Source organism: Chloroflexota bacterium (assembly GCA_016219275.1).
Lineage (GTDB): Bacteria > Chloroflexota > Anaerolineae > UBA4142 > UBA4142 > JACRBM01.
In genome coordinates, this window is sequence record JACRBM010000085.1 from 1 (window position 1) to 53,846 (window position 53,846).

Annotated in this window: 49 protein-coding genes and 2 pseudogenes; 20 read left to right on the forward strand and 31 right to left on the reverse strand. The window is 56.7% G+C overall.

The window, feature by feature from the left end; translation table 11 throughout:
• Window positions 1-454: 454 nt before the first annotated feature.
• The 22 genes and pseudogenes from HY868_22545 to lexA form a co-directional block, all read right to left on the reverse strand.
• Complete coding sequence (locus HY868_22545; protein MBI5304930.1) at window positions 455-847, reverse strand: hypothetical protein; 393 nt, start codon at window positions 845-847, stop codon at window positions 455-457.
• Window positions 844-1,935 carry a DNA translocase FtsK gene (locus HY868_22550; GenBank protein ID MBI5304931.1) on the reverse strand — a complete coding sequence of 364 codons (1,092 nt, stop codon included), beginning with the start codon at window positions 1,933-1,935 and terminating at the stop codon, window positions 844-846. Before HY868_22550 ends, HY868_22545 begins: the two co-directional genes overlap by 4 nt.
• A gap of 75 nt (window positions 1,936-2,010) precedes the next feature.
• On the reverse strand, window positions 2,011-2,616 hold the full coding sequence (locus HY868_22555) for a hypothetical protein (GenBank protein ID MBI5304932.1): 606 nt from the start codon (window positions 2,614-2,616) through the stop codon (window positions 2,011-2,013).
• Between the two features lie 309 nt (window positions 2,617-2,925).
• A complete protein-coding gene (locus HY868_22560; protein MBI5304933.1) occupies window positions 2,926-3,414 on the reverse strand; it encodes a VOC family protein in 489 nt (162 codons plus the stop codon).
• A complete protein-coding gene (locus HY868_22565) occupies window positions 3,411-3,989 on the reverse strand; it encodes a DUF4287 domain-containing protein (protein ID MBI5304934.1) in 579 nt (192 codons plus the stop codon). Before HY868_22565 ends, HY868_22560 begins: the two co-directional genes overlap by 4 nt.
• A gap of 50 nt (window positions 3,990-4,039) precedes the next feature.
• Entirely contained in the window at window positions 4,040-4,585 is a 546-nt protein-coding gene (locus HY868_22570) for a dihydrofolate reductase (GenBank protein ID MBI5304935.1), read from the reverse strand.
• Window positions 4,586-4,604: 19 nt separating this feature from the next.
• Window positions 4,605-5,003 carry a DUF1801 domain-containing protein gene (locus tag HY868_22575; GenBank protein MBI5304936.1) on the reverse strand — a complete coding sequence of 133 codons (399 nt, stop codon included), beginning with the start codon at window positions 5,001-5,003 and terminating at the stop codon, window positions 4,605-4,607.
• Complete coding sequence (locus tag HY868_22580; protein MBI5304937.1) at window positions 5,000-6,325, reverse strand: MFS transporter; 1,326 nt, start codon at window positions 6,323-6,325, stop codon at window positions 5,000-5,002. The genes HY868_22575 and HY868_22580 overlap by 4 nt, the downstream gene beginning before the upstream one ends.
• A complete protein-coding gene (locus HY868_22585; GenBank protein MBI5304938.1) occupies window positions 6,322-6,561 on the reverse strand; it encodes a DNA-binding protein in 240 nt (79 codons plus the stop codon). The genes HY868_22580 and HY868_22585 overlap by 4 nt, the downstream gene beginning before the upstream one ends.
• A gap of 21 nt (window positions 6,562-6,582) precedes the next feature.
• Window positions 6,583-7,350, reverse strand: coding sequence for an alpha/beta fold hydrolase (locus tag HY868_22590; protein ID MBI5304939.1), 768 nt, complete (start codon window positions 7,348-7,350; stop codon window positions 6,583-6,585).
• Window positions 7,351-7,403: 53 nt separating this feature from the next.
• Window positions 7,404-7,964: a dihydrofolate reductase gene (locus HY868_22595; GenBank protein ID MBI5304940.1), complete on the reverse strand. Its 561-nt coding sequence runs from the start codon at window positions 7,962-7,964 to the stop codon at window positions 7,404-7,406.
• Window positions 7,957-8,508 (reverse strand): DUF1697 domain-containing protein, encoded by a 552-nt coding sequence (locus HY868_22600; GenBank protein MBI5304941.1) that lies wholly within the window; start codon window positions 8,506-8,508, stop codon window positions 7,957-7,959. The genes HY868_22595 and HY868_22600 overlap by 8 nt, the downstream gene beginning before the upstream one ends.
• A gap of 12 nt (window positions 8,509-8,520) precedes the next feature.
• Window positions 8,521-8,736 carry a VOC family protein gene (locus HY868_22605; protein ID MBI5304942.1) on the reverse strand — a complete coding sequence of 72 codons (216 nt, stop codon included), beginning with the start codon at window positions 8,734-8,736 and terminating at the stop codon, window positions 8,521-8,523.
• Window positions 8,737-8,875: 139 nt separating this feature from the next.
• Complete coding sequence (locus HY868_22610; GenBank protein ID MBI5304943.1) at window positions 8,876-9,235, reverse strand: DUF1801 domain-containing protein; 360 nt, start codon at window positions 9,233-9,235, stop codon at window positions 8,876-8,878.
• Between the two features lie 61 nt (window positions 9,236-9,296).
• Complete coding sequence (locus tag HY868_22615; protein ID MBI5304944.1) at window positions 9,297-9,887, reverse strand: dihydrofolate reductase; 591 nt, start codon at window positions 9,885-9,887, stop codon at window positions 9,297-9,299.
• A gap of 84 nt (window positions 9,888-9,971) precedes the next feature.
• Window positions 9,972-10,433 (reverse strand): hypothetical protein, encoded by a 462-nt coding sequence (locus tag HY868_22620; GenBank protein MBI5304945.1) that lies wholly within the window; start codon window positions 10,431-10,433, stop codon window positions 9,972-9,974.
• 18 nt (window positions 10,434-10,451) lie between these two features.
• Window positions 10,452-11,201: an SDR family oxidoreductase gene (locus HY868_22625; GenBank protein ID MBI5304946.1), complete on the reverse strand. Its 750-nt coding sequence runs from the start codon at window positions 11,199-11,201 to the stop codon at window positions 10,452-10,454.
• A gap of 10 nt (window positions 11,202-11,211) precedes the next feature.
• Window positions 11,212-11,715: pseudogene (locus HY868_22630) on the reverse strand (SRPBCC domain-containing protein).
• 77 nt (window positions 11,716-11,792) lie between these two features.
• Window positions 11,793-13,214, reverse strand: a complete 1,422-nt coding sequence (locus tag HY868_22635) for an FAD-binding oxidoreductase (protein MBI5304947.1) — start codon at window positions 13,212-13,214, stop codon at window positions 11,793-11,795.
• A 148-nt stretch (window positions 13,215-13,362) separates the two neighbouring features.
• Window positions 13,363-13,512, reverse strand: coding sequence for a DUF3224 domain-containing protein (locus tag HY868_22640; protein ID MBI5304948.1), 150 nt, complete (start codon window positions 13,510-13,512; stop codon window positions 13,363-13,365).
• Between the two features lie 75 nt (window positions 13,513-13,587).
• Window positions 13,588-13,980 carry a VOC family protein gene (locus HY868_22645; GenBank protein ID MBI5304949.1) on the reverse strand — a complete coding sequence of 131 codons (393 nt, stop codon included), beginning with the start codon at window positions 13,978-13,980 and terminating at the stop codon, window positions 13,588-13,590.
• A gap of 129 nt (window positions 13,981-14,109) precedes the next feature.
• Window positions 14,110-14,814, reverse strand: coding sequence for a transcriptional repressor LexA (lexA, locus tag HY868_22650; protein MBI5304950.1), 705 nt, complete (start codon window positions 14,812-14,814; stop codon window positions 14,110-14,112).
• 107 nt (window positions 14,815-14,921) lie between these two features.
• Between lexA and HY868_22655 the strand changes: the two genes are divergently transcribed.
• Window positions 14,922-15,548, forward strand: coding sequence for an HAD family phosphatase (locus HY868_22655; GenBank protein MBI5304951.1), 627 nt, complete (start codon window positions 14,922-14,924; stop codon window positions 15,546-15,548).
• 91 nt (window positions 15,549-15,639) lie between these two features.
• On the opposite strand, the gene HY868_22660 is transcribed toward HY868_22655, so the two are convergent.
• From HY868_22660 to HY868_22680, 5 genes are all read right to left on the reverse strand, one after another.
• Entirely contained in the window at window positions 15,640-17,031 is a 1,392-nt protein-coding gene (locus tag HY868_22660; GenBank protein ID MBI5304952.1) for a hypothetical protein, read from the reverse strand.
• Window positions 17,032-17,139: 108 nt separating this feature from the next.
• Complete coding sequence (locus tag HY868_22665) at window positions 17,140-17,832, reverse strand: response regulator transcription factor (GenBank protein ID MBI5304953.1); 693 nt, start codon at window positions 17,830-17,832, stop codon at window positions 17,140-17,142.
• A complete protein-coding gene (locus tag HY868_22670; GenBank protein MBI5304954.1) occupies window positions 17,829-19,370 on the reverse strand; it encodes a PAS domain-containing sensor histidine kinase in 1,542 nt (513 codons plus the stop codon). The genes HY868_22665 and HY868_22670 overlap by 4 nt, the downstream gene beginning before the upstream one ends.
• 314 nt (window positions 19,371-19,684) lie before the next feature.
• Window positions 19,685-21,667, reverse strand: a complete 1,983-nt coding sequence (locus HY868_22675) for a diguanylate cyclase (protein MBI5304955.1) — start codon at window positions 21,665-21,667, stop codon at window positions 19,685-19,687.
• A 26-nt stretch (window positions 21,668-21,693) separates the two neighbouring features.
• Window positions 21,694-26,337: a PAS domain S-box protein gene (locus HY868_22680; GenBank protein ID MBI5304956.1), complete on the reverse strand. Its 4,644-nt coding sequence runs from the start codon at window positions 26,335-26,337 to the stop codon at window positions 21,694-21,696.
• A gap of 274 nt (window positions 26,338-26,611) precedes the next feature.
• On the opposite strand from HY868_22680, the gene ruvB reads away from it, so the two are divergent.
• The 16 genes and pseudogenes from ruvB to HY868_22760 all read left to right on the forward strand — a co-directional run bounded on the left by ruvB (window position 26,612) and on the right by HY868_22760 (window position 48,625).
• On the forward strand, window positions 26,612-27,655 hold the full coding sequence (ruvB, locus tag HY868_22685) for a Holliday junction branch migration DNA helicase RuvB (GenBank protein ID MBI5304957.1): 1,044 nt from the start codon (window positions 26,612-26,614) through the stop codon (window positions 27,653-27,655).
• A 63-nt stretch (window positions 27,656-27,718) separates the two neighbouring features.
• A pseudogene (locus HY868_22690) lies at window positions 27,719-28,009 on the forward strand (hypothetical protein).
• A complete protein-coding gene (locus HY868_22695; protein MBI5304958.1) occupies window positions 28,006-28,356 on the forward strand; it encodes a hypothetical protein in 351 nt (116 codons plus the stop codon). The pseudogene HY868_22690 and the gene HY868_22695 overlap by 4 nt, the downstream one beginning before the upstream one ends.
• An 83-nt stretch (window positions 28,357-28,439) precedes the next feature.
• Window positions 28,440-30,344 (forward strand): glycosyltransferase family 39 protein, encoded by a 1,905-nt coding sequence (locus tag HY868_22700; protein MBI5304959.1) that lies wholly within the window; start codon window positions 28,440-28,442, stop codon window positions 30,342-30,344.
• Entirely contained in the window at window positions 30,341-31,138 is a 798-nt protein-coding gene (locus HY868_22705) for a methyltransferase domain-containing protein (protein ID MBI5304960.1), read from the forward strand. Before HY868_22700 ends, HY868_22705 begins: the two co-directional genes overlap by 4 nt.
• Window positions 31,135-33,096, forward strand: a complete 1,962-nt coding sequence (locus HY868_22710) for a hypothetical protein (protein ID MBI5304961.1) — start codon at window positions 31,135-31,137, stop codon at window positions 33,094-33,096. The genes HY868_22705 and HY868_22710 overlap by 4 nt, the downstream gene beginning before the upstream one ends.
• Window positions 33,093-35,468: a hypothetical protein gene (locus HY868_22715; GenBank protein MBI5304962.1), complete on the forward strand. Its 2,376-nt coding sequence runs from the start codon at window positions 33,093-33,095 to the stop codon at window positions 35,466-35,468. Before HY868_22710 ends, HY868_22715 begins: the two co-directional genes overlap by 4 nt.
• Window positions 35,468-37,687 carry a PD40 domain-containing protein gene (locus HY868_22720; GenBank protein ID MBI5304963.1) on the forward strand — a complete coding sequence of 740 codons (2,220 nt, stop codon included), beginning with the start codon at window positions 35,468-35,470 and terminating at the stop codon, window positions 37,685-37,687. Before HY868_22715 ends, HY868_22720 begins: the two co-directional genes overlap by 1 nt.
• A 43-nt stretch (window positions 37,688-37,730) precedes the next feature.
• Window positions 37,731-38,675, forward strand: a complete 945-nt coding sequence (locus tag HY868_22725) for an ABC transporter ATP-binding protein (GenBank protein ID MBI5304964.1) — start codon at window positions 37,731-37,733, stop codon at window positions 38,673-38,675.
• Window positions 38,665-39,657 (forward strand): ABC transporter ATP-binding protein, encoded by a 993-nt coding sequence (locus HY868_22730; protein ID MBI5304965.1) that lies wholly within the window; start codon window positions 38,665-38,667, stop codon window positions 39,655-39,657. The genes HY868_22725 and HY868_22730 overlap by 11 nt, the downstream gene beginning before the upstream one ends.
• A gap of 7 nt (window positions 39,658-39,664) precedes the next feature.
• Window positions 39,665-42,247, forward strand: coding sequence for an HlyD family efflux transporter periplasmic adaptor subunit (locus HY868_22735; GenBank protein ID MBI5304966.1), 2,583 nt, complete (start codon window positions 39,665-39,667; stop codon window positions 42,245-42,247).
• A gap of 32 nt (window positions 42,248-42,279) precedes the next feature.
• Window positions 42,280-45,159 carry a PAS domain S-box protein gene (locus tag HY868_22740; GenBank protein ID MBI5304967.1) on the forward strand — a complete coding sequence of 960 codons (2,880 nt, stop codon included), beginning with the start codon at window positions 42,280-42,282 and terminating at the stop codon, window positions 45,157-45,159.
• Window positions 45,160-45,199: 40 nt separating this feature from the next.
• Window positions 45,200-45,832: a response regulator transcription factor gene (locus tag HY868_22745; protein ID MBI5304968.1), complete on the forward strand. Its 633-nt coding sequence runs from the start codon at window positions 45,200-45,202 to the stop codon at window positions 45,830-45,832.
• Between the two features lie 793 nt (window positions 45,833-46,625).
• The gene (locus HY868_22750; GenBank protein MBI5304969.1) at window positions 46,626-47,192 is read left to right on the forward strand and encodes a hypothetical protein; all 567 of its coding nucleotides are present in this window, start codon (window positions 46,626-46,628) and stop codon (window positions 47,190-47,192) included.
• Window positions 47,193-47,344: 152 nt separating this feature from the next.
• Complete coding sequence (locus tag HY868_22755; protein ID MBI5304970.1) at window positions 47,345-48,358, forward strand: HEAT repeat domain-containing protein; 1,014 nt, start codon at window positions 47,345-47,347, stop codon at window positions 48,356-48,358.
• A 48-nt stretch (window positions 48,359-48,406) separates the two neighbouring features.
• On the forward strand, window positions 48,407-48,625 hold the full coding sequence (locus HY868_22760) for a hypothetical protein (GenBank protein MBI5304971.1): 219 nt from the start codon (window positions 48,407-48,409) through the stop codon (window positions 48,623-48,625).
• Between the two features lie 62 nt (window positions 48,626-48,687).
• On the opposite strand, the gene HY868_22765 is transcribed toward HY868_22760, so the two are convergent.
• Together HY868_22765 and HY868_22770 are read right to left on the reverse strand one after the other, a co-directional pair.
• The gene (locus tag HY868_22765) at window positions 48,688-49,710 is read right to left on the reverse strand and encodes a hypothetical protein (protein MBI5304972.1); all 1,023 of its coding nucleotides are present in this window, start codon (window positions 49,708-49,710) and stop codon (window positions 48,688-48,690) included.
• Window positions 49,707-50,051, reverse strand: coding sequence for a PadR family transcriptional regulator (locus HY868_22770; GenBank protein ID MBI5304973.1), 345 nt, complete (start codon window positions 50,049-50,051; stop codon window positions 49,707-49,709). Before HY868_22770 ends, HY868_22765 begins: the two co-directional genes overlap by 4 nt.
• A 342-nt stretch (window positions 50,052-50,393) precedes the next feature.
• Between HY868_22770 and HY868_22775 the strand changes: the two genes are divergently transcribed.
• From HY868_22775 to HY868_22785, 3 genes are read left to right on the forward strand one after another with little or no spacing between them, the layout of a single operon-like run.
• Window positions 50,394-51,320 (forward strand): pyridoxal-phosphate dependent enzyme, encoded by a 927-nt coding sequence (locus HY868_22775; protein ID MBI5304974.1) that lies wholly within the window; start codon window positions 50,394-50,396, stop codon window positions 51,318-51,320.
• A 50-nt stretch (window positions 51,321-51,370) separates the two neighbouring features.
• Window positions 51,371-51,730, forward strand: a complete 360-nt coding sequence (locus tag HY868_22780) for an STAS domain-containing protein (protein MBI5304975.1) — start codon at window positions 51,371-51,373, stop codon at window positions 51,728-51,730.
• A gap of 52 nt (window positions 51,731-51,782) precedes the next feature.
• Window positions 51,783-52,421 carry a MarC family protein gene (locus HY868_22785; protein ID MBI5304976.1) on the forward strand — a complete coding sequence of 213 codons (639 nt, stop codon included), beginning with the start codon at window positions 51,783-51,785 and terminating at the stop codon, window positions 52,419-52,421.
• A gap of 249 nt (window positions 52,422-52,670) precedes the next feature.
• Here the strand turns inward: HY868_22785 and HY868_22790 are convergent, their stop codons facing one another.
• Together HY868_22790 and HY868_22795 are read right to left on the reverse strand one after the other, a co-directional pair.
• Window positions 52,671-53,060 (reverse strand): hypothetical protein, encoded by a 390-nt coding sequence (locus HY868_22790; GenBank protein ID MBI5304977.1) that lies wholly within the window; start codon window positions 53,058-53,060, stop codon window positions 52,671-52,673.
• Window positions 53,061-53,353: 293 nt separating this feature from the next.
• Window positions 53,354-53,710 (reverse strand): hypothetical protein, encoded by a 357-nt coding sequence (locus tag HY868_22795; GenBank protein ID MBI5304978.1) that lies wholly within the window; start codon window positions 53,708-53,710, stop codon window positions 53,354-53,356.
• Window positions 53,711-53,846 lie beyond the last annotated feature (136 nt).

Here is a 53,846-nt window from a genome sequence, read left to right on the forward strand (position 1 = left end):
ACGATTCCCCGTGGCGCAAAGTTCCAATTTGCGATTGGCAAGTTGGAAACTTGCCCTACGATTCCCCGTGGCGTAAATTTCCAGTTTGCGATTGGCAAGTTGGAAATTTGCCCTACAATTCCCCGCGGCGCAAAGTTCCAATTTGCGATTGGCAAGTTGGAAACTTGCCCTACGATTCCCCGTGGCGTAAATTTCCAGTTTGCGATTGGCAAGTTGGAAACTTGCCCTACGATTCCCCGCGGCGTAAATTTCCAATTTGCGATTGGCAAGTTGGAAACTTGCCCTACGATTCCGCGTGGCGCAAATTTCTAATTTGCGATTGGCAAGTTGGAAACTTGCCCTAAGATTCCGCGTGGCGCAAAGTTCCAATTTGCGATTGGCAAGTTGGAAACTTGCCCTACGATTCCCCGTGGCGTAAAGTTCCAATTTGCGATTGGCAAGTTGGAAACTTGCCCTACGATTCATCGCCGACAATTTTGAATTCGCGGGGCGCTCCAAGCGTGGGCGCATTCGGCGGGAGAAAAGTTTGATCCATCGGAAAGCCAGATTGCCAAGGCGCGGCTTGCGGTGGCGCGATGATATACACCGGCGGCTGCATCGGACGCGATTCGTACTCCTCGCGGCGCGACTCACCGCGTCCCCAGTTCTTGTTGATCGCGACCATCAACGCGAGACTCACCGGCAACGTTGCGCTGATGCCGCACAGCGCGCCGACGAGCACCGCCATCGCTTCGTTGGACAAACGATTGCCGACGATGATCGCGAGCGTGACGGCAAAGACAAGCGCGACCAACAGCCCCGCATTCCTCAGCCAATCCTTGTTACGCATCGAATCGTTTCCGCTCATTTCACGCGCCGCAATCCACCCAACATGCGACCGAGCATCGGCGCACGGACTGGCTCGGTTACATAGGACATACTTTTGCGCGCGACTTGATCCGCTTTGATTTGCGCGGCTTGAAATCGAATCATTTGCCCGCCCGCGATCAAAATAAAGTCGCCGCGCCCGGCGAGTTTCTCCGCGCCCGTCCCGCCGATACCCGCCGCGACGCGCGCGTCTTCCGATCCCGCGACGCGCCCGACGAGCCGCACCGGAAAATTCGCTTTGATGAGCGTACCCACCGCGCTTGCGGTCGGTTTTTGCGTACACGCGATCACCGACACGCCCGCGCTGCGCCCGCGTTGCACGAGTCGTGTGAGCGCCGCTTCAAGTGGCGCGCCGCCAGTCTGCAACGCGTCCGCGAGTTCGTCCATCACAACGACGATGCGCGGGCGCGTGACGTGGAGCGGGTCGCGTTCGCGCCGTTCCATTTCCGTGACGAGATACCTCAGGCGCGCGAGCGTTTCTTCAACGTCCGCAACGATTGGAAAAAGCAGATGCGGCAATTGCGCGAAGGGCGCGAGACCGTGCCGCTTGGGATCGAACAACGCGAGTTGCAGATCGCGCGGTTTTTGGTGCGCGGTGAGCGACGCGATGATCGTGCGCGCGAGTTCGGTCTTGCCGCTGCCGGTCGTACCGGCGATGAGCACGTGCGCGACATCGGGCGACGACAAGCGCAATAAGAGCGGGACGCCTTCGCTGTCGAGTCCGAGCACCGCGGTGCCCGCGCACGCGAGCGCGCGCCGCGTCGCGTCATCGCGCTGTAACTGCGCTTCCAGTTCCGCCAGCGTCACAAAGCGCGAATCGGTGCGCGGCACTTCGAGCGAGAGCGTTCCGTTCGTGCGCGTGAGCCGCGCATTGGAAACTCCGAGCGCCAAGGCGACCTCCTCCGTGAGCGCTTCGAGCCGCGTCAGTTTCGTCGTGGCAGTCGGCGCAAGATGAAACTGCACCGTACGCGGCGTGAGCCGTCCGCCCCACACGCGCGCCGGCGCTTTGTGCGCGATCAACACTGCCTCGATCTTGTCGGCTTGAAGGTTCAACAAACGTTTGTCCATTGTTAGTTTGATTGTGAGATTGGCTGGATAGTTTTGGATGCAACTCTCAAACTAACAAACTATCCAACTCGCGAACTAGTCCGTCCATCCGGCGCGACGTTCCTCTTTCACACGCGCGCGCGGCGCGGCTAACACGATTGGCGCGACCTGTTTTTCTTCGTCAGGGCGCGGCGGATTTTGTTTTTGATGGGCGAGCCACTCTTGCAACTGGATGATTTTTTGCGCGACGACGTTTTGCCGCGCGATTTCTGTTGGCGCGACCGGCGGTGGTGCTGCCGGCGCGATGGGCGATGGCGCGACCGGGGCAGTCGCGCGCGTGCGGCGTTCGTTCGTTGTGCGCGTTGGCGCGATGACTTCGGGCAGAGGTTGGCGCAGCGCGCAGCCGGCGCAATCGCGCGGCGAATGAATCGGGATCACCTTTGCCGCGCACGCCGCGCGACCGAGCGCGATCGTCGGCGCGGCATCTTCGAGCACGGTGGACTTGCCATTACCCCACCGCACCGTGATCGGCGGACGCGCTTGATGATCCAACGTGCCGCGCAAGTGCGCGCAGTTGATCGCGGCGACCGGACACGCGCGACAAATATTCGGCGTCACTTCACGTTCGCCGGTTTTGATTTTATCGCAAAGGATATGTCCTTCGTCGTCTACCTGACGATACGGACATGGTTTGAGATTCACATCCAACTCCAGGCGCAGAAAAAGAACGTCTGTTCTGATTCCCATTATACCAGAACAGGCGTTCTATGTCAAGGCGCGGCAGATTAAATTTTCGCGCCGATGTTCAATCGCCAGAATCCAGGTTTCTTGAAGAAACCTAGATTCTATCCCCGCTTGCCGATTGCATTCGGCGAAGGTATTCGCGCGCGGGATGATACGCCATTTTCATCACAACTACTTTTCTCATGTCCCGGCTCCTCCTTGAATCAATGCCGAGTCTCGGCGATCTTGTCGAAGGATTCGTTCCAGCTGGACGAAGCGTGTTCTGAATTATTGTTGATCATACGCCTGCTTTAAAGTTTTGATGTCAATCTTCTTCATGTTGAGCATGGCTTCCATGACCCTTTTCGCCTTCTCGGGATCCTGGTCGCCGAGCATCTCGCCAAGGATCGTGGGATTGATCTGCCATGACAAACCATATTTGTCTTTCAGCCAGCCGCACGGTCCTTCTTCTCCGCCTTCAGAAAGCTTTGCCCAAAACTTGTCTACTTCTTCTTGCGTCTTACAGCTCACCGAAAACGATATGGCTTCAGTGAACTTGAATTGGGACCCACCGTTCAAGCCGATGAACCCCTGTCCATCAAGCTCGAATTCGACAGTCATCACCCTGCCTTTCGGTCCTGGTCCCCCTTCTCCATAACGAGTGGTACTCACAATCTTCGAATTGTCGAAAATCGAGACGTAGAAATTCGCCGCCTCCTCGGCTTGGTCATCGAACCACAAGAATGGGGCGATTTTTTTCTGATTATTTTTTGTCATGCTGTTTTCTCCTTTTGATTATCGTACGCCCGTTTCAACCACGTGAGCACTTGAGCGTCAATTTGTTTTGGGTCGCTGATGCGTACGCGATGAGTGACCATGGCGTTCCACGATCCGGCAGCTTCAAGCCGTCCGGCTGGCGCGACGCCTTTGAGTTTGATGCCGATGTCCAAGCGATCGTCTGTTGTTTGCACGATGGCGAATTTCTTGCAGCCGCGGCGCAGATTGATGTACGTCATGTTGGACGCCACCGCGACATCCGCGCCAAACTTGCGAACCCGTTTCTCGAGTGCAGCGTATGCCTTGCGCCACTTGGCTTTTTTGCCTGCGAACAATTTCTCGATCCGGTCTGCTGGGCTGGCTTTGACGTCGTCGGCGTGACCGATCACTTGCCATATCGCTCCGGCGTGACCATAGCCAAGCCCAAAGTCTTGCTTGAGCCAAGCGACGATCGCGCCGGCTTTTGTCAACCCTTTTTCTTTGGCAAGCGCGCGAAAGTCAGCCGGCGTCTTGCCGGTCTTGGCTTGGATGTTGTCGAGGTAGGACTGGAATTTTTTCTTATCGTTGTCAGACACGATTCCGCCTCCCGTTTTTTGTTGTTGCTGTTTCTGGTTCTGGCGTTAGCTTATTTTTTGAGCGGCTCATAGGTGAGGAGCATGACGCCCGTACGGGTTGCCTTTGAATCCACCAGTCTCAATCTCTTCAGAGCGCCCCCGTCCTTGAAGAGACGCTTGCCATTGCCCACGACGACCGGATGGACCATGAGTATAAGCTCATCGAGGAGATCGTTCTGTAGCAAGGATCGAACAAGTGTGGGACTACCGGCGACGCCAATGTTCTTGCCGGGTTGCTGTTTCAACTTGGTGATTTCTTCCGCGAGGTTTCTCTTGATCAGCGTCGAATTCTTCCACTCGACCTTGTTCAAAGTTGTTGAGACAACATACTTGGGCGTGCTGTTAATGTGGCTGGCATACGGCTCGTCGGTTGAAGTCGGCCAATAGGGCGCCCACTCCTCATAGGTCACCCGCCCGAGAAGAATGGTGTCCTCTCCGGCAATGTGTGCGCTCATGCTCGCCATCATGTCTTCGTCAAAGTGATCGAATTGCCATTTATCGGGCGATTCCGTGACGCCGTCCAGGGATATGAACAGTCCTGCAACTACTTTTCTCATTTGAATTCTCCTGTGTCGGTTATTTCTTTTTGTTGCCGGTTGTATTGAACGCGACCGCGGCACGAATGAGTTCCTTCAAGGCGGACTCATCAATGTCGTCGCCTTCGCCGAAATCAATGGCGCGCGTGGCTTTTGCATCCAGCCCAGCATTGAAGAGACGCTTCGGGTCCTTCAAGGAAGCGCCTTTGAAAAAGTTGAGCTTGACGTGATCCTTGAAAGCGCCGGCGGCAACAACGTTTCCTTTATGCGACCACACTGCCGTGCCCCACTTCCATTCCTCGGCAAGGTCAGGCGCGGCTTCCAGGATCAGTTTGCGTAATCGCGCAAGCATTTTGCCGCGCCAGTCGGCAAGTTCTTTGATCTGCATGTCTATGTGTTGAGACGGAGTCAAATCATTTTTCGAATCTGTTTTCTTCATGTTGTCTCTCCCTCGAACACAACCTGGTTTTCATCAGCCATGTAGTGGTTCGAAAGCAACCGATAGCTCTTTGTATTCATCGCGATCAGCGTCACCCCAAGCCCGATGATGCCGGTCAGTGTGAAGACAAGCGCGATGCCGCGATCCGCGCCGATACCAAACCAACTGCCGATGAGCGCAACGCCGGCTCCGGTGGTCATGAACGGGATGAAGACAAGCTCCGCGAGCGGACCGATGAGAAACGTGGTCAGGGGTGATGCCGCCATCTCAACGCTCTGCGCGAATCCGAACACCCTCCCCTGGCGTTCCGGCGGAACGACCTTCTGAATGATCGTATGTTCCGCCGCTTCGATGAAAGGCGCTACGGACAGGTAAATGAACATACCCGCCGTCAGAAGTACGATGGAGGGCTGGATGGTAAAGACACTGCTGATCGTCCAGATACAGATATTGGCGGCGAATAATGCCCACAGCGGATTTTTGCCAAGCCCCCATTTGGCGATGAAGAGTCCGCCCACGATAAACCCGCAACTGAGAAACGCCCACAGTACTCCCCACACCTGGACCGAAACGAGAGAGAGTCCGTACGCGTCCATGAGACCCATGAACACGCCGCCCAGGAAATTATTAAAGGTCGTGAAAAAGATCAACGCGAACAAGCCGGGAATCGCCGAGATGATCATCAGCGTCCCGCGAATATCCAGCTTCGCCGGCTTCCCATCGAGGTGCGCAATTTCTTTTTCCGGAATGGTCAGCGTGTAAAGATGTACGATCGAAGCAATCATCATCGCCATCGCGAGGATGAGCACCAGATACATGCCTGAATGTCCCACCAGGAATCCACTGATGGCTGAAACGATGAGAAATCCGATCCCGGTGGCTGTCCCAGCAAGTCCGTTCGCCTTGTCCCGCCCATCCTCGGGGATGAGAATCGTGATGAGGGTTGGCAGCGCGATGGCGCGGATGTTTCCCGCGATCACGCCCAGAAGAAGTAAGGGTACAAAGATCCACAGCGTGACGCTAGCAGGATTCTTGAAAGTCTCGGACGGCGCCGCGAGATACATGGCAAATCCGATAGCGTAGATGAACAGTGACACAAAGCCGGAGAGGAGCATCACGTGCTTTTTCTTATAGTGGTCAACCAGACTGCCGAACCAGAATCCGGAAAGCGCAACCGCGACTAGATAGATGCCGGAGACGAAGGCGGTTGCAATGACCGAGCGCGTTTCCAGGTAGACGAAAAACACCAGCGCGAACCAGACTGTCATATTCGTGACGTTGGCAATGAGCGTATTCGCGAGAAGATGATAGAACGTCTTCATACAAGTATCCTTCTAGATTTCCTATCGGCGAACGAGAGTCCTTTGGCGCGCAACGCGCGATGGAGTTGAGCGAGCGCATTGGGTCCGATGCCATGTAATTGCTTGACCTCGTCCTCGCTGAACTTGGTCAACTGCTCGAGTCGCGCGATGCCAGCCCCAGCGAGCGCCCGTCGCGCCGGACTAGCCAGTCCCAGCGGAAGGTCGCTTGCCGGACGATCGTTCTGTTTACTATTCATGGATGTTCCTCTCAAATTAATTTACTCTGCTTTTGGCAGCGGCGCATCAAGGAAAGACGTGACGGTGGGCGCGAGCATCGGGGAAAAGACGATGCTGTAATGCGTCGTGCCAGGCAGGATCGCGAGGCGCGCGTTCGACATTCCCGATCCGTCCCAGCCCGCATCCTTCTTGCCACCGCCGAGCAGTTCGAAAAATTCTATCGTGTGCGCGGGGCGAATCGCGTCGGCATCGCCGACCACGATCAGCGTGGGCGTTTTGAGCGCCGCGACTGCCTTCGACCAATCATAGTTCTGTCGAATCAACTCGCCCCTCTTGACCACCAACGTCTGCCAATCGTCGCGGTTGGGCGCGGTGTTGATATATGCCTGGTGCATCGGGGAGCCGATCATGGCTTTGGCGGCTTGTTCATTCATTGATTTCATACTCGCGCGTACCTCGGGGTACCATCCCTCGTTCCTAAAAGGGACAGAGACGAGCGCCAACTTGCGTACCAACTCTGGGTGTCGAATCGTCGTTTGCAGAGCGACACCGCCACCCAGAGAATAGCCGAGGATGTCTGTCTGTTCCAGTCCGAGGTGTTGGATCAGTCCGGCAATATCGTCCGCCATTTGCTCGAAGGACAACGGACGATTGATGTCAGCCGTATGCTGATGTCCTTGCAGTTCGACGCCGACGACCTGCCGGTTCTCGGCAAGGGCTGCCAGAATGGGAGCGAACATACCGATTCCGCCCAAACCGCCGTGAAGCAAAATCAACGGCTGCCCTTTGCCATAAATTTCGTAATACATCCTAAGACCGTTTACGTTCGCGTATTTGCCCTGAGTCATCTCGATCCTCCGCGTTATTTTCTGTCTGGCTGGTAACAGAGTAAAACGTTTCCATTACCGAACGTCCTGGTTTTTACCAGTTTCAGATTTTGTTTGTCCTTTGACTTTTCGAATAATGGTGTGCCGTTGCCCAGGATCACCGGGTTCACCATGATGCGATGTTCGTCAATCAAATCCAACTGCATCAGCGTTGACATCAAGTTGGCGCTGCCGAACAGAGCGAGGTCTTTGCCGGGCTGTTGTTTTAGTTTCGAAATTTCTTCGGCGATATGATCTTTGATCAACCTGGTATTATTCCATTCGGCTTTGTCGAGCGTCCGCGAGAATACAAGCTTGGGCAAACGATTCATCAGGTCGGCAACGATGGGATCGTTTTTGATCGCGTCCGAGGTGGACCAATAACTTGCCATGAGTTGATACGTCACGCGCCCGAATAAGAGCGTGTCCATTGCGCTTGTCTGTTCGATGGCAAATTCGTTGAATTCCGCGTCTACGTTATGCCAGTCAATTTCCTGATTGGGTCCCTCAAAGAAACCATCGAGGGCAACCATGTTGAATGAAAATAGTTTACGCATCATCCGCTACCGCCGTCGCGATTGACATGACCTCACTAACCGTCCGCCAGTTTCGAGCTGTTACCGCTACGCCCAACGCCTTTTCAACTTTCGCGGCGAGTTTAGAACGTCCGATCCCATCAGGGGCGTAGAGATAGAACACTTGATTGATGAGCTTGAACTGCTCACTCTTTGTTTTGATCGTTTCAAGAGTTTCCAAATCCGGCTTGCGCGGAATGGAATCCAAGAAAAAGAGATGCAACGATTTTGGTTCGTGCACGCCTTGGGGAAATGGGTTCCTTGCAATCGCCGCTTGCAGTTCTTTGATGCCAAGCAAGAGCACCTGGGGCGACAAGCCGCGCGCTTTTTCTATCGCGGCGCTGATTTTCCGCGACAGATCAGTGGCATTCGCCGGCGCGCTTTGAAAAACCACGTTGCCGCTTTGAATATAGGTCTTGACCTTTTTCAAACCCAGACCTTCAAGCACATCTACCAGGTCGCGCATCGGCAGGATGGTGTTGCCGCCAACGTTGACGCCTCTCAGCAACGCGATGAATGTGTTCATTTTTTCCTTGCCTTACGCGCCGGCGAGCATCAACTGCCAGGACACGCCGAATTTGTCGTTGATCCACGCGTATTTTTTGCTGAATGGGTACGCGCCGAGCGGCATAAGGACCTGTCCATCCTGAGACAAAATGCTCTTGATCGCCGAATCCGCGAACAAAGAGACGTAAAAATTCATGGCTTGTTCGGCTTTGCCATCGAACATCAGAAAAGTTGTAATCTGTTTCATTTGATCGCTCTTTTTCAATACCTTCGCCAATTTATTCCTTCATCCGCGAATCTTCGCTAATTTTGTTTTTTATTCGCGTGATTCGCGTGATTCGCGTGATTCGCGGATCAATTTATGCTTTTGGCGAAGATGTTGCTTTTTATTTTAGGTTTTCAGCAACTCTAAATTTAACGGTTTTGCTTATCAATTTCAGCGGCAATGGTTTGTCTATTGGAAAATTTAGTGAACTCTTTGCGCCTTCATATTGCGATATTTCTTTTTTGAATGCTTTATTGCCGGCGGGTATCGGATACATTCCGATATGATTTTTCCAGGCGGAGAAATGTACCAAATGCCTGCCGTTCAGATCGAATGTGGGCATTTGATAGGCAATTTTTTCTTCTGCGTCAGGAGCAGCGGCTTTTATGGTCGCCCGCAATTCTTCCAATATTTTTTGTATTTCTTCAGGAAAGGTTGCAATGTATTCACCAATTGAATTAAAACCGACTTTGCTTTTCATTGGTACTCCTTTTTTCTGTTGCTTTTTCAGCGCCTGATTGAACCCACTTGCATCTTTCCGTCTATTTCAGAACACGGAATCTGAGATGTGTCACGCCTGTGCCTTCGACAACGCCGGTGTATTCCAGTTCGATTCGCTTGCTATCCAAGTTGTCGAACAGTCGAATACCAGAGCCAAGCAGAACTGGCGCGAGATCAATCGCGATCTCATCAACAAGTCCCGCAAGCAAACACTGTTGCACGACTTTCGAGCCACCGATACTAACGTTTTTGCCGTTGGCAACTTGCTTTGCCTGAGCCACGGCGCTTTCGACACCATCTGTAACAAACGTAAATGGTGATCCTTTTTTGCTCCATTTACTTGGCGGATTGTGGGTAACGATAAATATTGGCACACCTAAGGGTGGAATACCGCCCCACGCATCTGAGACATCAAAGTCCCGTCGTCCTGTAACGATCGCGCCGATTGAGTCCCATTCTTTGCGGATCAGCGCCGCACTTGCCTTGGACACTTGAAACACCCTGGGCACACCCACGATAGGAAGATCAGTATCGCCAGCCATATACCAGCCAAAAATTGGCGAAACATCATCGTCCGGAGCGGCAATAAAGCCATCCAAAGACATCGTTTGGGCAACAATAGTTTTAGCCATACTCATACTCATACCGATCTCCTTCCTGTATTTTGCCCCTGGGTTTCGATTCTGTCGGTTTATCGTGTCACAGGAAACAGCCAACTACTTTTTAACCCTGGTCATAGTTGACTTATATCCGCCACCACCCGGATAATGCCAGGCGCCGGTGTTAGTGTTGCCGTCGTCGCTAAACGTACCCTTGAAATATGCCGGGGAACCCCTCTCGCCACCCCAAATCGTAAGGGCGTCGCCTTCTATTTCATACACGTAGTCGAAGGTGTTCCCCATGTTGTCATAGATGCGCGTTTTGATGTCCTCGCTTGGTTGCCCGTCAAATGGCTTTAGATGTCCAATGATCTCAATGCCCTTGACCTTGTGTCCCTCCAACTCAAGGTCAAAATGTTGTATCAGGAAAAAGCCGCCTTCCATCCACTCATAGGTGACCGTTCCTTGTGCTCCGCCGGATATTTTCCACGTGCCGACTAATCTATCCAGACTTTTGAGATCGGGATTGGGTTTGGGTGGTTGTTGTTGAGATTGAGCGTTGATAGTGTTATCTGCCATAGTCATTTCTCCTGACAACTAATCCATCAGCGCGCCGCAGGAGATGTTCACTTCTGTGGCGGTCATGGTGCGAGCGTGATCTGAGGCGACGAAGGTCGCCACGTTGCCCACATCATCCAGGGTTGCTGCTCGGTTCAGCAAGGTGGCTTTCTGAATCGCAGTGGTGATCTCGTTCTTTCCGGCGAAGGTATCAGGGATGGACTCGGGCACGCCTCCCGTTTTCAGCGTGACGACGCGGATGCCGTGCCGTCCCAGTTCGCATGCCCATTGCCGGCGCAGACCCTCGATGGCGTCGAGAGCGACTTTGAAACCACCCAGCCCAGGGAGAGTTTGCGCGCCGTTTCCGCCGAACGCCAGGATCACTCCCGACCCGCGCTTGACCATGTGTCGGGCGGCTGCCCTGGTAGTCAGGAAATGCGTCCGCATTGCGTTCGTGATCGGTTGCAAGAAATCCTCAACCGCTATCTCGGTCAGCAGCTCCTGGATGTCTCCGTACGAGATGAGGTTGAATGAGATATCAATGCGCCCGGCTTGCTCGACCAGCGCATCAACATACTCGTCAACTGTCCGCTCGTCGAGGGCATCAACGACAGCGGTATCCGCTACTCCGCCAATCGAGCGGATCTCGTCGGCAACCTTGTCGAGCTTTGCCTTGGTGCGACCGGCGAGGAAGACCCTGGCACCCTCGCGGGCAAAGGCGCGTGCCACTGCACCGCCAATCGGACCACCCGCGCCGTAGATCAAGGCAACCTTGTTCTCGAGCAACATGTTCGTTTTCCTATGTCCTGGCAAAGATTGCCGCCATCTTGTCGAGGCACTGCTCCATACCCATTTTGGACAGTTCCATCATTTGCCCCACCGTCCAGTCATATTCCGTAACAGTCAATTCCGTCTTGCCGTTACCCAGGTCTTTGAAGGTTGCCAGGTTACGCAAATCCTGTGGAAAGTCCGGCGGCATGCCTGTCGAGACAGGATCAATCTTGTTGCCGTCTTTATCAGCCAAGTTGTGGATGTACTCGATCCGCCGCATCGGCACAATTTTCCGCTATTGCCAAGTGCTGTATTGATCGCCGAATTGTGGCGAACTCATGCAGACAAGCGATGTTCCGCCTTCGCGAAAATCAATCTTGGCTATCGGGCAAGTAAAGATGTCTGGTCCCCACCACTGCATCACGTACTCCGGGTCGGTCCATGCTTTCCAAACCAGTTCGACTGGCGCGTCGAAGACGCGGGTAATGATGAGATCCTTTTTCTTTACGCTTTGGGTTGACTGGGCTGACATTTATTTTTCCTTTCTTGTAACAAGCGTGGTGTAGGAGCGAGACATTTTCCGCGCAAGCATGCGAAAAATGTCTCGCCCTACTTGATCGCCGGCGGAATGTTCTGGTTGAGCCGGAAAAAGTTGGTCGGGTCGTAGCGACGCTTGATCGCCGCCAGCCGATCCCAGGTTGTCCCCGGGTATGCCACGCGGATACGCGCCTCGCCCTCGTCGCCAAGAAAGTTGACGTATGCGCCGCCTTCATCCTGTCGCAGTGTCGTCGCAAACTCGCTGACCCAGGATTCATGCGTGGCTTGGTCGTCGGATCGTTCGTAAAGCGCGGCGACATTCACCAAGATTCTTGACTTGCGGTGAGCGAACGCAGTAGCATCATTAGGCACGCGCGCCATCGCTCCACCGAGTACGCGAATCTGCGCCACGCGCATCGACGCGGTCGAACTCTGGAGGTGATCGAGGATCGTCTCAGCCACAGAACGATTGACGGTGTTGACGAACATCGTGCGATTCGCCGCGACGGGGTGATAGTTCGGGTCGTCCGGCGGATAAATCTCCGGGTAGCGCATCTGCCGCACCATGTCAACGATCGGTGTAGCGAGCGCCTTGAAAGGTGCGATGGCGCGCTCGCCGGCTTGTCCGCCGCCAGCGTGGACCATGAGCGCCATGATGACAAGTTTTCCGTGGTGCTCGGTCGGCACGAACGGCATCGGTGGCGCGGGCATAATATTCGCGATGGTTGAAAGCTCATCCGGCGCGGCTTCCGCCTCGGCGATGAACGAGGCGATGACGTCGGGCGTCGCGGGCAGGAGCAGCATCCCGCCCACGATTGTATCGAGTTCGTGCAACCGAAACTGGAAACGTGTCGCGACGCCAAAGTTGCCGCCGCCGCCGCGAATCGCCCAAAAGAGGTCTGGATGCGTTTCGGCGTCTACACAGAGGAGCTGACCATCCGCGGTCACAAGCTCGGCAGCCAGCAGGTCGTCAATCGTGAGTCCATATTTGCGGACGAGGTAGCCAATACCGCCCCCAAGCGTAAGCCCTCCGATACCGACCGAGCCAGTGTCGCCGAACCCGGTCGCCAAACCATAGGCATTCGCTTTGGTCGTGTATTCGCCGGCAGTCAATCCCGTCTCAGCCCACGCGGTGCATTGTTCGCGATTGATGTCCAGCGCCCGCATGTCCGAGAGATCGAGCACGATCCCGCCATCTGTGGTGCCATGCCCAGCGCCGCTGTGACCGCCGCTGCGAACCGCCAGTTCGAGTCCGCTCTCACGCGCGAATGAAATGACGCGTGAAACATCCGTCGCGTTCGCGACCCGGACAATGACCGCGGGTCGGCGGTCTATCCCGCCCATGAATACAGCGCGCGCCTGGTCGTAATTCGTGTCGTCCGGCGCGATCACTCGACTCGTGAGGACGGCGCGTAGTTGTGGGATCGAGATGGTGGGATTGGTCTCTGCCGATATTGAACGATTCTTTTTCGTCAAGCTATTTCTCCCTTTCATAGGTACCGATCGTGTTTCTCAGTTTTCAACGACGTTGACAGATTGGATGTAACCCTTCCCATCAGGGTCTCCAGCTTATTTTTCGGCTGGCTGATAGGTAAGGATGACAACAACTATTTTTTTCATTTTGTTCTCCTCGCGCAAATGATCACTTGAACGCGTACTCGAAACTGATGGGGAATGGTCCCTGCCCGGAGATTTCAAATTCTCCGCGGCTACGCAACCCTTGCAGATCACCCGTCCCGGAACCTGGCACGACGAACCAACGATCCTTTACAACAAAGTCACGAAGGAACACAAAGAAAACCCTGGGCGGTTCTCTGTGTCCTTCGTGGACATTCTCATTCGACCACTAGCACATTAACGGCGAGCGTTAGGCAGCCGGTGGTCCAGACAGAATCAAATGATTGCCTTCCGAATCCGCGATGATCGCATAGGTGCCCCAGGGTTGCTGGTCGGGTTCCTGGACGAACGAAACACCTTTGGCTTTCAACTCGGCATGGAGTTTTTTCATGTTGGTAACACCGAAGGTGAGCGCCTGGGATTTGCCGACGACCTGTTTGTAGTGTTCCCAGTTTTGATCGGGCAGATAAAGGATGACCTCGGTTGCCGCGCCCTTGGGCGCAACCGCGACCCAACGCGCAGTCGCGCCGGGATAAAGCGGGGCGTCTTTGCGTAGTTCAAATCCGAGCACCTTGGTGTAAAACTCTTTTGCGCGATCCTGGTCGTTCACGAAAACAGAGACGGTGCTAACTCGGTCAATCATGTTATTTTTTCCTTCCGCGGATTGGCGTTTGTCGAACAAATAGAACGCCTGTTCGGATTTGAATTATAAATCCAAACAGGCGTTCCTGTCAATAGAAATTGAATTAAAGTTTTTCGCGCGCGGTTTTGGCTACGCGGGCACGCGTTGCAACTGCCGCACGACGAGCACGACCTTGCCTTGTACCTGCACGTTATCCGCGCGCGCGTAAAATGCTTTCATCGTCGGGTTCATTGGTTGCAAGCGAATGCGCGCTTTTTCGCGATAGATACGTTTCAGCGTCGTCTCTTTTTCTTCTTTGAGCCACACCGCGCACATATCGCCGTTCTGCGCCGTCTCGACTTTTTTCATCACGACAATATCGCCGTCGTTGATGAGCGCGTCAATCATCGAGGTGCCTTTGACCTGCAACGCGAACAGTCCCTCCTGATCTTGAATCAGATCACGCGTGAGCGTGATGACTTCGCCCTCATAAGGCGAAAAGGCAGTCTCGGGCACCGGCATCGGATGACCGGCGGCGATCTTGCCGAGCAGCGGAATCTGCACAAAGTTCGCCGCATCGGCGATGGTTTTCGCGCCGGGGATGACGACGCGCAAACCACGCGAGACTTCTTTCTCGCGCTGAATAAAACCCTCGCGTTGAAGGATGTTGAGATTATAGTTCACGACCGAGGTGGACGAGATGCCAACCTGCGTGCCGATTTCGCGGATCGTCGGCGGGCGTCCTTTTTCGCGCGAGAATTTCGTGATGAACTCGAACATACGTTGTTGTCGTTCCGAGAGAGCCATGGTTACCTCCTGCTGGCGCACGGAGCGCGGTGGAACATTTGTCCGCATTATACCACGAACGCTTGTTCTGTGTCAAGCACAAGTTTGAAAATCGAAATTCGCTTTCGTGGTAAAATAGCCGCATCAAATTGAAGAAAGGTTCTGACAGCACAGCTATGCTAAACCCAAACCATCATCCCCATAACATCGTGTTCGATTTTGGCGGGGTTCTCGTGGATTGGAACCCGCGCCACCTCTATCGCAAATTGTTCAACGGGGACGAGCAAGCCGTCGAAAGATTTCTCGATGAAATCGGGTTCGTACCCTGGAATTTAGAAATGGATCGCGGGCGCTCCTTTGCCGAGAGTGTCGCCGACTTGAGCCGGCAGTTTCCACAGTACGCCGACCTCATTCGCGCGTACGACCTACGCTGGGAAGAATCCGTCCCCGGACCGATCCAGCCGACCGTGAACATTCTCCACACGCTCAAACACGCCGGGTACCGATTGTACGGTTTGAGCAACTGGTCGCACGAAAAATTCCAGCTCGTGCGTCCGCGTTACGCGTTCTTCGATTGGTTTGACGCCATCGTCATTTCAGGCGATGTGAAAATGACCAAGCCCGACCCGCGCATCTATCACACGCTCTTGGCACGCATCGGGCAACCCGCCGACGCGTGCGTGTTCATTGACGATTCGGAAACGAATATCGCGATGGCGCGCCAACTCGGCTTTGCGACGATCCATTATCAATCGCCCGAGCAATTACAGCGCGCGTTGAATCAACTCGGCGTCGCGTGTTAGTCCGCTCCTAAAAACAAGACCTTCCAGGCGCTTGCGCAAAACCTGGAAGGTCTTTGAATACGGCAAGTTGGAAACTTGCTCTACGAAAACACTACGGTTGGTAGATGTGGTCCGGCGTGTACTGAATCGCGCCGACCTTAGTAGGATCGTACATATCGAGCAAACCCTGGAGCGGCATGCCGTTCGTCGTCGGCTTCCACAACTCGACGACGGTGTCGCCGTGATAGAGCATTTGCCAACGCGCGTAGCGACGCGGGTCGTCCGCATCCGTGATCGCGCGCGAGCGGCGCGCCGAATCCTGGGCAAGTTCCTTCATCAAATCGGTACCGCATCCAAAGCCGTACGGAAAATCGCGGCGATTCGTCGGAATGTCTTCGACGAATTGTTCGTCCACGCGCTCGGTGCCAATATGAACGTGGACACCACCGCGAATAATTGGCACGCTAACCGAACCATTCGGGTCGAGTCGCCAATCGCCGCGTGCGTTCTGGCTCACGCGCACTTTCGGCACGCTGTGCACGAGCGTGTACATTTCGAGCGCCTCGACGGAGGGACCTTTCGGCTTGATGCCTTCGGGCGCCCATACCTCGACCTTGCCGTCTTTCATCCCGCCGATCACGACGACTTCTTCGCGCTTGAGCGCGCGCTTGTCCACGTCCCAACTGCCGGACGCGGTGACCATTAGCGCGCCGGTTTCCGGATCGAACGCGAACAACATGCCTTCGCTAAAACCTTTCATCCCCAGGTACCGATTATAAATGCGCGCGGTTTCGGGCGTCACGTAATCGCTCACCATCTTGGGCGCGGGCAACAAACGCAACGCCGCCATGCGATGCCCGGCTTCGATCAACGCTTCGGGTGTGCGCGTCTTTTCCCAGGTCGCGCGCGGAATCGCGTTTTCGATGATGCGATACTCGCCGCCGACATCGTGCGCGCACGCCGCGCTCACCAAGCGGTCGCGCAATTTGTTCACGATATCGCGCGTGTCGGTCGGGTGTCCGCCTTCGAGCGTGCAGTACGTCGCTTCGTACAATTCGCCGGTCGCGCGATTGCCGCTGAGAAAAACCATTTTGGGCGAGCCGATGCGCGCCGCCGCAGTGCGCGCGATATCAATCGCCTCGGCGTGCGAAAACTGGGTCATCCGTTCGCGAATCGTCACGAGCGTGACCAGGTTGTCGGGACGCTTGGGCAAACCGTATTCGCGCATCAACGTGAGCGAGAGCGGCAGCGGGCGTTCGGGAATCCGCTCGACGAGCGGGCGCGCGTCGTCGGGCACATCGAAGAACGCGAGCATCAGGTTCACTTTGCCGGACGATTGCTCGACAACTTGGTGTTGTTGTTCGCGAAACGCCGCGAGTAGTTTGGGCAACAATTCACTTTGCACGCGGTCGCCGGGTGTGGGTTCGTTCAACACCGCGACGGTGCGCGGCTCGAACCACTTGCACTCGATCAGACTCGCGGGCAGATCAAGAACTTGAGACATACTTACCTCATTGACAAATTAGAAATTGGAGGTTGGAAATTGGAAGTTGGAAATTGGAACGTGTGTGGGGTGTCCAACTTCTAATCTCCAATTTCTAATTTCCAACCCTTAATCTCCCTGAAACAGATAACCGAACCCGCGTTCAGTCAGAATATGTTCCGGTTTGCGCGGGTCGTCCTCGACTTTGCGGCGCAGATACCAGATGTACCGTTTGACGTAACCGGTATCCTCCCCGTATTCATAACCCCACACCTTGTTCAAAAGTTGCTCGTGCGACAAAACTCGTCCGGCATTTTCGGCAAGCGTGACGAGCAGGCGATACTCGGTGGGCGTCAGCTCGATGACCGAGCCATCTTTGACCACGCGGCGCGCGTCGGTGTCAATCACGAGATTGCCGCTCGAATAGCGTTTCGCTTTATGTTCGGTCGGCGTCATCCGCGCGCGATTCAACACGGCTTGCACGCGCGCGACCATCTCGGCGAAACTGAACGGCTTGGTGACGTAATCGTCCACGCCGACGGAAAACCCTTTGAGTTTGTCGCTCTCTTCATCCTTCGCGGTGAGCATAATGACCGGCACTTTGCTGACTTGGCGAATGCGTGTCGCGGTTTCCCACCCATCCATCCGCGGCATCATCACGTCGAGCAAAATCAGATCGGGTTGTTTGGCGTACAATTCTTGCAACGCGTCAATGCCGTTGAATGCGGTGATGATTTCAAAGTCCGCTTTCGACAACGCTTCGCGCATCAAGCGCACAAGCGTCCGGTCGTCATCCACAATTAACACGCGTCCTTTACTCATTTCCGTCCTCCGGTGGTTTGTCTACTCGTGGCATCCACATCCACGCGCCCAGCCAGCGGAAGTGAAAACCGAAAATTCGATCCCTCACCGAGTGTACTCTCGACCCAGATTTCTCCGCCTTGCGCTTCGACCAGACTGCGACAGATAAATAAACCCAAACCGTGCCCGTATTTTTCCATCGAGTCGCGTCGGTCGACGCGATGAAATTTTTCAAAAATTTTACCGACCTGATCTTCGGGTATACCGATGCCGCGATCCGCGACGGAAACCACGATCAATTCACCGTTCGATTCCGCGCCCAGTTCGACGGGCATTCCTTCCGAGGAGTACTTGATCGCGTTATCAATCAAATTGTGCAAGACTTCTTCGGTGCGGTCGCGGTCCGCCCAAACGGAGGGCAGGTTGCGCGCGCGCGGGCGCACGAGTGGGTTCGACGCGCCGCGCGTTTCCCACGCGTTGCACACGCGCTCGATGAGCGCGAGGATGTCGAATGCTTGCGGCTGGAGCACCAGCTGACCGGCTTCGATGCGACTCACATTGAGAATGCCTTGCACGAGCCGCGTCAGTCGCATACTTTGCTCGCGGACGATCTGCAACATCTCGCGATGCCCGCGGTCGTAGCACGGCAGGTCGCCTTCGAGCAATAGTTCGAGCGAGCCGTTGATGTTCGTCAGCGGCGCGCGCAATTCGTGCGATACCATCGAAACGAAATCGGACTTGAGCTGATCGAGTTCCTTGAGTTTTTCGTTCGCCTCTTCGAGTTCACTATTACGCCGACGCAATTCGTCGGTCGCTTTAGCAAGTTGCGACGTGCGTTCCGCCACTTTGGTTTCGAGTTCGAGGTTGAGCTGTTGAATCGCCTGTTCGGACTGGACGCGCGCGGTAATATCGCGCATGATCGCGGAATAGCCGGCAATGTCGCCGCGTTCGTCGTAGAGCGCGGTGCGCGTCAGCTCGACCATGACGCGATGTCCGTCTTTGGTAACGCGTTCGGTTTGGTAATTCCGCACAAAACCGTTTGCCTGGATTTGTTGATGGAGCCAGGCGATCTCGCCACGCGCGGCGACATCTTTCGGCAATAGGATCGCAAAATGTTTGCCCGTGGCTTCTTCGGACGTGTAGCCGAACATCATCTCCGCGCCGCGATTCCAGGTTTTGATGATGCCGTCGTTGTCGAGCGTGATGATCGCGTCGGCGGAATTGGAACAGACTGCCGCGAGCAAGCGTTCTTGTTCGCGCGCGGCTTGCATGGCGCGCTGGCGTTCTTCTTCCACGGATTCTTTCTCGACCAGAACGCGTTCGCGTTCATCCACCTGATCCGAAATCCAGCGTAGCGTGAACCAGATGACGACCGGTCCCAAAACGCCAAATGCGATAATGTCCATGAAGAGGTCGAGCGCGGCGGAGACATTGCGAATGAGGGAAAAATTAACTAGTTGGTAGGCGACAACGGCGGCAAACGTGGCGAGCGGCAACCAACGACGCAGCTGCGCTAAGAGGGTGCGCAAATCGCGCGAGGCAAATCGTGCCCACGTCATCGTGAATATCCCCGTTGCCGGGACGAGGCGCTCAACTCATAGAGCGCAGAATGTCCAGCCCAGTACGCGTTCATCATAGCAAGGTGGGCAAAGTATAGCACAGTTTGAGTGTACCGCCAAGTAGAATACATCGGGCGCGTGACGCGTCCATCCTCACCGACTCGCTTCCCCAAATCTCATCCTCCCATTGGGGAGACGTTGCAAATCTTTGGCGACGAGGTTCTCATCTTCAACTACCAAGATTCTAGTATCCAACCCATTCTACTCCTGCCCGATAAAACCCAGGCGCGAATCCTACCCAAAAACAAATCGCATCAATCTTTAGTCGGCGTGGAATTTTCGTCCACGACTGAACTGGGTGGTCGCGCAACGACCACGCGATCGCGTCCTTCGTGTTTGGCGCGATACAACGCCGCGTCGGCAGATTGAATGATCTCCGCGGCGGTTGCGCCATGTTCCGGAAAGATTGCGACCCCCAGCGAGACCGTTACCCCCGACAGAACCTCGCCCAAATGTTGGACGCTCAATTCGCGGATGCCGGCGCGAAGCTCCTCTGCCCGACGAACAGTCACCGCCAGGTTGGTTTCCGGCATAATCACCACAAATTCTTCGCCGCCATAGCGACAGGCGATATCTTCGACACGCGCGTGTTGGCGCAGAAACACGCCGACTTGATGCAGGATGCGGTCCCCCATCGCATGTCCATGCGCGTCATTGAAATTTTTGAAATGATCCAGATCGAGCATGATCGTGCCCACTCCCGCGTTGCGTCGCGCCGCGCGGCGCAATTCACGTTCGAGCGTTTCTTCCATGTAACGCCGATTGAACAACCCGGTCAGAAGATCGTGAATCGCCTGGTTCCGCAAACTTTCGCGTAGATTGAGATTCGCCAACGCCAAGCCGATGTGTTCGCCCATCGCGATGGCAAGACTTTTGCGCTCTGCTAGGGCAAGGGCGGAGTCGGTTTCAGTTTGATGATGTGTATGGGATTCAAAACTTAGATGTAACACGCCGATCGCTTCGCCTTGCGCCGCCATCGGCACGCACATATAGTTGACTGGCGTAGTCGTTTTGAGATGATGGCACAACGGGCACAGCGGGTCAATGCTCAAATCATTCACGACATGCGCCTGCCCGCGACGCAACGCCCAACAATCGCTTGGCGAGAACACTTGCGGCGACGATACGCCCCACACCGCGACCGATTCGACATAGTTGCGCGACGCGCTGATGATGTTGATCGCGCCCGAGACCTGGGGAAACAATTTTTGCGCAAAGCGGGCGATGACCTCGTATGCTTCCGGCTCGGCGCGACAACTTTGGAGCAAGTCACCCAATTCATTGAGGAGCGTGATTTCATGATTGCGTTGTTCCAACTTGGCGACCCACACTTTGAGTCTGTCCGATGCCTGCTCCAACTCTTTTTCCATCAGTTTGCGCTCGACCACGACGGCTTGCAGCGCTTCGTTCGCTTTGGCGAGCGCGGCGGTGCGTTCTTGGACGCGCAGTTCCAACGCGTCGCGCGCGTGACGCAGTTGCTCATCCGCGGCTTTGCGGTCGGTGATATCCATCACCATCGCCAGCGTGCCGGTGTGATTGCCGCCGCCGTCCGTGATGGGACTCGCCGCGACGAGCGCCCACAAATAGTTCACACCGTCTTTGCGGCGAAGCTTGACCTCGCGCTGTTCGGCTCCGTCCGCCTCGTTCGGCGCTGCCGGCGCGATGAGACCGGCGTGACCGTCTGCGTCCGTCAAGTCGCGCGATGGCGCGCCCAGCATCTCCTCAACCGAATAGCCCAGCATCTCCGCCATTTTACGGTTGACAAAAGACGTATTGCCGGCGGCATCCACGATCCAAATTCCCTCCTGCGCGGTCTCGACAATGCGGCGATACTTTTCTTCGCTCTCTTTCAGTTGCAATTCGATGTGCCGGCGATACAACCCGGCTTGGATCACCGCGTGCAGTTCGCGTTCCTTGAATGGCTTGAGGATATAGCCGAGCGGCTGGAGATCGCGCGCGCGTTGCACGTAATCTTCATCGCCATACGCGGTGAGAAAAATCACCGGCGTGCCAAAGCGCGCAAAGATTTCAGCGGCGGCTTGAATGCCATCCATCTCCCCTTTCAACACAATGTCCATCAAGATCAAGTCGGGATGCAACTCGGCGGCGCGTTGGATGGCGTCTTCACCGGTGGCGACGATGGCGGGGACCGCATAGCCCAAACGTTGCAAACGTGTTTGCAGATCCTTGGCGACGATGTTTTCGTCTTCGACGACGAGAATTCGTATCGGTTGCATATTCACCTTCGATTAGAAAAAAACAACTACCTGGGTTTGTATTTGACCTCGCGGAACGTGATCTGATATTCCGTTCCGCCTTCGCCGCGCAGTTCGATGACGCCGCCCAATTGCTCGACCAACGTCAGCACCAGTTGCAATCCCAGCGAGGGCGATTGCCGATAATCCAAGCCGGCGGGCAAGCCCACTCCGTTATCGCCGATGACGAGCGTATACGCGCCGTCCGGTTTGACTTGCAGCGACAAATAGATTCGCCGATCCAATTGATCGGAATTCCGAAACGCGTACTTGAGCGAATTGGACATGATCTCGTTGACGATCAAACCCAATGGGATGGCGGTATCAATCCCAAAATAAATTTCGGGCAGGTCTTTCTCCAACCGCACGCCGGCGGCGGGATAGTACATGCTGTAGAGACTGGTGCTGAGATCGTCCAGGTAATCCCGAAAATCAATCCGCGAGAGATCGAAAGAGCGGTACAGTTTTTCGTGAATGAGCGCGATCGAATCAATGCGGCTTTGGCTGTTTTGCACGATATTCACAAACTCCGGATTGGACACACTCCCCGCTTGCAAGTTGAGCATACTGGAAATCACCTGCAAGTTGTTCTTGACGCGGTGATGCACTTCTTTGAGCAACGCTTCTTTTTCGCGGAGCGATTGTTCGACGGTGGCTTCGGCGAGTTTACGCGCGGTAATGTCTTGCGCGACGCCGACGTAAAGCAACTCGTGGTTTGATTGAGGGCGCGCTGGAAAGCCGCGTTCCCAAATCCACCGGAGCGTCCCGTCGGGTCGCACGATGCGATACTCGTGGTCGAAGGGCTGGCTGGTTAGTCGAACAGTCAAATTCGCCGTCACGCGCTCGCGGTCCTCTGGATAAATCGCTTCGATGAACGAACCGGGATTCTCGTACAGACTTGCCAGGGTGCGCCCCCACACGTGTTTGTACGCCGGGCTGACGTAAAAGATCTGTTTACCTTGAAGGTCGGACATCCAAAACACTTCGTCAATCGTTTCCGCGATCAACCCGAACTTTTCCTCGCTCTCGCGCAACGTGCGATTCGCGGCTTGCAGTTCGGCGGTGCGCTCGGCGACGCGCAGTTCCAATATGCGGTTGATCTCTTCAAGCGTTTTCTGTGCCTCTCTAATTTTAGAAATGTCCATCGTATTCACGAGCGCTTGCAACGGTCTGCCGCGCTCATCGTGAATGGGTTGAATACTGGTGCGGTGCCAATGTTCCTCGCCTTGCACAATCGTCGGCGACTCGATGACGATGCCCTTGTCGCTCGCGAGCACTCCTTGAACCGCTTGCACTTGGAGCGCCGCGACCGACTCTGGAAACAAATCGAACATATTTTTGCCGACGATGCTGGGCGGATCGAATCCCAATTGCCGCGCGCCCAGTTCGTTCACGTACAAAAATTGCCCTTGCATATCTACAACGGCAACTACGCTGTCCATACTTTCCACTAGACTGCGATATTTTTCGTTGGATTCTCGCAACGCCAGTTCCGCGCGTTTGCGCTCGGTAATGTCGCGCGCTAAACTTCCCAGCCAATAACCTTGGTGAGTCTCAATGGGAAAGTAGACCGATTCGACAGTGCGCTGTTCCCCCGTAATGCTCTGGACTTGGATTTCGAACGTTTGATGGAACCATGGCGCTTGACCCGCGACCAGAATGCGTTCGATCATTTCCTTAAACCGGCGATACGCGTCATCTGTTCTCCGTTCCGGCAACATGACCTGATGTTGAATATCCCAGATCGGCTTGCCCACGACTTGTTCGCGTTCCAGCCCATAGATGCGTTCTTGACTTTGGTTCCATTCGACCACGATGCCGTGATCATCCACGAGAACAACGCCATCCGACGATTGTTCGACCAGACTGTGAAACTTGCGTTCGGCGGCGAGCCGCGCTTCGTCCGCCAATTTGCGTTCGGTGATGTCACGCCCGACCGACTGATATTCCACGACGTTGCCATGTTGATCGGCGATCAAGTGATTGGTCCACTGTTGCCAGCGGATTTCGCCGCTCGGAAAAATCACCCGATGTTCAATCGTGATAACCGGGTGAGTGACGCTGAGGAGCGAAAACTGTTGCTGAACATTGTCGCGGTCTTCTTCCGGAATCAGCGGCATAAAACTGTGTCCGACAAGTTCCGCGCGCGTTTTGCCAAAGTAGCGGCAATACGCGCCGTTCACAAAGGTCAGCGTGCCGTTGGGTAACCACCGGCACAGTAACTCGGTCTGGTCTTCGACGATCGCGCGATATTTTTCCTCGCTCATCCGCAGGGCTTGTTCCGCGTATTGGCGCTCGGTTAGATCGGTGATGACGGCGATTGCGCCGCTCACATTGCCGGCTTGCCAGCGCGGCGCGCCGGTAATCAGGACCGGCACCAGAGTGCCATTCGCGTGCTTGAGCCAAGTTTCGTAACTTGACGTCTTGCCTTGCTGCCGGTACGCGCGCTGCTGCGCGAGAATGGCTTGATCGGGCGGCTCTGCCAAATCCATCGGCTGCTTTCCGATCAAGTCTTGCGGTTCACGCCCCACCATGTGGGCGTACGCCGCGTTGATGTACTCGAACCGACCATCCGCGCCGGTGACCGTTAAACCTTGCCCCATCGTATTCATCACCTGCAAGGCAAAGTCGCGTTGCGTTTGGATTTCCTGTTCCATCTGTTTGCGCTCGGTGATGTCGCGGATGATCCCGATGAGCATGTTCGGTTTACCCTCCGCCTCTTTGAGCGCGACGATGGACACTCCGCCAATTCCCGACGTTCCATCGGCGCGCGCGAAGGCGACTTCGCCAGACCATCTGCCGAAATTTTTCAACGCATCGCCGACCACCGCCGCGAACGGCGCATCGGCGATCTGCGCACTGGTCAGTCTGGTCGCCGACCGACCCAGGACGTCGGTTTTTGAAAAACCAAAGATGTGCTCGGCGCTGGGATTCAAATCCAAAATGCGCCCTTGCGCGTCCATCATCAAGACGCCATCGTGCATGTTTTCAAAAACGAGCGCGTGCCGCCGCAAGGTTTCTTCGATGCGTTTGCGTTCGGTGATATCGCGCATGATCACCTGGGTGGCGGGCTTGCCGGCGTGTTTGATGGGAATGCCGGTCGTTTCGACATAGATGAATTCGCCGTCGAGTCGTCGCAAGGGCATCTCTATCAAGGGCGATTGTTGACCCTGCTCTTGAATCAACCGCACCCGCTCGCGCACGATGGGCTGAAACGGTTCCGGCACAACATCCATGATCGGCATCCCCACGATCTGGCGCTCGCTCGTCGCGCCGAAAAGTTGCGCGCCTGCCGGGTTGATGTAGACGAATTTGCCTTCGCAGTGAACTGCGATGAGATCGGGTGCGCGCTCGACCAATTGGCGATACCGTTGTTCACTCTCCTCAAACGCGACGGCGGTTTGCTGATGCGCCGCCAACTCGCGTTGCAACCGCTCGCCGGTCCGCACTAGTTCGGCAACCTGCGCCTGTTCCGCCACGATCAAACGCGCTTTTTCCAAAGCGATCGCAACCTGGTTTGCCAACGTCCACAGCGCGGGAACATCCTCTTCGCGTAAACTGCGGCTCCACACCATCATCGTTCCGATCACTCGCTCGTCGCTGACCAGTGGGAGATAAACCAGCAAAGTATTTTTGCTCGCGCCAAACAATTGATCTAGTTTTTCCATCGCCCATGGCGGAATTTCACCGCCCAGCAAAGAACTCGCCACTCGCGCTGTGTCATACGTGATAAAGGGGCGCTGGGTCCTGAGGATTTCAGTATTGGGCCAGCAATCCAGCGGCACGCGCAAACCACGTAATTTTTGCCCCAGGACTTGTTCTGCCTGATCAATCAAAGCGGGATCGAGCGAGAGATAGTGTTCGACAAAAACGCCGGCTGCCTGATCCAGTCGGTTGATGCTGAACCGCAGGTCCAACTGAGCGAGCTCGCGTCCGACCATTTCCAGCATTTGCGCGGGATCGTGTGGCGCGGCAATGCGCGCGGCGACCTGGCTCAACGCGGTGATGAACGCGTTGGAACGTGCGACCGCCTGCGCCTGCCGATCAATCTCTTTCAAGCGGCGGTCGCGCGTCCACGCAGTAATTAGGATCACCAGCCCTGCCGCCGTCGTCTCATACAATTCCTCGAACACGGCGTACCATGACCAGGATGGGGAAACGATGGGTAACGCCAGTGCGCCGGCAAGTGAGATAAAAAACACGGCGCCGATTCCGCGCCATGAGAACAAGAGACTAGAGACCAGGACATTCACGAACAACGTCGCAAAAGCGAGCGCATGCTGGGGAAAGACTAGCGCAGAGATAAAAGACCACGTAAAGCCAGTTCCGACCGCGAGCATCGGAGCAAGTCTATAGTAGCGCGTGCGATTCAAGATATACGCCATCACGAGCGCGATCAGAACGATTCCATCAATCAGGGGAGTCTCGGTCCCGACAAGCGCCTGGGGGGAAAATAATCCGAATCGAGAAAAGTCGCCAACGATAAGCAGGAACGCCAAGGTCGCGCTCAACAACAGCACGATGGAAAGCAAGCGCATCCGCCAGCGTTGCTCTAGGTCACGGATAACCGGCGCGGGTTCGATCAGCCAGCGCCCCGCGCGCGCGACGAAACGGAAACGCGTGGACAGACGATCAAGCGAAAACTTGGACATCGCGACCTCTCCCCTAACAACAAGCGCCTATGACCAACCGTGTGTACGATTAGTGACAGGCGCTTTGTCAAGCCCGACGATGTGATTCTGCGAATGGATGTCCTAATCTGTGAACACAGTTCGCACTTGCAGTAAAAACGAAACACCATCAACCTGGGTCTAGGAGCAGACGCTCCTAGTGTAACACGTTCCGCTAAAAAAAACAAAGTGCCTGGATCAATTCGCTCGCTTCACGCATTCCCCAATCTTTGGTATAATGCGAACAGAGGTTTCAATGACAGATCGCGTTGTTTCTCCCAAACCAACCGAAGATGACGGCAAGTTCGAACTGTCGCTCCGCCCCAAACGCATTGACGAGTACATCGGGCAGGACAAGGTCAAGCAGAATCTAAAAATCCTGGTCGCGGCAGCCAAGGCGCGCGAGGAAGCGATTGATCACGTTTTGCTGTACGGTCCGCCCGGGCTTGGCAAAACCACGCTTGCCAACATCATCGCGAACGAGATGCAAGTTTCGATCAAGACCACCTCGGGTCCCGCGATCGAGCGTCCCGGCGATCTCGCCGCGATTCTAACGAACTTGCGCGCGGGCGATGTGTTGTTTATTGACGAAGTACATCGCCTCGGTCGCCCGGTCGAAGAAGTGCTGTACTCGGCGATGGAAGATTTTTCGCTCGACATCATCATCGGCAAAGGACCGAGCGCGCGCAGCATTCGATTGAAGATGCCGCGCTTTACGCTCATCGGTGCGACGACGCGCTATGCGATGATGTCCGCGCCGCTGCGCGACCGGTTCGGCGCGGTGTATCGCCTCGATTTCTACGACCTGAACGCGATGGAAACGATTGTGCATCGTTCCGCCGGCATTCTCGGCGTCGCGATTGACACGGGCGGCGTCACCGAAATCGCGCGGCGCGCGCGCGGCACGCCCCGCGTTGCGAATCGTCTGCTCAAGCGCGTGCGCGATTTCGCCCAGGTGCGCGCGGACGGCAACATCACCCAGTCCGTTGCGAACGACGCGTTGAAAATGCTCGAAGTGGATGAAAAAGGGCTTGATGACATTGACCGCAAGGTGTTGTTAGCTATCATTGAGAAATTCAAGGGTGGACCGGTTGGGTTGGAGACTATTGCAGCAGCCATCAGCGAAGATGCTGATACGATCATGGATGTGTACGAACCGTACTTGATTCAACTCGGCTTTATTGATCGCACCACGCGAGGTCGCGTCGCAATGGAAGCGGCGTATGAACATTTGGGAAAACAAAATGAGTATCCCAAGACACAACAATTGCGCATGAACATTGACCATGAACGGAGTTAATAGGAGGACTGTGTGGCTATTCTCTACCTTCAGGACAAAGCTACACCCGAACAAGTAGCAGAAATGCTTACAACCCTGAAAACCTAAATCAAATTGGAGGTGGATATCGAACATCATGTTGTTGCTGGCGGTGGTGTACTCCATGCCGACGCAGAGAAGATCCTACTTGAAGATGGCAGTCGCCAGGAAAACATCTGGGGAGCTGATTGGGATCCGTTCGCCCAAGAAGTTAGATTGGAGGCAATGATCAACATTCGCCCGCGTCAAAATAATCGCAAGATGATGATTCAAGATCCGGAAATTCGGCAACCGGTTGAAGCCATTGTCCGTTGGGTATTTGAGGGAGCAAGATGATCGGTTCACACATCCATGAACGTTACATGCAAGACGAGTTGCCGACCCGTCTTGGCGGATTAGCCGCGGATTTGGCTAGAATCGTTTCGTTTTCGAGAAATCCCAAATCTGCTCCAGTAGTTTCAAGTCTATTTGAAGAAAGTCGCTTCTTCGTTGAATGGAGTGTGCCGGATTTGATTGCAAACGACGCACGCGTTGAAGATGCTGAAAAATTGGTGAACATCCAGCGTGGACTTACTGGTTCTGGATTTGGCACGACGCACAGAACGACCCTGTCTCGCGCGCACAACTCGCCGAGCAAGCCCAGCAATGGTCGGATGAGGTACTCGAAATGTCCGGCTTGCTAAACACTGAATCCTAAACCTTTCCCCACTGTTCACTGCCTACTGACTTTTGCCTTCATCCCCACTCGCGGTATAATGCCCGCGCAATGAAAGATCGCCTTCCCATTTTGCTCATCACCCTGCTCGCGTTCGCGCTCCGCGCGTATCGCCTCGACACGCAGGCGCTGTGGTGGGACGAATCGCTCACTGTGTACCGCGCCACGCGCGACCTCGCGACGATTCTCGCGAACACCATCGTCATCCAGTCTGTCGTCACGACCGACCTGATGCCGCCGCTGTACTTTGTGATTCAACATTTCCTTGTCCGCGCGTTCGGCATCAGCGAATTTGCGCTCCGTTTTCTTTCGCTCGCCGCGAACGTTGCGACTGTGCCGCTGATTTACGCGCTTGGTAAACGATGGTTCGATTTGCGCGTCGCACGCATCGCCGCGTTCCTTGCCGCGCTGTCGCCGTTCTACGTGTGGTACGCGCAGGAAGCGCGCCCGTACGCACTCGTGCTCTTCTTCAGTACGCTCGCCATTTACGCGCTCGCTCGCGCGCTTGAATTACGAATGACGAATTACGAATTACGATTAACGCACCCCGCATCACCCTGGCTCATTCTTTACATCCTCGCCACCATCGCATCGCTCTACACGCATTACTATGCCGGGTTTCTTTTGCCGTTTCATGTCGCGCTCATCACGCTCACCATTTGGCGCGATGAAAAACGCCGCGCGTGGATTTTGCTCCCGGCGATTCCCAGCACCTCGATCATTTTTCTTTTGCCGATCGTTCTGCGCGGCGCGGCAAACAACGTAAACAGCGGACCGACGATTGTCGCGCTCGACATCATCCTGCGCGATTTGCTCAACTCGTTCAGCGTCGGCATCACGATGGACGCGGCGCAAGCGGCGTGGATTGACGGGGCGATACTGGCATTGCTTGTAATCGGAATCGTGTTTGCAAATTCAAAATTACGAATTGCGAATTGCGAATTGCGAATTTCGCTTCTGGCGTATCTCGCGCTCCCCATCCTCACGCTTCTCATCGCGCAACTCGCGCGCCCGCTGTACCAAAACTCGCGCTATTTCATCGCGATCAGCCCGGCGTTTTACCTCGGCGTCGCGGCAGGTATCGCGGCGATTTCATCGCGCTGGAAAATTCTTGCCATACCCGCATTCGCAATTTTTTTGCTCGGCGCGATTCCGTCGCTCAACAATCTCTATTTCGATCCGCGCTGGGGCAAGGACGATCATCGCGCGTGGGCGCAAGATTTGCGCGAGCGCGTCTACAGCGACGATGTGCTCATTCTCAACTCGCCGCACACCGAAGAATTGTTTCATTACTATGCGGATGATATTGTCCCGATCATCACGTTACCGATTCTGCGCGCGGACAACGTACCTTCGCCCGCTGCCGACCGCGCGGCAGTGCGCGATGCGTTGACGCAACACGCGCGCGTGTGGTATCTTGAGATGCACGCGCCCTTCGACGATCCGGACAGTCGCATCGAAAAATTGTTGCAACAGGAGGGCGTCTTGCTCGACCAAGCGCACGCGCGCGGCACGAGCACGAAAATCACGCTCGCGCTTTACACGCGCGAGTTTCCCACCGCGAATTCGCGCGACATCCCGCACGCGCTCGATCTCGCGTTCGATGGGCATTTGCGCTTGCGCGGATTCGATGCACCCAGCGCGATCAAACCTGGGTCGCGCATCGCGGTAAAACTGTTCTGGCAGATTGATGAACCGGTCGGGGAAGATTACGCGATTTCGTTGCGTCTCGCCGATGCCAGCGGCGCGCTGGTCGCGCAGTGGGACGCGATCCCGCTTGGCAATCGCGCCGGCAGTTCGACGTGGCAAACCAAACAGATCGTCGTTGACGCGCGCGAAATCGCGATGACGACGCAACCTGGGATTTATCGCTGGCAGGTCGTGCCGTACCACGCCGCGACCGGCAACCCACTCGGCGATGTGGTCGCGCTCGGCGAAACACAGATTACACCATGAATCATACGGACATGTTGATGCGCCCGGAGGAATACCGGGTGATGTTTGAAATCGAAGACGGGTACTGGTGGTATCGCGGTCTGCGCGCGCTCTTGCGCGATTTGCTCGCGCGGTACGCGCCGCCGCGCGACGCGCGCATCCTCGACGCGGGCTGCGGCACCGGCGCGAATTTGCAAATGCTCCAGGAGTACGGATGCGCGATCGGGATTGACATTTCGGAACAGGCGCTCCAGTTTTGTCACGCCCGCGGCATTCCACGCGACCGCGCGTTCATCGCGTCCGTCACCGATTTGCCGTTTCCCGCGCAGTTCTTCGATCTCGCCGTCTCCTTCGACGTAATTTGCAACATCATGGACGACGTGGGCACATTCACCGAGATCGGGCGCGTGCTCAAGCCGGGCGCGCGCTTGATCGTCCAACTGCCGGCGTATCAATGGCTGTGGAGCGCGCACGATGTCGCGGTGGGACATCAACGGCGTTATACCGCGCGGATGACGCGCGCAAAATTGGAGCGCGCCGGTTTCCGCGTCGAACGCGTCTTGCACGTCAACACGTTGCTCTTGCCCGTGGTGATGATCGAACGCTTGATTCGTCGGCGTGCGCTGACCAATGGCAACGCGGTGCAATCGGATTTGCAGATGAATTTGCCGGGCGTCGTCAACGCGTCGCTCGCCGCGTTGTATCGCGCCGAAGCGCGCCTCGCCGCGCGCGTGGATTTGCCGTTCGGATTATCTATCATCGCGATTGCGCGCAGAGCAACCGACGACGGCAGACGACCGACTATCCTTGCATGAAAAAAACACTCTGGCTTGTCATTCTCATCACCCTGGTTGCGTTCATCCTCCGCGTGTATCGCCTCGATTTTGTTTCGCTCCGCGGCGATGAATCGTTCACGGTCATTTTCGTTCAGCGCACCTGGGAAGGTTTGTGGCGCGGCATTCGTTTCATCGAACCGAATCCGCCGCTGTACTATTTGCTGTTGCGCGCCTGGGTCGCGGTGGCTGGCGCAAGCGAATTCGCGACGCGTTATTTTTCCGTGTTCTTTGGCGTGCTGTGCGTGCCGTTGTTGTACCGGCTGGTGTGTGAGATGTTTACTTTATTTCCCTCGCGTCTGCTTTCAACGCAAAACGGAAATAATGGAAATTGGAGATCGGTTGCTCTATTTGCCGCTATGCTCATCGCGATTAATCCGTACCAAATTTGGCATTCCCAGGATGTTCGCAATTACACGCTGTGGCCCTCGCTGAGTCTCGCCGCGCTGATTTTTTTCTGGCGTTGGTGGAGATTGGAAATTGGAAGTTGGAAATTGGAGGTTGGAAATCGAACTTCACAAGCCAGATCACCTTATTTCTCAATTGTCATTTTGAATTTGTTATTTTATTTCTTGTTCACCGCCGCGAGTCTCTACACGCACTATTACGACACGTTCATCCTCATCGCCGAAAACGCGTTCGTGTTTCTGTTCGCGGTGCTCGCTCGACGATGGAAGACGGTTGCGCGCTGGGCAATCGCGCAGGTCGCACTGGTGCTCGTGTACGCGCCCTGGGTCTTGTTCGGCACGAATCGCGTCGCGACGTACGGCGAAGGCAGCGCGTACGGCGGCGTGCCGCTCTGGGAACAGTTCAGTCGCACGATTGCGACATTTGTCGTGAGCGACACGGTTCCCGACGCGCTCAAAACGATTGTGTGGTTGCCGCTCGCGCTCGCGCTCGTTGCGATTTTGATTTCCGTCGCGCGGCATGATCGCGCCCGCGCCGCGTTTCTATTCCTTTGGATCGCGATTCCCACGCTCGCGCTCTTTGCGATTTCCATCGGACGCCCGCTTTTTCTCGAACGTTACCTCAACGCGATTGCGCCGGCGTACTATCTCGTCTTTGCCATCGGACTCGCGCAAATCATCAAGTACCGATTACCAATTACCAAATTAGTTTACGCGGCAGGTGTTATCTTTTTCCTCGCCACCTCCGCCTTCGCGCTCGCCAACTATTACTGTGATCCCGCGTATGCCAAAGCGCCGGACTGGCGCGCGCTCGCGCAATTCATCGCGGCGCGCCAACAACCCGGCGATATCGTCATTCAGAATTTCACCGAAATGTCTGCGATTTATTATCAGCGCGGCAGTGCGCCGGTGATGACGCTCCCCAAGGATTTTCAGCCGACGCCCGACGACGCGAAAACCTTGCGGCGCGTGATGACCGAGTATCGGCGCATCTGGTTCATCCCCGCGCAGCCGGACTGGTGGGATCCGGATCACGTCATCGAGAACTTGATATCGCGCTATGCCGACCGCGAACTCGAAACGCGCATCTCGGTTTTTCGTCCGCAGTTATATTTGACACTGCGCGAGTTTGAGCCGAAAATCATCCCGATCAACGCGCGCCTCGGCAACGCGACGCTCGTCGGTTATCGCATCGAGGGTGCACGCAATTTGCATGTCGTACTGTATTGGCGCGTCGCGCAAAAAATCGCGACCGATCTCACCGTCTTTGCGCATCTCGCCGATGCGAACGAACGCGTCGTCGCGCAACAGGACAGCGCGCCGGTGCGCGGCACGTATCCGACAAGCGCGTGGCAACCCGGCGAGTTGATCGTGGACGCGTACGATCTGCAAGTGGACGCGATGGGAACATTCACGATCCTCGTCGGCATGTACGATTCCGCGACGCTCGCGCGCGTGCCCGTCTTCGATGCAAACAATGTTCGCCAACCGAATGATCGTGTCACGCTAACGCAAATCACGATTTCGCAATGAAACAATTCGCCATTCGCCATTCGCCATTCGCCAATCTCCTCGCGCTCGCGTTCCTCGCCGCGCTGGTCCTGCTTTTCTTTTGGCGCATCATCACGCCGCGCCTGGAAGACCGCGCCGCGTTTCCGCCCGGCGATTTCACCGATCAGTTCTGGATGTTTCGCGTGTACGCGGCGCGCGCGTTCGCGCAAGGACGCTTGCCGCTCTGGTCGGAGAATTTCAACAGCGGGCATCCCTTTCTCGCGGACGTGCAGAGCGCAGTGTTTTATCCGGTGAGTCTGGTCTGGACGCTGATCGTCGTCGCACTGCGCGGCGAACATTTCACGCTCCTCGATTTGGAACTGGAAGCGATTCTGCATTTCATTCTCGCCGGCGCGTTCACGTTTTTGTTCGCGCAACGACTGTTGAGCCATCGCATCGCCGCGCTCGTCAGCGCGCTCACGTTCATGTTCAGCGGCTATCTCACGTCATATCCGCCGCAACAACTCGCCATCCTCGAAACCGCGACCTGGCTACCGTTGACGCTTTATTTCTTAGAAACCGGTTTTAGCCACAGACTAACACAGATGCACACAGATAAAATAGAAAATCCGCGTTCATCCGCGCTCGTCCGCGTCCCATTCGATTTCATCGCCGCCGGCGTCACGCTCGGCATCGCCGCGCTCGCCGGTCATCCGCAAACATTTCTGTTCGTCGCGTACGCGTGTGTCATCTATTTTGTGTGGCGCGTCGTAATTCAGAATTCAAATTTCAAAATTCAAAATTCGGACTCGACAAACCTAATAACGAATTACCAATTACCAATTACGCATCATGTATTACACTTCGCGCTCACCCTCCTCATCGCCGCCGGCATCTCCGCCGCGCAATGGGTTCCGACGCTCGAGTACCAAATGATTTCGACGCGCGCGGCAATCGGCTGGGCGGAAGCATCGCGCGGTTTTCCGACGCTCGATCCCATCCAAATGATTTTGCCGGGATTCATCAGTGCATTTCAGTCGCCGCTTTACGTCGGTGTTCTACCCTTGTGGCTCGCGTTGTTCGCGCTCTTCGCGCGCGAGCGCGGCGAGCGCGCGAAAAACTATTGGGCATGGCTCGCGGTCGGTTCGCTCATCGTCGCGTTTGGATTTTACGCGTTCGGCTACGCGCTGTTCTATTTATTCGCGCCGGGATTCGCGCTCTTTCGCGGACAAGAACGCCTCGCGCTCGTCGTGAGTTTCGCGCTGGCGATGCTCGCGGGGTACGGAATGCGCGACCTAATGCAGGCGTCGCCCGATGTGAAACGCGCGCGCCGCGCGTGGGCACTCTTGCCCGCCGGCATCACGATCAGTCTGATGTTCGTGTTCACGCTCTACCTTTCCGGCACCGTGCGGCAATCCGGTCGCGTCGCGTTTCTCGGCGACCGCGCGGCGTTGATGGCGTTGCTGTTCACACTCGCGACCGCATTGATCGCGTGGCGCATTCGGTCAAGCGATAAATCGCACGCCTCAACCAGTTCAAGCCCGCTAAAGCAAGCTGGTCTGTTTGCCGCGCTCACGTTGGTTTTGCTTGTGTTTGATCTGTTCAGCATCAACAACACCGCGTACAACGCGAGCACCGCACCGCGCTTTCCGGTCACATCGCTAATCGAAACGATTCGCAACACGCCCGGCATCTTTCGCGTTGTGGACGAAGCGACGCAACCGGGTCACTTTGGCATCGCGCATCGCTTGGACGAAATCGGCGGCATCAGTCCGCTTCGCATCGCGGCGTACGATGTTCTGCGCGATAATTTGCCGGAAGAAAAAATCTATCCACTGCTCAATGTGCGTTTCCTGCTCACCGAACGACCTGGGTTTGCGAACACGCGAGCGATCGCGCTGGATGGAAAAACACATTTGCTCGAACTGGACAACGCGATGCCGCGCGCCTGGTTCGCGCCGTTCGCGATTCAAAACTCGAATGACGATCAAGTACTTGCCGCGATGTCGAGCGACGCGTTCGATCCGTGGTACGTGGCGTACATCGCCGATGCGTCGCCATTCCCACTCCCCTCTCCTGATAGGAGAGGGGCAGGGGGTGAGGTCGCGCACGCGGCGGATTTTCAGCGTATCACGCCGGAGCGCGTGCGCGTGATCGTGAACGCGCCGGCGGATGGCGTGCTCGTGTTGAGCGAAAACTATTACTATCCCGGCTGGCGCGCGTTCGTGGACGGCATCGAAATGAAAATCTTGCGCGCGAACATCGCGCTCAGCGCGGTGCCCGTGCGCGCCGGCGCGCAGCAAGTCGAGTTTGTGTTCGAGCCGTGGTCGGTGAGAATCGGTATCATTCTCACTGGCATCACGGTGTTTATCGTCGTGTTGAGTACGCTCAACGCGATGGTCAAACGTAAATAATGGCACGTCAACTCTTTTTTCCGTTCGTTCTTTTCCTCGCCCTCGTCGCGTGCGCGCGTCCTCTACCCACGCTCGTTCCCCAATTGGTTTCCAGTTCGTCGCTCGCCATCCTCGACACCGACGCGCAAGACGTGGCGTGGTCGCGCGACGGCAAAATACTCGCGTACGCGAAACGCGCGTCCGATGGGTACCTCGATATTTGGACGAGCCAGCCGGACGGACGCGACAAACGGTGCTTGACCTGCAATCGAAATTTTTCGCGACGAAATCGCGTCGGCATCGCGCCGCGCCCCCAGAATGATTTTATCGCGTTCGTCGCCGCGAACGACGACGTGCGCGACGCCGTGATCCCAGATCTGGCGCATCCCAGCACCGCGCTGAACTCGAATCTCTGGGCGATGCAAGCGGACGGCAGCCAGGTATGGAAGTTGACCGATTTGCCGACCGATTCACGCGCGCCACGCGCGATGGGTCATCCGCGATTCTCGCGCGACGGCAAGCAGCTCGCGTGGACCGAATCGCTGGGCAAAACCGATTCCTCGCGCCAACTGGCGTGGGGCGAGTGGACAATCACGATCGCGGATTTCGTCGTCGAGAACAACGCGCCGAAAATAAAAAACATTGTCCGCGCGCAACTGGGCGAGCAACACGCGTTTATCGCCGTGAACGATTGGTCGCGCGACGGACGCGCGATTTTATTGTCCGGCAATTTATCGCACGGTCAGTCGGTCAACGGACTCGATATTTTCGAGTACACGATTGCGACCGGCGAACTCGAACAGTTGACGGATTCGCGCGACGACTGGGATGCGGACGCGCATTACACACCCGACGAAAAAATGATTGCATGGATATCGAGCGCCGACTTGCGCGTCGCGATCTCCGATGTGCGCGCGTGGCAGAACGATCTGCGGACCGAACTCTGGACAATGGAACGCGATGGCTCGAACCAGCAACGCGTAACATTTTTCAATCAACCCGGCACGGCGGATTACGATTGGTTTCAGAACAATGTCGCCAAGGCAACACGCGTCACCGTCGCGAATAGCGCGTCCAGTCCTGATGGTAAAAAAATTGTGTTGACGCTCGCGTACCCAGACTCGTCACAAAAAATCCACACACTCCTCGTCGCGCTCGATTTGACTCAGCGCGAACAAAATCCGGCCGGCGCATCCGCGACGACAGTCCCGCGCGAGTATCAATCACTCGCCGCCGAACTGAACGCGCGGCTCGACGAATTCGCGGCGCGGCTCGACGCGCAACCCAGGATCGCCGCGACGCCGCTCGTCCTGGCAGCGGAACTGCTCCCGGCGCACTCGAGTCGCGGCGACGATTTATTGACCAACCGCACGTACCAGAATGCGCTTGCGTACCTGGACGCGTTGCAGACGCTCGGCGCGCGCGGCGTGCAAATTACGATTGGCTATCCGGTCCTCTCGGTCGAATTTGCGCGCACGCGCGAGTATGCCGCGTTCTACAAACGCCTCGCCCAGGAAATTCGGCGGCGCAAAATGACTCTGCTCGTCAACGCGAGTCTGCCGCGCGCGGATTATCGCCCGCCCTCGCTCGAAAAATACAAGCAAGTCAAACGCGAGCACATCGCGGCGATTGTGCGCGAGATTCAGCCCGATTATCTCACGCTCGCCAACGAACCGGCGACCGAAGCAAAAATCACCGGCTTGTCCATCCCATTGACGAGTTTTATCGAGCACATCAATTTTATTCTGGGCATCGTGGATCATCGCAACGTTTGGATCGGCGCAGGGACGGGCAACGGCGATGATCCGGCGTACATTCAGGCGCTTGCCAAAATTCCCAGCGTGGACTATATTGACATCCACATCAACGCGGCGAATCGCGATGGACTGACGCGTTTGCTCGAGTTCGCGGAGACGGCGCGCGCGAATAATAAACATATCGTCATCGGCGAGGCGTGGCTTGCCAAAACCGGCGCGCCTGACGCGTTCGCGTTCTGGCAAACGCTCGACGCGAAATTTATCAACGTGAGCGCACAATTCGCGCGGCAGAATCGCATCGAGTTTCTCGCGTTCGCACAGCCCAACTATTTTTTCGCGTATCTCGATTACGACACGACGCGTCCGAATCTCGCGCAACCAGACCTCGCGCAACTCACCGACCTCGCGGCAAGCCAACAAATGCGCGCGGGCAAAATTACCGCGACCGGACTCGCCTTTCAAAAACTCGCGACCAGTAAATAATTCGTAATTGGTAATTCGTAATTCGCCATTCGCCATTCGCAACATGCTGGGTCAAATTCAAGCCGAACAATTATCGAAACGCTTTCACAAAAACGACGCGGTGCGCGGCGTGAATCTCGACATCGCGCCCGGCGAAATCTACGGACTGATTGGTCCCGACGGCGCGGGCAAGACGACGACGATTCGGATGCTCGCCGGCGTGATGAAGCCGAGCGCGGGCGTGGCGCGCGTGAGCGGCTTGGACACGGCGCGTCAAGCCGAACGGTTGCGCGCACAAGTCGGCTACATGTCGCAACGCTTTTCGCTGTACGGCGATCTGTCGGTGCGCGAGAATATCGAATTCTACGCGGACATTTTCGGCGTGCGCGGTCCAGAACGCGCTGAGCGCATCGCGCGGCTCTTGCGTTTCGCGCGGCTCGAACAATTCCAGGAGCGCGACGCGGGCGTGCTCTCCGGCGGCATGAAGAAAAAACTGGGTCTCGCGTGCGCGCTGATTCATCGTCCCAGGGTCTTGTTCCTCGACGAGCCGACGAACGGCGTAGACCCGATCTCGCGCCGCGAGTTCTGGGACATTCTCAGCGACTTGCACATCGAAGGCGTCACGATTTTTATTAGCACCGCGTATCTTGACGAAGCCGAGCGTTGCGCGCGCGTCGGCTTGATGTACCGCGGCGAGATTATTCGCGAGGGTACGCCCGCGGCGTTGCGCCAACTCGTCCAGGGCGATTTGCTCGCAGTCGTGACGAGCGATCTGCAAATCGCGGAACCGCTCGCGCAAAAACTCGAAGGCGTGTTCGAAGTCCAGGTCTACGGCGACCGCTTGCATGTGTTCGTGGACGATGCGTCACGCCGCGCGCGCGAAATCGAAAACGCGTTGAACGCCGCCGGCGCGCACGTAACCCAGGTTCGTCCCACCGCGCCGCATTTGCAGGAAGCGTTTATTTCGCTGATCGCTCAGGAAGGCGGGAGGATGAGGGATGAAGGATGAAATTTCATTCTTCATCCCTCATCCCTCATCCTTTGGCGGATTGGATTTCGCGTTGTCAATTCAAAACGATGCTATCGTCGTAAACAACCTTACGCGCAAGTTCGGCAAATTCACCGCGGTGAACCAGATTTCGTTCACGGTCGCGCGCGGCGAGATTTTTGGTTTTCTCGGTCCGAACGGATCGGGCAAGACGACGACGATCAAAATGTTGCTGGGTCTCTTGCATCCGACGAGCGGTACCGCGTCCGTCCTGGGGTACGATATCGCGCGACACGCCGAAGCGATTCGCAGTCGTGTCGGGTACGTGTCGCAGAAATTTAGTTTGTACACCGATCTGAACGTGATCGAGAATCTGAATTTCTACGGACGCGCGTATCGCGTATGGGGCAAGGAATTGGAGGCGCGTCGTCAAAGCGCACTCGAGTTGTCCGGGCTGGCGGGCTGTGAACACAAAGTGACCGCGCACCTCGCCGGTGGTTTCAAGCAACGGCTCGCGCTCGCCGTCGCCATTTTGCACGAACCGCAACTCTTGTTTCTCGACGAACCGACCGCGGGCGTAGACCCGGTGAGTCGCCGCGATTTTTGGCGACTGCTCTATCGCCTCGCCGCGCAAGGCACGACGATTTTCGTGACGACACATTACATGGACGAAGCGGAACAATGCCATCGCCTTGCATTTATTCATGAAGGACGCCTCGTTGCGACCGGCACGCCGAGCGACATCAAAGCGAAACAGATGCGCGGGCACGTCATCGAAATTGATTGCGAACCATCGGGGCAGGCGCTCAACGTGCTACGCAAAATCGAAAACCTGGATGAGGTCGCGCTGTACGGCAGTCTCGTTCACATCGTCGCACACGATGTCGCGACGCAACAGCCGATCATCGAAAACGCGTTGCGCGACGCGCAGGTGACCATCAACAGTATCGGCGTGATTCCACCGTCGCTCGAAGATGTGTTTATTGCCAGAGCCAAGGGTTAGATTGGAAATGAAATTTGTGAATTTGATCTGGGCGACCGCCGACCGCCGACCGCTGACCGCAATTCAATCGGCGGTCTGCCGTCTGCCGTCTGCGGTCATGCTCTCGTTTTTGCTAATTGTGTTTACGGCTTGCCAAGCCGCACCCAGTATCGCGACCAATGGTACGGAAACTTTTACCGGTTTTTTGATTGGCGAAACAGTTGAAATTTCGTCTGAAGTTGGCGGGCGCATCGCGAATGTCGCGGCGAAAGAAGGCGAGATCGTCCAAGCCGGGCAAACGCTGTTGACGCTCGACGATGAAATCATCAAATTGCGAATCGAGATGGCGGATGCAAACGTCGCCGCCGCGCAAGCCCAGGTCGCGCTCCTCGAAGCCGGCACGCGCAACGAAGAGATTCGTCGCGCCGAGGCGCGCATCGCCCAAGCGCGCGCCGCGCTCGTCACCGCGACCCAGGCGCTCACCGACACCGAAGCGATTCGCGCGAATCCACAGGTGTTATTGATCGCGCGAGCGCAAGCCGAGCAACGCGCGCAAGCCGCGCAAGAACAACTCATCGCCGCGGCGCAGCAAGCGCAAGCCGCGGACTTGGAGCACGCGTTCTGGGAAGAGACGGTGCGCGGAATGTGGGCGGGCACGGACATGCGTTTGCCGAACGGCGCGGTATTGCATTTTGACACGCCGACGCAGAAACTCGATTTCGCGCAGCGCGAGTGGACGCGCGCCGGCAACGACGCGTGGCAAGCGTGGGGCGCGGTGACGCAAGCGCAAGCGAATCTCGACGGCGCGAACGCCGCACTCAAAGACGTGTCCGAGCAAATCACCAACTCGGTCGCACTCGATACGCGCGTGAACCAGGCGCGCGCCACACGTGATCGCGCGAACGCGGCGTTGCAAGCCGCGCAAGCGGCGCTTGATGTTTTGCGCGAGGGCGCGAGTCCGGCGCAAGTGCAAGTTGCGCGCGCTGCGCTCGACCAAGCGCGCGCCGCGCGGAGCGCGCTCGATCAAGACCTGGCGCGGCACACGATTGCCGCGCCGAAAGCCGGCACGGTGACGCGCGTGTTGTATCGCGCGGGTGAAGTTATCGCGGCGACCACGCCGGTTGCGCGGCTCACCGTCGCGGGCGATTTGAAATTGCGCGTGTTCGTGCCCATGTCCACACTCGCGCAAATCAAACTGAATCAAACAGCGAATATTGTCATGCCCGAAGCGAAAAATCAAACGACGACCGGCGCGGTGACGTTCATCGCCGACCGCGCGGAATTTTCCGGGCGACAATCGCAAACCGATAGCGAACGCAACGCGCAACTCGTCACCGTCGAGATGACCGTCAAGGATGCGAGCGGACAATTGAAAGCGGGGATGCCAGCGACGGTCGCGTTCAACGGCACACCCTCGAACGGGATTGCACTGCCATCGCTCATCGCGCGCGATGCGCCGCTCACCTTTTCCGGCACGCTCGAAAACAAACAGACGCGCATCGCGCCGGAGATCGTCGGCAAAGTGATGCGAGTGCGCGTACAGCGCGCCGACACGGCGAACGCCGGCGATACACTCGTCGAATTGGACAACACAACCGCGCGTGCGAGCGTCACCGAAGCCGAAGCGGTCGTGCGGACCGCGCAAGCGAATCTCGATCAGGTAAACGAAAAAGCGCGCCCCGGTGCGCTCGCGCTCGCCGATGCGGCGGTCGCACAAGCGCAAGCCGAACTCGCGTCCGCGCAAGCCGCGTCGGCGGACGCGGAGCGCGCGCTCAAGAACCCGCAAGAACTTTTGACGCAACTGCACACCGCCGAGAGTCGAGCAAGCGCGTCCCAGGGCGACATCACGCGCGCCGAAGCGACGCTCGCGTCGGTCAAAAGCCAGGTCGAAGTGATTCAACGCGATCAATCGTTCAGTGGCAAGACGCGCACCGCGATGGCGCTCAAGCAACAACTCGCCGCCGAAGCAAATTTACGCGCGGCGAAAATCAACGCGCAGGGCAACGCGCGCGTCGTCGAATTGTATCGCAGCGTGATCGCGAATCCGCTCGAACTGCGCGCGGCGCACAACGCGGCGCTCAATCAGGTCAAGCAAGCGCAAGCCGGTCTGGACACCGCGCAAGCCGAACGCGCGATCACGCAACGCGGCGCGCAGACAGAACAGGTCGCGCTCGCGGACGCGAAAGTACGTGCGGCGCAAGCCGGGTTGAAACTCGCGCAAGCGCAAGTCAAACGCACGATACTCACCACGCCGTTCGCCGGGACGATTGTCGGGCGCAGTGTCGAGGTCGGCGAAACCGTGCGACCTGGGTCGGCATTGCTACTCCTCGCGGACACGCGCGAATTAGAGCTGACGATTTATATACCGATTCAAACAATCACCGCGGTGAAAACTGGTCAAGCCGCGCGCGTGCAGACGCCGAGTTTGCCGGGTAAAACGTTCGCGGGACAAGTGGCGTTCATCGCGTCCGAAGGTGAATTCAAACCGGCGAACATTTACAACAGCCAGGAACGTTCCGAGATGGTGTTCGCCGTGCGTGTCGCCGTCGCGAATCCAAACGGCGAATTGAAAGCCGGGTTGCCGGCGGACGCGATGTTGGGAGGCAGGTAGTCTCCTTGTCCCAGTTTTCAACCGAGGAGCGAATGAAACGTAGAACTGGTTTGGTGATCGCACAGTATGGTGTTGCCGTACTGCTTGTCGCCATCGCGCTCGTCATCACCAACGCGACCGCGCTCAGGGTCGCCAGTCCACTGCTCCTGTTCATCGTCGCGGCGACCGTCGTCGCGTGGTTCGGCGGGCTGGGTCCCGGCATCCTCGCGACGATACTCGCGTTCGCCGCGCTCGCGTTCTTTGTTTTCCCGCCGGAGTTTTCGTTCGCGATTCAAGACCCGCTCGATTTGCAACAACTGACCTTGTTTGCAGTCCTTGCCCTGGCGCTCAGCGCGTTGATCGAAATTCGTTTGCGGCGCGAGCGCGTCGCGAACGAACGCGCGCGTCTCCAAACTGCGCTTGCCGAGATCGGGCAGAGCGCGTTGACGACCCAGGACCTCGCGGCATTCCTCTACGAGACGACGACACACGTGTGCCAGGCGCTCGATCTCGAATACTGCGCGCTCGGCGAGTTTGCGCCGGAACTGGATGCGTTGTTGTTTCAAGCCGGCGCGGGCTGGAGCCAAGACTGGCAAGGTCGCGCGATTTCTAATCCTGGTCCCGAATCCTTCGCCGACGTGATGCTCACTGCGACCGAACCCATCGTCATCAAGAACCTGCGCGTCGAAAAACGGTTTAGCATTCCGGCATTTTTCTCCGAGCACGCGGTTGCGAGCGGCATCGCGGTCCAACTTTCGAACGACGGTCAGCCCTTTGGCGCGCTCGGCGCGTTTTCGTCCAGGCGCAGAAATTATTCGACGCACGCCATCGCGTTCTTGCAAGCGACGGCGACACTGCTCGCGACAACTATCGAACGCGATCGCGTCGAGCGCGTGGTTCACGATCATCGCGATTTATTGCTGACGACTCTGCTCGGTATCCACGACGCGGTCATCGCGACCGATGCGCGCGGCGACGTCACATTTATGAATCCCGCCGCCGAAACCCTGACCGGGTGGACGCTCGGCGAAACGCTTGGCAATCCGTTGGTCGTCAACATTTCGGACGCCGAAACGTTTCAACCGATTGAAAACCCAGTCACGCGCGTGTTGCGCGAACGTCGCGCGCACAACTCCGACGCGCCGAGCGTGTTCATTCCCAAGAGCGGTCGCGCGCTGCCGGTGGATTACGCGTGCACGCCCATTCGCGATCAAGACGACCAGGTGAGCGGCGCGGTGCTCATCCTGCGCGACGCAACCGAACGTTTGCGGAACGAGCAATCTATTTTCCGGCTCGCCGCGATTGTGAACGCGTCCGAAGACGCCGTGTTCAGCCAAACGCTCGACGGTATCGTGCAAACCTGGAATCCCGGCGCGGAGCGCTTGCTGGGTTATGCCGCGTCGGAGATGATTGGCAAATCCATTTCGCTGACGTTTCCCTCCGAGCGCCTCGACGAATTTCCCGCGTTGATTCATCGGTTGCGGCAGGGCGAACCCATTGAGCAACAAGACACCGTGCGCGTGCGAAAAGACGGCGAACCGATTCACGTGTCGTTGAGCGTCTCGCACATCAAAGACGCCGCGGGCAGAATCATCGGCGTCTCGACGATTGCGCGCGACATCACCGAACGCCAACGCGCGGAACAGGTGCAACGCTTTCTCGCCGAAGCGAGTGAACTACTCGTCTCTTCGCTCGATCCCCATCTGACGTTGGCGCGCGTCGCGCAACTCGCCGCGCCCAGCATCGCCGATTGGTGCGCGATTCACTTGGTGACCGGCGACGGCGCGCTCGACCTTGCCGCGTGTTCGCACGGCGACCCGACCAAGCTCGACAAGGTGCGCGATTTATTGCGCCGCTATCCGCCGAAGCCGGAGGCGCACTCCGGCGTGCCGAACGTGATCCGCACTGGCAAACCGGAATTTTTGTATCAGGTCAACAACGACCAGCTCGCCTCGCTCGTGCAAAACATCGAGCACCTCAAACTCTTGGTCGAGGTCGGCATGGGCGCGTACATCATCGTGCCGCTCCTCGCGCGCGAACGCGCGATTGGCACGTTGTCGTTGTGCAACGCGGCGCGCCGGTACGTCCCATCCGACCTGGCAGTGGCGGAAGATTTAGCGCGGCGCATCGCATTGGCGGTCGAGAACGCGCGCTTGTATCACGCGGCGCAAGAACTGAGCCAGGACCTCGAACAGCGCGTCGTTGCGCGCACGATCGAACTGCAAAACACGAACGTACAACTCGCCAACGAAGTCGCCGAACGCCAACGCGTTAACGAGGAATTGCGGCGGCTTTCCGCGCACCTGCAGTCCGCACGCGAGGAAGAGCGCATCCGCATCGCGCGCGAGATTCACGACCAGGTTGGGCAAGTGTTGACCGCGGTGAAAATGGACCTGGCATTGCTCGACCGCAAACTAAAGAATACCAAAACGGTGCCCGTCGCCGACGTGAAAGCGGATGTCAACCGAACGATTCAACTGGTGGATGCGACGATCAAGACGATGCGCGAAATCATTCGCGAATTGCGTCCAGAAATTTTGGATCACCTGGGATTGAGCGCGGCAATCGAGTGGCAATTGCAAGAGTTTCAAACGCGCACCGGCATCGCTTGCCATTTCGATACGACCCTGGACGAGGTGAACCTCGACCTGGATCGCTCGACGGCGGTGTTTCGCATTTTCCAGGAAACGCTCACGAACGTCGCGCGCCACGCGAACGCGACGCGCGTCGAAGCGAATTTGAAACAAGAAGACGGCACGATCGTCTTGCAGGTACGCGATAATGGCAAGGGGTTGGCATCGAGCGACCTGAGCGATAAGAAAACGTTCGGCGTTTTAGGCATGCGCGAACGCGCGCATGTGTTCGGCGGCGAGGTCACGCTCGCCGGCGCGCCGGGCGAAGGCACGACGGTGACGGTGCGAATTCCGGTTTAGCGGCGAATCGCGCCGCCGCCCCGTTTCAAAAGGAGCACGGATGATTCGAATTCTCATCGCGGATGATCACGCCTTGGTGCGCGAGGGTTTGAAAAAGATTCTCAAAAGCGAAACCGATATGGTGGTCGTCGGCGAAGCGCAAAATGCGACCCAGGTTTTTGAACTGCTCAAAACGTGCCAGCTCGATATGCTCTTGCTCGATATTTCGATGCCGGGGCTGAGCGGCTTGGACGCGCTCAAGCAATTGCAGCGCGAGTATCCCAAATTGCCGGCGCTCATTTTGAGCATGCACCCGGAGGATCGGTTTGCGGTGCGCGCGCTCAAAGCCGGCGCGGCGGGTTACATTACGAAAGAGAGCGCGGTCGGCGAACTGGTGAACGCGATTCGCAAGATCGCGGCGGGCGGTAAGTACGTCAGTCCCGCGCTCGCCGAGAAACTCGCCGACGAACTGGGCACGCGCACGACCCAGCTCGCGCACGAAACGTTGTCGGATCGCGAGTACCAAGTGATGCGGATGATCGCCACTGGCAAAAAGGTGAGCGAAATCGCGCAGGAACTCTCGCTCAGTATCAGCACGGTCAATACATATCGCGCGCGCGTACTCGAAAAGATGAACCTGCAATCGAACGTCGAGCTAACGCGCTACGCGATGGAACACAAATTGATTGATTGAACCGGGACGCAGATCACGCGCGTAACATGCAGACGGGCGGAAAAAATTTCCGCGCCGTCTGCGTTTTATTTTCCCACCCACGCGGATTGTTTTGTAGCAAAAAATACGATGGATGAACTAGCAGAGTTGCGACACAAACATCGCACTTGTCCTGATTCTATTTAGAGTTGAGAGCGCGTATGATTATACTGCCAGCCGAATAACGCACAGGTGGGTGTGCGTCCAGTTTTTGGGTGGTGAAAAAACCTTGCGAAGGTTGAACGGCAATCATATTGATTTGTCGTCAAAACCTTCGCAAGGTTGAGTGTTCCAAAATTTTGACGGACACCCCGCGCGGGTAGGCATACTGCGTTGTTCGTCATGTGCGCGATCAACACAACCTGGGCTGACCTTCTAGCAGGAGTCGTCAATCGAATGTGGAATGTGGAGGACACCGGCGTTGCTTTGGACAGATTTTTTGGTTATGCGCGAGCAGGTGAGCATCGCGCCGACTCGGCTTGCGCCGCGTTGGGCTTGAGTGAAACCCAGGCGATTGCCACGCGGGTAGGCGCACAAGGTGTAACACTTTTGGAATAATGCAACTACGGCTCACCATCGCCAGAGGTAGATCGAACAGTTTGGTCGGTACAGTGTTACGGTTCATCAGGGGCGCCTTGCAAGGGGTTGCCTCTGATTGCTTTTTTGCTAGATCAATGGAGCGTTCAATTTCCCGGCAAGAAATATCGCGCCGTCGCGTTCTGTATGATCCACGCACTGTTGGACGGGCGCGCGTTAGGTAAAGGAGGCGAAGCGTATGGACCCGACAGTGATCACGGCGTTGGTCGGCGCGTTTGCGACGATCACCGCCGCCGCGATTGGCGCCCTGGCTTATCGCGCGCAAGGAAAAAACAGCGTCGAATTGGAAAAGGAATTGGCATTGCTAAAGAAAAATTCAAAAATCACATCGGCGGATTATGGCATTCGCATCTTGTCCCCCACGGTGCGCCAAGCCGTCAGCCATGCTTTCTCGGTCAATGGCATTCTCAAGGAATTACCGGAAGGGCTGGAGATCTGGACTTTTGTGATGTTGGAGCAAGGCAAGGATATTTGGTACTGGCCGCAAGAGCGCGCGCGCATCGAAGGGAACGCGTGGTACAGCCAAATCAACTATCTTGACGGAGACAAGGGAGATACCCGTCAAGTCCTCGCGTACATCGTCGGCAAGTATGGACAGACCTTGATCCGGTACTGTAAGGAGGTGGGACAAGCAAACGCAAAACACGGCGCGCTCCGGTGGACGGGGATCTCTCAACTCACCGATGACATGGTTCAAGTTGCCTGTGTGGATGTCACTCTGCTCCATACGGAAAAAAACGCCTAGCCGCTTGCGCGCGCGAAAAAAACTCGCCCGCGCAAATCGTGTAATAGAAAATACGACACGCGAATGGCGCGCCCGATGACAGGGTTATCACACATTGCCCGATTTTCCTCGCACGGAAAAACGCGTATGCTCTATTCACGAGGAGGGACTCGATGGCACGTCGGCATTTCCACCCACGCGCACACGCGGATGGACAACACTTGGCGGAGTTACGACGCAATCCGTTCGTCTTTGCGGTTGCGTTGGTCAGTCTCAGCGTATTGCTCATGGTCCTGGTCGCCGCGCGTTCGGCGACGGCATCCGAAGATACGCCGACGACCGGCGTGGCGGTTGCGCGCGATCACGATGTGGCATTGATGTTTGCGCTCCGCGCGTCCAACCCGCAGGTGCGCCTACGCGCGGCGCAAGACCTGGGTTGGCGGCGCTCGACCGAAGCCGCCGACGCGCTGATCGCCGCAACGTACGACGCGGACGCGCGAGTGCGCGAGGAAGCAACAACCGCACTCGGCGAGATCGGTGCGTTCCAAGCATTATCACGCTTGCGAGAACTGCAAGTCGTCCAGGGCAACGAAAATATTCAACGCGCCGCTTTCGAAGCGGAACAGCAGCTTGCCGGTCAGGTCGCACGCGGGCTTCAAGTCCCACGCTCCAAAGTGCAAGCGTTTACAGTTGCGCCAACGGGACACGTGTATGCCGCCGCGAATGACGCGTTCTATGTTCAACGCGATGAATCCTGGGCACGTGTTGGTCATTTACCGGATACGCCGGTCGCGCTTGCCGTTACGGCAGATGGACATTCCATCTACGCGGCGACCATAGACGCGGGATTGAATCGCAGCGAGAACGACGGCAAAACCTGGGCACGTGTTCAATTTGGCATGGACACTCCGACGCAATTGAGCGTCACCGCGATGGCGGTGGATCCCAAAGACGCGCGCCGCCTGTACATCGCGCTCGCGTCCACACAACTCGATGGCGTTACCAAGACTCCACTCGGCATCGCGACGAGCAATGACAGCGGCAAAACCTGGGTCATGTTACCCGCTGCGCCGGCGTGGGCGCTAACCACTCGCCTCATTCTCGACGTCGCGACGCCGGAATATTTGTACGGCGTCGCGGACGGCACACCCTGGCGTTATGCACTGATCAACGTACCGGGGTGGTAAATTTCGAATACCGATTCTGAAACGATACGCTAAAAGGAGCGCACAGAGATGAAAGCATCATTACCGTATTTGGCTTTGCCCGTCGTGATCGCGGTGAACGCGGCGAACCTCGCCAATCTCATCGAAAAGAGTCGGATGATAGCGCCAGATACATCGTGGGATGTGCTATCCACCGCGACCATTCTCGCGAGCACACTGCTCGCGGCTTTGCTCGCGACCCTTCTTGAGGAAAACAAGCGGCGACGTGCGTGGGTACGCCGCAGATAAATGTCGGGGGACAGCAAAACCCGTCGGGTTGCAAAACTCGACGGGCTTTGTATTTCCGGCACCTAGATTGTTTGTGGCTGATTCGGAGAGGGCAACCATCTCAATAACGCGGGCAAAAAAAGCAACACGATCATCCAACCCCACGTGTATACGGTACTCAACATTTCATTCTGCTGGGTAGATGCAATGATCGCCGCGCTGGACAACCAATCCCAGGGTTGTTGTGGAATGATGAGCCATTTGGTGAATACGACCATCCCCATCGCGAGCGAAACGCCCGCGCCCAGAATCAGCATTCGACGCGTGCTTGATGCGGCACGCAAATACGTCCACGCACCCAGCATCACGATGAATAACGCGGCGATTTCATACGGCTCCTCGCCAACATAATCGTCGAACGTCAAGATCAATGCGAATGCCATTACGCCGTAAAGGGCAAATGCAAAGCCGGTCCAGTCCGCGCGCAAACGCGCGTAGAGCGGAGCCAATGGTCTGACGAACGCGATGATAAAAATCGCGACCAGCACATACGCGATCAACCCAAACCATGGACCCGAACTAACCACACCGCGCACCACGCCTTCCACAGGCATCGGCAACCCTTCGATGATGGGAATCCACAGGGGCATCGCAAATAGATTAAGAATCGCCGCGAGAAAACCCAGCGTAGGCAACGCCCAGCGCGGCAAGCCGCGCGCCAGCCCGACGAGCGCGAGGACAACCAATACGCCTACCAGCCCAACACCAAACAGCGAATTCAAGTAGATGTGCAGTACATTCATCAGCAAGACCAGCAGGATCAGCAAAAATGGAGTCAGCGTCACGACAAGTTCAACCCAGCCCACACGCGGTCGAGTGTTCATGTTCGCATTCCTCCTCGCGCGCCAATGCGCGCGCAGCAACGCGCGCGGCAAATCGCGCAACTCGCGCCAAGCCGCGCCCAGTCGTGCGCGATCACCGGCGCGCGCCGCGTCCGCCAATGTCTCGGCAAACACCGCGCGCATTTCGTCCGCGAACTCATCGCGAAACGCGCGCGGGTACAGACACAATAGCCATGCGTAGAGACGTACCAACCAATCGTTCACGGTTGCCCTCGCAACGCAAACTTGCGTCCCGCCGCGACGAGCATTTGCATTCGCGCCAGGTCGGCGTCCAAAACGCGCCGACCCAGTTCGGTGAGCGCGTACGCCTGGCGCGCGCGTTTACCATTTTCGCTATCGTTCACTCGTTTGATCCAACCCTGCTCCAGCAACCGTTTGAGCGCGCCATAGAGCGTGCCGGTGCTCAAGGCAATACGTTCAGCGCTCAACGCGCCCACCTCTTTCATGATCGCGTAACCGTGCTTGCGTCCCGGCGCGAGACTCAGCAGAATAAAAAACGTCGCCTCGCTGAGCGGCAGATTCGCTTCAATGCTGGCTTGTCCCACCCTACCTCCCAATATGCCGTCTAACAATATGTCGTCTGACGACATATTAACGCTGTTGGCGCACCGTGTCAAGCCCGGCGGTCTGGCGGCAGGGCGCGTGCAAAGTCGCGCCCACCCTCACCCCAACCCTCTCCTCTGCCCTCCAACCCCTCTTGACACTCTGCATCCGTTTTGTATAATCAACTCACCCAACCGATCTGATTTCCGCGATGACGCGGCTGAAAGTTCGATGATGAGTGTCGAGCGCGCGCAAAGAGCACACCCGCCAAGGCAGATGGACGAGTCTGCCTTTTTTGTTTTTGCTTATCATCCTTTTGTGAGATTGGAGAACCAACACTAACCATGCATCAATCGCTTTACAACGTCACGCCGCTTTGGGAATCGCGACCCTTGAGCGCGATCCTGGGCGCGCCGGTGTTTTTGAAGATGGAGTCATTTCAGCCAGCCGGTTCGTTCAAATCGCGCGGGATGGGCGCAGCGTGTCAAGCCGCGCATGACGCGGGCGCGTCGCGCGTCGTGTGCGCGTCGGGCGGCAACGCGGGACTCGCCGTCGCGTACGCCGGGCGACGACTGGGAATGCGCGTGACGATTGTCGTGCCGCAAACGACCTCGCCGCGTTCGCAAGAATTGATTCGCGCGGAAGACGCCGAGTTGATCGTGCGCGGCGATGCTTGGGACGATTCGCACGCGTTCGCGCTCGCGCTTGCCGAACGCGAGCACGCGGCGTACATTCATCCGTTCGACGATCCGCGCGTGTGGAGTGGACACGCGACGATGGTTCACGAAATCGCGCAAGCCGGCATCAAGCCCGGCGCGGTCGTCGTCGCGGTCGGCGGCGGCGGCTTGTTGTGCGGTTTGCTCGAAGGCATGCACGCGGTCGGATGGAACGATGTGCCGGTGCTCGCGGCGGAGACGGAAGGCGCGGCGTCATTCGCCGCGTCCGCGCAAGCCGGGCGGCTCATCACGCTCGACCGCATCGCGTCGGTCGCGACGACGCTCGGCGCGCGACGCGTCGCGCAACGCGCACTCGATTGGACACGTGAGCATCCGATTACACCCTGGGTCGTCAACGATCGCGCGGCGGTGGACGCATGTTTGCGTTTCGCGGACGATCATCGCGTCCTCGTCGAACCGGCGTGCGGCGCGGCATTGGCAGCGGGCTATGGTCGCGCCGCGCCATTGCAAAATCGCGCACCGATTGTAATGATCGTGTGCGGCGGCGCGGGCGTCACGCGTGAACTGCTCGCCAAGTGGGATCAGCAGGTTTGAGAGAGTAGAACAAGTTTCCAACTTGCCATACGGTTATGGGAGGCGACAAAATGGACATCATCTTGGCGCAAGAAACCGGTCGCGTGCCGGTCACGTTATTCCGTTTGCAAGGTCAACTCAATCTGGGCAGTGTCGCACAGTTGGAGGCGCACGCCAAGCAGGCATACGACAGCGGCGCGCGTTACTTGCTGATTGATTTGTCCGGCGTGTCATCGTTGACGAGCGCGGGAATGCGCGCGGTGCTCGCGATTGTCAAGCAATTTGACACGGAAAGCGGAAAGAGTAAAGTTTCGCGCAATGTAAAATTGCTCAATCCGCCCGCGAACATTTTGCGCGTCCTTACTATCGCCGGGTTCGATTCGTTCATCGAGATTCACGACGATTTACGAAAAGCGGTCGCGTCGTTCTAATCTGTTTGCGCGTTTTTGACAATCTAGCCGGTTGTGGTACAAGTGGAGACCGATGAATCCACTCCCACTGCAATTTGGCTTGCTCTGTTTCGTCTCGCTCTTTACGATGATTGACCCGCTCGGCGCGTTGCCGGTTTTCGTTTCGATGACCGGCAAATTGTCGCATCCCGAATCGCGCCGCGTCGCGTTGCGCGCCGCGCTGACCGCGTGGATCGCGCTCGTGCTCTTTGCGCTGACCGGGCGATTCATCTTTGAATTCTTCGGCATCTCGGTCCACAGTCTCCGCATCGTCGGCGGCATTATTTTTTTCATCATGGGTTACGAAATGCTCGAAGCGCGGCTGACGCGCACCAAAGCGGACGAGCAATCGGTCAGCGAATACATCGAAGACATCGCGATCACGCCGCTCGGCATTCCGCTCATCGCCGGACCCGGCGCGATTGCGACGGTGATCGTGTTGATGAACGAGACGACCGGCGAATTCGAAAAACAAATCGCGCTGTTCGGCGCGATTACGGCGGTGCTGGTGTTGTCGTTCCTGTTCCTGATCGGCGCGCGTCAGGTGATGCACGCGCTTGGCAGTGCGGGGAACAAAGTTCTCTTGCGAATTATGGGTTTGATCGTGATGGCAATTGCCGTCGAGTTTTTCTTCAACGGGTTACGTCCGATCATTCAAAGTATGAAGCCCTAGCCGGCGATTGAAGAATTGACTGAATTTCTGGAGGAGGACAAGTGCGGGGTCTGTGGGGTGGAGGAAAAGGTACGGGGAGGGCTAATGGTTTGCGTTACTGGCGCTGGGGCGGGCGTGGACTCTGCTTGGGAGCAGAGAAAACTCGAAGCCAGAAAAATACTTGAAAATGCGGCAAAATCCCAGCGTCCAGTGCACGCGGTGTTAGCCGCGCCTGATGAAATGAAAGCCTTGCTTTTTGTAACACTTTATTTATGCTCGTGTAATAGTAATTAGCCAATTCACTAAAGCACCAAGTAAACCAAACAAAGCACCTGTGAGTGTGACTATGACTATTGCATTCATTATTGCCTTTGGACGGGCTTCTTTTGAGACTGTATCTGGTAATCGCCCTGGGCCAATTACCGATGAAACCCACCAACCAATTGTTGCCTCAATAATTGCTACGCCAGCTCCACTAATTATCCCATCCATAAAACTTCCATTTTGGCTTCCCATTACACCTGCAATCACATATATAAGAAAACTCACCCACATGCCTTTGGAGTAAGTATAGCCTTTAGCCTTCGCAATAGTTGCCCAAATACCATCGAACACAATTGCAAGTACGCCAAAAACGAGGATGACTTGCCATGTTTCCATTTAACAACTCCCACAAGAAGATATTTTATTTCGATCCTATCATGTCTTCAAAAATTATTACGATTGTTTTACTCTTGCAATTGTAACCACCACTTTTCAGAGCAAGCGGCTAACGTGTACGTCAGCCGCTCGCCGAGGCGAAGCCGACGGCGAGTCGGCTGCACGTGATGTTAGCCGCCTTTATGCTTTGACGGGTTGGCGCTGGGCTTTGGAAGTCTGCCATAGCGGCGGCTGTGTTTCTGTATGCACAGTCGTAACGGTCTTCGACTATGTCGTGTTCAGCCAATCACCCATTACTTTTCCGCCCTCAAAGCCCAGCCCGTCCACGCTGCGCCAAGCAAATCGACTGAGCCCAGCACGATCATGATCGGGCCAACCCAGCCCAGCAGCACAAAGCCCGTGAGGAACAGGAAGACGGCGACCCTTGCAGGGACTGTCCATGCGGCGAATGAACGCAGGTTGGCGCGCGAGGCCTGAATGTAGTAGAACGCCAGCACCAATGTCACCACGCCCAGCACGCGGATCCAAATTTCGTTGGTGGGCGGCAGGCTCAAGAGGCCGAGCACGGTGTTGGGCATGACGACAAGCCCCGCGCCCATGCCAATGAGGTATACCCCAAAGACCAACAGTGATGTTGAAGACTTGTTCATGGTTTCTCCTCGTATAATAGATTTGCACGAACAGGGTGTCCCAGAGAAAATGACTCGGCGTTTCGACGGGTCACGTGGGCAGTTCTTTTTCTCCATGTTGGCTCGTGACTTCTTTTCAAAGACTGTTACCCACGCC

What these genes read in the sequence shown, in the direction of transcription:
- HY868_22545 (MBI5304930.1), bottom strand. Translation starts at nt 847, where the DNA reads ATGAGCGGAAACGATTCGATGCGTAACAAGGATTGGCTGAGGAATGCG.
- HY868_22550 (MBI5304931.1), bottom strand. Translation starts at nt 1,935, where the DNA reads ATGGACAAACGTTTGTTGAACCTTCAAGCCGACAAGATCGAGGCAGTG.
- HY868_22560 (MBI5304933.1), bottom strand. Translation starts at nt 3,414, where the DNA reads ATGACAAAAAATAATCAGAAAAAAATCGCCCCATTCTTGTGGTTCGAT.
- HY868_22570 (MBI5304935.1), bottom strand. Translation starts at nt 4,585, where the DNA reads ATGAGAAAAGTAGTTGCAGGACTGTTCATATCCCTGGACGGCGTCACG.
- HY868_22575 (MBI5304936.1), bottom strand. Translation starts at nt 5,003, where the DNA reads ATGAAGAAAACAGATTCGAAAAATGATTTGACTCCGTCTCAACACATA.
- HY868_22580 (MBI5304937.1), bottom strand. Translation starts at nt 6,325, where the DNA reads ATGAAGACGTTCTATCATCTTCTCGCGAATACGCTCATTGCCAACGTC.
- HY868_22585 (MBI5304938.1), bottom strand. Translation starts at nt 6,561, where the DNA reads ATGAATAGTAAACAGAACGATCGTCCGGCAAGCGACCTTCCGCTGGGA.
- HY868_22590 (MBI5304939.1), bottom strand. Translation starts at nt 7,350, where the DNA reads ATGTATTACGAAATTTATGGCAAAGGGCAGCCGTTGATTTTGCTTCAC.
- HY868_22595 (MBI5304940.1), bottom strand. Translation starts at nt 7,964, where the DNA reads ATGCGTAAACTATTTTCATTCAACATGGTTGCCCTCGATGGTTTCTTT.
- HY868_22600 (MBI5304941.1), bottom strand. Translation starts at nt 8,508, where the DNA reads ATGAACACATTCATCGCGTTGCTGAGAGGCGTCAACGTTGGCGGCAAC.
- HY868_22605 (MBI5304942.1), bottom strand. Translation starts at nt 8,736, where the DNA reads ATGAAACAGATTACAACTTTTCTGATGTTCGATGGCAAAGCCGAACAA.
- HY868_22610 (MBI5304943.1), bottom strand. Translation starts at nt 9,235, where the DNA reads ATGAAAAGCAAAGTCGGTTTTAATTCAATTGGTGAATACATTGCAACC.
- HY868_22615 (MBI5304944.1), bottom strand. Translation starts at nt 9,887, where the DNA reads ATGGCTAAAACTATTGTTGCCCAAACGATGTCTTTGGATGGCTTTATT.
- HY868_22620 (MBI5304945.1), bottom strand. Translation starts at nt 10,433, where the DNA reads ATGGCAGATAACACTATCAACGCTCAATCTCAACAACAACCACCCAAA.
- HY868_22625 (MBI5304946.1), bottom strand. Translation starts at nt 11,201, where the DNA reads ATGTTGCTCGAGAACAAGGTTGCCTTGATCTACGGCGCGGGTGGTCCG.
- HY868_22635 (MBI5304947.1), bottom strand. Translation starts at nt 13,214, where the DNA reads ATGAAAGGGAGAAATAGCTTGACGAAAAAGAATCGTTCAATATCGGCA.
- HY868_22645 (MBI5304949.1), bottom strand. Translation starts at nt 13,980, where the DNA reads ATGATTGACCGAGTTAGCACCGTCTCTGTTTTCGTGAACGACCAGGAT.
- lexA (MBI5304950.1), bottom strand. Translation starts at nt 14,814, where the DNA reads ATGCGGACAAATGTTCCACCGCGCTCCGTGCGCCAGCAGGAGGTAACC.
- HY868_22655 (MBI5304951.1), top strand. Translation starts at nt 14,922, where the DNA reads ATGCTAAACCCAAACCATCATCCCCATAACATCGTGTTCGATTTTGGC.
- HY868_22660 (MBI5304952.1), bottom strand. Translation starts at nt 17,031, where the DNA reads ATGTCTCAAGTTCTTGATCTGCCCGCGAGTCTGATCGAGTGCAAGTGG.
- HY868_22665 (MBI5304953.1), bottom strand. Translation starts at nt 17,832, where the DNA reads ATGAGTAAAGGACGCGTGTTAATTGTGGATGACGACCGGACGCTTGTG.
- HY868_22670 (MBI5304954.1), bottom strand. Translation starts at nt 19,370, where the DNA reads ATGACGTGGGCACGATTTGCCTCGCGCGATTTGCGCACCCTCTTAGCG.
- HY868_22675 (MBI5304955.1), bottom strand. Translation starts at nt 21,667, where the DNA reads ATGCAACCGATACGAATTCTCGTCGTCGAAGACGAAAACATCGTCGCC.
- HY868_22680 (MBI5304956.1), bottom strand. Translation starts at nt 26,337, where the DNA reads ATGTCCAAGTTTTCGCTTGATCGTCTGTCCACGCGTTTCCGTTTCGTC.
- ruvB (MBI5304957.1), top strand. Translation starts at nt 26,612, where the DNA reads ATGACAGATCGCGTTGTTTCTCCCAAACCAACCGAAGATGACGGCAAG.
- HY868_22695 (MBI5304958.1), top strand. Translation starts at nt 28,006, where the DNA reads ATGATCGGTTCACACATCCATGAACGTTACATGCAAGACGAGTTGCCG.
- HY868_22700 (MBI5304959.1), top strand. Translation starts at nt 28,440, where the DNA reads ATGAAAGATCGCCTTCCCATTTTGCTCATCACCCTGCTCGCGTTCGCG.
- HY868_22705 (MBI5304960.1), top strand. Translation starts at nt 30,341, where the DNA reads ATGAATCATACGGACATGTTGATGCGCCCGGAGGAATACCGGGTGATG.
- HY868_22710 (MBI5304961.1), top strand. Translation starts at nt 31,135, where the DNA reads ATGAAAAAAACACTCTGGCTTGTCATTCTCATCACCCTGGTTGCGTTC.
- HY868_22715 (MBI5304962.1), top strand. Translation starts at nt 33,093, where the DNA reads ATGAAACAATTCGCCATTCGCCATTCGCCATTCGCCAATCTCCTCGCG.
- HY868_22720 (MBI5304963.1), top strand. Translation starts at nt 35,468, where the DNA reads ATGGCACGTCAACTCTTTTTTCCGTTCGTTCTTTTCCTCGCCCTCGTC.
- HY868_22725 (MBI5304964.1), top strand. Translation starts at nt 37,731, where the DNA reads ATGCTGGGTCAAATTCAAGCCGAACAATTATCGAAACGCTTTCACAAA.
- HY868_22730 (MBI5304965.1), top strand. Translation starts at nt 38,665, where the DNA reads ATGAAGGATGAAATTTCATTCTTCATCCCTCATCCCTCATCCTTTGGC.
- HY868_22735 (MBI5304966.1), top strand. Translation starts at nt 39,665, where the DNA reads ATGAAATTTGTGAATTTGATCTGGGCGACCGCCGACCGCCGACCGCTG.
- HY868_22740 (MBI5304967.1), top strand. Translation starts at nt 42,280, where the DNA reads ATGAAACGTAGAACTGGTTTGGTGATCGCACAGTATGGTGTTGCCGTA.
- HY868_22745 (MBI5304968.1), top strand. Translation starts at nt 45,200, where the DNA reads ATGATTCGAATTCTCATCGCGGATGATCACGCCTTGGTGCGCGAGGGT.
- HY868_22750 (MBI5304969.1), top strand. Translation starts at nt 46,626, where the DNA reads ATGGACCCGACAGTGATCACGGCGTTGGTCGGCGCGTTTGCGACGATC.
- HY868_22755 (MBI5304970.1), top strand. Translation starts at nt 47,345, where the DNA reads ATGGCACGTCGGCATTTCCACCCACGCGCACACGCGGATGGACAACAC.
- HY868_22760 (MBI5304971.1), top strand. Translation starts at nt 48,407, where the DNA reads ATGAAAGCATCATTACCGTATTTGGCTTTGCCCGTCGTGATCGCGGTG.
- HY868_22775 (MBI5304974.1), top strand. Translation starts at nt 50,394, where the DNA reads ATGCATCAATCGCTTTACAACGTCACGCCGCTTTGGGAATCGCGACCC.
- HY868_22780 (MBI5304975.1), top strand. Translation starts at nt 51,371, where the DNA reads ATGGACATCATCTTGGCGCAAGAAACCGGTCGCGTGCCGGTCACGTTA.
- HY868_22785 (MBI5304976.1), top strand. Translation starts at nt 51,783, where the DNA reads ATGAATCCACTCCCACTGCAATTTGGCTTGCTCTGTTTCGTCTCGCTC.
- HY868_22790 (MBI5304977.1), bottom strand. Translation starts at nt 53,060, where the DNA reads ATGGAAACATGGCAAGTCATCCTCGTTTTTGGCGTACTTGCAATTGTG.
- HY868_22795 (MBI5304978.1), bottom strand. Translation starts at nt 53,710, where the DNA reads ATGAACAAGTCTTCAACATCACTGTTGGTCTTTGGGGTATACCTCATT.